47 protein-coding genes, 1 tRNA gene and 2 pseudogenes (1 of these 50 only partly in view) are annotated in these 57,671 nt (G+C 55.1%); 14 read left to right on the top strand and 36 right to left on the bottom strand.

Annotated elements, in window-relative coordinates; translation table 11 throughout:
- Together tamB and tamA are read right to left on the bottom strand one after the other, a co-directional pair.
- Window positions 1–1,147 carry the 5' end (the start) of an autotransporter assembly complex protein TamB gene (gene tamB / locus ABIE29_RS00535; RefSeq protein ID WP_429616249.1) on the bottom strand. 2,678 nt of this gene lie to the left of the window's left edge, so 1,147 of the gene's 3,825 nt are visible here — the first part of the coding sequence; its start codon is at window positions 1,145–1,147; its stop codon lies beyond the left edge, outside the window.
- Window positions 1,144–2,880 (bottom strand): autotransporter assembly complex protein TamA, encoded by a 1,737-nt coding sequence (gene tamA, locus ABIE29_RS00530; RefSeq protein ID WP_429616248.1) that lies wholly within the window; start codon window positions 2,878–2,880, stop codon window positions 1,144–1,146. The genes tamB and tamA overlap by 4 nt, the downstream gene beginning before the upstream one ends.
- A 288-nt stretch (window positions 2,881–3,168) precedes the next feature.
- Between tamA and msrA the strand changes: the two genes are divergently transcribed.
- Together msrA and ABIE29_RS00520 are read left to right on the top strand one after the other, a co-directional pair.
- The gene (gene msrA, locus ABIE29_RS00525) at window positions 3,169–3,807 is read left to right on the top strand and encodes a peptide-methionine (S)-S-oxide reductase MsrA (protein ID WP_429616719.1); all 639 of its coding nucleotides are present in this window, start codon (window positions 3,169–3,171) and stop codon (window positions 3,805–3,807) included.
- Window positions 3,808–3,985: 178 nt separating this feature from the next.
- A complete protein-coding gene (locus ABIE29_RS00520) occupies window positions 3,986–5,317 on the top strand; it encodes a hemolysin family protein (RefSeq protein WP_411754194.1) in 1,332 nt (443 codons plus the stop codon).
- A gap of 80 nt (window positions 5,318–5,397) precedes the next feature.
- Here ABIE29_RS00520 and ABIE29_RS00515 read toward each other — a convergent pair whose 3' ends face one another.
- Window positions 5,398–5,604, bottom strand: a complete 207-nt coding sequence (locus tag ABIE29_RS00515; protein WP_021179022.1) for a DUF1107 domain-containing protein — start codon at window positions 5,602–5,604, stop codon at window positions 5,398–5,400.
- A gap of 330 nt (window positions 5,605–5,934) precedes the next feature.
- Here ABIE29_RS00515 and ABIE29_RS00510 point away from each other — a divergent pair, with 330 nt between their 5' ends.
- On the top strand, window positions 5,935–6,486 hold the full coding sequence (locus tag ABIE29_RS00510; RefSeq protein WP_429616247.1) for a YtfJ family protein: 552 nt from the start codon (window positions 5,935–5,937) through the stop codon (window positions 6,484–6,486).
- A gap of 41 nt (window positions 6,487–6,527) precedes the next feature.
- Here the strand turns inward: ABIE29_RS00510 and cysQ are convergent, their stop codons facing one another.
- Complete coding sequence (gene cysQ, locus ABIE29_RS00505) at window positions 6,528–7,268, bottom strand: 3'(2'),5'-bisphosphate nucleotidase CysQ (RefSeq protein WP_429616246.1); 741 nt, start codon at window positions 7,266–7,268, stop codon at window positions 6,528–6,530.
- A gap of 254 nt (window positions 7,269–7,522) precedes the next feature.
- On the opposite strand from cysQ, the gene ABIE29_RS00500 reads away from it, so the two are divergent.
- The 3 genes from ABIE29_RS00500 (at window position 7,523) to ytfE (ending at window position 11,515) form a co-directional block, all read left to right on the top strand.
- Complete coding sequence (locus tag ABIE29_RS00500; protein ID WP_429616244.1) at window positions 7,523–9,475, top strand: bifunctional 2',3'-cyclic-nucleotide 2'-phosphodiesterase/3'-nucleotidase; 1,953 nt, start codon at window positions 7,523–7,525, stop codon at window positions 9,473–9,475.
- A 221-nt stretch (window positions 9,476–9,696) separates the two neighbouring features.
- The gene (locus ABIE29_RS00495) at window positions 9,697–9,939 is read left to right on the top strand and encodes a hypothetical protein (RefSeq protein WP_429616736.1); all 243 of its coding nucleotides are present in this window, start codon (window positions 9,697–9,699) and stop codon (window positions 9,937–9,939) included.
- A 910-nt stretch (window positions 9,940–10,849) separates the two neighbouring features.
- Entirely contained in the window at window positions 10,850–11,515 is a 666-nt protein-coding gene (ytfE, locus tag ABIE29_RS00490) for an iron-sulfur cluster repair protein YtfE (RefSeq protein ID WP_429616243.1), read from the top strand.
- 41 nt (window positions 11,516–11,556) lie between these two features.
- Here the strand turns inward: ytfE and ABIE29_RS00485 are convergent, their stop codons facing one another.
- A complete protein-coding gene (locus ABIE29_RS00485) occupies window positions 11,557–12,177 on the bottom strand; it encodes a peptidylprolyl isomerase (protein WP_021179017.1) in 621 nt (206 codons plus the stop codon).
- Between the two features lie 343 nt (window positions 12,178–12,520).
- Here ABIE29_RS00485 and ABIE29_RS00480 point away from each other — a divergent pair, with 343 nt between their 5' ends.
- Window positions 12,521–13,189 carry an OapA family protein gene (locus ABIE29_RS00480; protein ID WP_429616241.1) on the top strand — a complete coding sequence of 223 codons (669 nt, stop codon included), beginning with the start codon at window positions 12,521–12,523 and terminating at the stop codon, window positions 13,187–13,189.
- Here the strand turns inward: ABIE29_RS00480 and ABIE29_RS00475 are convergent.
- From ABIE29_RS00475 to rpsF, 5 genes are all read right to left on the bottom strand, one after another.
- Window positions 13,186–13,545 (bottom strand): DUF488 domain-containing protein, encoded by a 360-nt coding sequence (locus tag ABIE29_RS00475; RefSeq protein WP_429616240.1) that lies wholly within the window; start codon window positions 13,543–13,545, stop codon window positions 13,186–13,188. The two genes, ABIE29_RS00480 and ABIE29_RS00475, sit on opposite strands and share 4 nt — an antisense overlap.
- Before the next feature lie 110 nt (window positions 13,546–13,655).
- The gene (gene rplI / locus ABIE29_RS00470; protein WP_248946928.1) at window positions 13,656–14,108 is read right to left on the bottom strand and encodes a 50S ribosomal protein L9; all 453 of its coding nucleotides are present in this window, start codon (window positions 14,106–14,108) and stop codon (window positions 13,656–13,658) included.
- A gap of 39 nt (window positions 14,109–14,147) precedes the next feature.
- The gene (gene rpsR / locus ABIE29_RS00465; RefSeq protein WP_000135199.1) at window positions 14,148–14,375 is read right to left on the bottom strand and encodes a 30S ribosomal protein S18; all 228 of its coding nucleotides are present in this window, start codon (window positions 14,373–14,375) and stop codon (window positions 14,148–14,150) included.
- 4 nt (window positions 14,376–14,379) lie between these two features.
- A complete protein-coding gene (priB, locus tag ABIE29_RS00460; protein ID WP_065684090.1) occupies window positions 14,380–14,697 on the bottom strand; it encodes a primosomal replication protein N in 318 nt (105 codons plus the stop codon).
- An 8-nt stretch (window positions 14,698–14,705) separates the two neighbouring features.
- Window positions 14,706–15,104, bottom strand: a complete 399-nt coding sequence (rpsF, locus tag ABIE29_RS00455; protein ID WP_004933634.1) for a 30S ribosomal protein S6 — start codon at window positions 15,102–15,104, stop codon at window positions 14,706–14,708.
- Window positions 15,105–15,584: 480 nt separating this feature from the next.
- Between rpsF and ABIE29_RS00450 the strand changes: the two are divergent.
- Window positions 15,585–15,928, top strand: a pseudogene (locus ABIE29_RS00450) (hypothetical protein).
- A 35-nt stretch (window positions 15,929–15,963) separates the two neighbouring features.
- Here ABIE29_RS00450 and ABIE29_RS00445 read toward each other — a convergent pair.
- Together ABIE29_RS00445 and ABIE29_RS00440 are read right to left on the bottom strand one after the other, a co-directional pair.
- On the bottom strand, window positions 15,964–16,341 hold the full coding sequence (locus ABIE29_RS00445) for a DUF6911 family protein (protein ID WP_429616238.1): 378 nt from the start codon (window positions 16,339–16,341) through the stop codon (window positions 15,964–15,966).
- Window positions 16,334–17,272: pseudogene (locus ABIE29_RS00440) on the bottom strand (cytidine deaminase-like fold-containing protein); the annotation flags it as partial. The pseudogene ABIE29_RS00440 and the gene ABIE29_RS00445, both read right to left, overlap by 8 nt.
- 345 nt (window positions 17,273–17,617) lie before the next feature.
- On the opposite strand from ABIE29_RS00440, the gene ABIE29_RS00435 reads away from it, so the two are divergent.
- A complete protein-coding gene (locus ABIE29_RS00435; protein ID WP_429616237.1) occupies window positions 17,618–17,773 on the top strand; it encodes a hypothetical protein in 156 nt (51 codons plus the stop codon).
- Between the two features lie 34 nt (window positions 17,774–17,807).
- Here ABIE29_RS00435 and ABIE29_RS00430 read toward each other — a convergent pair whose 3' ends face one another.
- A complete protein-coding gene (locus ABIE29_RS00430) occupies window positions 17,808–18,104 on the bottom strand; it encodes a contact-dependent growth inhibition system immunity protein (RefSeq protein ID WP_313856306.1) in 297 nt (98 codons plus the stop codon).
- On the bottom strand, window positions 18,101–18,409 hold the full coding sequence (locus ABIE29_RS00425) for an RNase A-like domain-containing protein (protein ID WP_429616236.1): 309 nt from the start codon (window positions 18,407–18,409) through the stop codon (window positions 18,101–18,103). Before ABIE29_RS00425 ends, ABIE29_RS00430 begins: the two co-directional genes overlap by 4 nt.
- A 33-nt stretch (window positions 18,410–18,442) precedes the next feature.
- Between ABIE29_RS00425 and ABIE29_RS00420 the strand changes: the two genes are divergently transcribed.
- Together ABIE29_RS00420 and ABIE29_RS00415 are read left to right on the top strand one after the other, a co-directional pair.
- Window positions 18,443–18,688 carry a hypothetical protein gene (locus ABIE29_RS00420; protein WP_429616235.1) on the top strand — a complete coding sequence of 82 codons (246 nt, stop codon included), beginning with the start codon at window positions 18,443–18,445 and terminating at the stop codon, window positions 18,686–18,688.
- The gene (locus ABIE29_RS00415; RefSeq protein ID WP_429616234.1) at window positions 18,685–18,897 is read left to right on the top strand and encodes a hypothetical protein; all 213 of its coding nucleotides are present in this window, start codon (window positions 18,685–18,687) and stop codon (window positions 18,895–18,897) included. Before ABIE29_RS00420 ends, ABIE29_RS00415 begins: the two co-directional genes overlap by 4 nt.
- Before the next feature lie 243 nt (window positions 18,898–19,140).
- On the opposite strand, the gene ABIE29_RS00410 is transcribed toward ABIE29_RS00415, so the two are convergent.
- Entirely contained in the window at window positions 19,141–20,040 is a 900-nt protein-coding gene (locus ABIE29_RS00410) for a hypothetical protein (RefSeq protein WP_429616233.1), read from the bottom strand.
- A 668-nt stretch (window positions 20,041–20,708) separates the two neighbouring features.
- Between ABIE29_RS00410 and ABIE29_RS00405 the strand changes: the two genes are divergently transcribed.
- On the top strand, window positions 20,709–20,849 hold the full coding sequence (locus ABIE29_RS00405; protein WP_429616232.1) for a hypothetical protein: 141 nt from the start codon (window positions 20,709–20,711) through the stop codon (window positions 20,847–20,849).
- Between the two features lie 35 nt (window positions 20,850–20,884).
- Here the strand turns inward: ABIE29_RS00405 and ABIE29_RS00400 are convergent, their stop codons facing one another.
- From ABIE29_RS00400 to yjfP, 4 genes are all read right to left on the bottom strand, one after another.
- On the bottom strand, window positions 20,885–21,190 hold the full coding sequence (locus tag ABIE29_RS00400) for a hypothetical protein (protein WP_429616231.1): 306 nt from the start codon (window positions 21,188–21,190) through the stop codon (window positions 20,885–20,887).
- Window positions 21,191–21,194: 4 nt separating this feature from the next.
- Window positions 21,195–31,919, bottom strand: a complete 10,725-nt coding sequence (locus ABIE29_RS00395) for a hemagglutinin repeat-containing protein (protein ID WP_429616229.1) — start codon at window positions 31,917–31,919, stop codon at window positions 21,195–21,197.
- 62 nt (window positions 31,920–31,981) lie between these two features.
- On the bottom strand, window positions 31,982–33,622 hold the full coding sequence (locus tag ABIE29_RS00390; RefSeq protein WP_429616228.1) for a ShlB/FhaC/HecB family hemolysin secretion/activation protein: 1,641 nt from the start codon (window positions 33,620–33,622) through the stop codon (window positions 31,982–31,984).
- A 213-nt stretch (window positions 33,623–33,835) separates the two neighbouring features.
- A complete protein-coding gene (gene yjfP, locus ABIE29_RS00385; RefSeq protein ID WP_429616226.1) occupies window positions 33,836–34,588 on the bottom strand; it encodes an esterase in 753 nt (250 codons plus the stop codon).
- A 99-nt stretch (window positions 34,589–34,687) separates the two neighbouring features.
- On the opposite strand from yjfP, the gene bsmA reads away from it, so the two are divergent.
- A complete protein-coding gene (bsmA, locus tag ABIE29_RS00380) occupies window positions 34,688–34,996 on the top strand; it encodes a biofilm peroxide resistance protein BsmA (protein ID WP_429616224.1) in 309 nt (102 codons plus the stop codon).
- A 65-nt stretch (window positions 34,997–35,061) separates the two neighbouring features.
- Here the strand turns inward: bsmA and ABIE29_RS00375 are convergent, their stop codons facing one another.
- The 16 genes from ABIE29_RS00375 to nnr form a co-directional block, all read right to left on the bottom strand.
- Window positions 35,062–37,587 (bottom strand): filamentous hemagglutinin N-terminal domain-containing protein, encoded by a 2,526-nt coding sequence (locus ABIE29_RS00375; protein ID WP_429616223.1) that lies wholly within the window; start codon window positions 37,585–37,587, stop codon window positions 35,062–35,064.
- Window positions 37,588–37,984: 397 nt separating this feature from the next.
- Window positions 37,985–39,613, bottom strand: coding sequence for an isovaleryl-CoA dehydrogenase (locus tag ABIE29_RS00370; protein ID WP_429616222.1), 1,629 nt, complete (start codon window positions 39,611–39,613; stop codon window positions 37,985–37,987).
- A gap of 123 nt (window positions 39,614–39,736) precedes the next feature.
- Window positions 39,737–40,468 carry a 23S rRNA (guanosine(2251)-2'-O)-methyltransferase RlmB gene (rlmB, locus tag ABIE29_RS00365; protein WP_025122301.1) on the bottom strand — a complete coding sequence of 244 codons (732 nt, stop codon included), beginning with the start codon at window positions 40,466–40,468 and terminating at the stop codon, window positions 39,737–39,739.
- A 60-nt stretch (window positions 40,469–40,528) separates the two neighbouring features.
- Entirely contained in the window at window positions 40,529–43,048 is a 2,520-nt protein-coding gene (gene rnr, locus ABIE29_RS00360; protein ID WP_429616220.1) for a ribonuclease R, read from the bottom strand.
- Between the two features lie 59 nt (window positions 43,049–43,107).
- On the bottom strand, window positions 43,108–43,533 hold the full coding sequence (gene nsrR, locus ABIE29_RS00355) for a nitric oxide-sensing transcriptional repressor NsrR (protein WP_025122303.1): 426 nt from the start codon (window positions 43,531–43,533) through the stop codon (window positions 43,108–43,110).
- Window positions 43,534–43,752: 219 nt separating this feature from the next.
- Entirely contained in the window at window positions 43,753–45,051 is a 1,299-nt protein-coding gene (locus ABIE29_RS00350; RefSeq protein ID WP_429616219.1) for an adenylosuccinate synthase, read from the bottom strand.
- A 97-nt stretch (window positions 45,052–45,148) separates the two neighbouring features.
- Window positions 45,149–45,349, bottom strand: a complete 201-nt coding sequence (locus ABIE29_RS00345) for a DUF2065 domain-containing protein (protein WP_429616217.1) — start codon at window positions 45,347–45,349, stop codon at window positions 45,149–45,151.
- Window positions 45,350–45,409: 60 nt separating this feature from the next.
- Window positions 45,410–46,417 (bottom strand): protease modulator HflC, encoded by a 1,008-nt coding sequence (hflC, locus tag ABIE29_RS00340; protein WP_429616216.1) that lies wholly within the window; start codon window positions 46,415–46,417, stop codon window positions 45,410–45,412.
- Window positions 46,418–46,420: 3 nt separating this feature from the next.
- On the bottom strand, window positions 46,421–47,686 hold the full coding sequence (gene hflK, locus ABIE29_RS00335) for an FtsH protease activity modulator HflK (protein WP_429616215.1): 1,266 nt from the start codon (window positions 47,684–47,686) through the stop codon (window positions 46,421–46,423).
- Between the two features lie 93 nt (window positions 47,687–47,779).
- Window positions 47,780–49,060: a ribosome rescue GTPase HflX gene (gene hflX, locus ABIE29_RS00330; protein WP_411751428.1), complete on the bottom strand. Its 1,281-nt coding sequence runs from the start codon at window positions 49,058–49,060 to the stop codon at window positions 47,780–47,782.
- A gap of 98 nt (window positions 49,061–49,158) precedes the next feature.
- The gene (gene hfq, locus ABIE29_RS00325) at window positions 49,159–49,470 is read right to left on the bottom strand and encodes an RNA chaperone Hfq (protein WP_021179001.1); all 312 of its coding nucleotides are present in this window, start codon (window positions 49,468–49,470) and stop codon (window positions 49,159–49,161) included.
- Window positions 49,471–49,583: 113 nt separating this feature from the next.
- A complete protein-coding gene (miaA, locus tag ABIE29_RS00320) occupies window positions 49,584–50,525 on the bottom strand; it encodes a tRNA (adenosine(37)-N6)-dimethylallyltransferase MiaA (RefSeq protein ID WP_429616214.1) in 942 nt (313 codons plus the stop codon).
- Complete coding sequence (gene mutL, locus ABIE29_RS00315) at window positions 50,518–52,380, bottom strand: DNA mismatch repair endonuclease MutL (protein WP_429616213.1); 1,863 nt, start codon at window positions 52,378–52,380, stop codon at window positions 50,518–50,520. Before mutL ends, miaA begins: the two co-directional genes overlap by 8 nt.
- Window positions 52,381–52,408: 28 nt before the next feature.
- Window positions 52,409–54,139 (bottom strand): N-acetylmuramoyl-L-alanine amidase AmiB, encoded by a 1,731-nt coding sequence (gene amiB / locus ABIE29_RS00310; protein ID WP_429616212.1) that lies wholly within the window; start codon window positions 54,137–54,139, stop codon window positions 52,409–52,411.
- Window positions 54,140–54,146: 7 nt separating this feature from the next.
- Complete coding sequence (tsaE, locus tag ABIE29_RS00305; RefSeq protein WP_429616211.1) at window positions 54,147–54,617, bottom strand: tRNA (adenosine(37)-N6)-threonylcarbamoyltransferase complex ATPase subunit type 1 TsaE; 471 nt, start codon at window positions 54,615–54,617, stop codon at window positions 54,147–54,149.
- 10 nt (window positions 54,618–54,627) lie between these two features.
- Window positions 54,628–56,142 (bottom strand): bifunctional ADP-dependent NAD(P)H-hydrate dehydratase/NAD(P)H-hydrate epimerase, encoded by a 1,515-nt coding sequence (nnr, locus tag ABIE29_RS00300; protein ID WP_429616210.1) that lies wholly within the window; start codon window positions 56,140–56,142, stop codon window positions 54,628–54,630.
- Between nnr and queG the strand changes: the two genes are divergently transcribed.
- Window positions 56,141–57,280: a tRNA epoxyqueuosine(34) reductase QueG gene (queG, locus tag ABIE29_RS00295; RefSeq protein ID WP_429616209.1), complete on the top strand. Its 1,140-nt coding sequence runs from the start codon at window positions 56,141–56,143 to the stop codon at window positions 57,278–57,280. The genes nnr and queG overlap by 2 nt on opposite strands.
- Window positions 57,281–57,569: 289 nt before the next feature.
- Here queG and ABIE29_RS00290 read toward each other — a convergent pair.
- Window positions 57,570–57,645: transfer RNA gene (locus ABIE29_RS00290), tRNA-Gly, on the bottom strand.
- Between the last annotated feature and the right edge of the window lie 26 nt (window positions 57,646–57,671).

The raw sequence follows: 57,671 nt of genomic DNA, 5'->3' as shown, positions 1-57,671 counted from the left end.
CGGTCAGCGGCCATTTCAGCTGTTTGCTTTGCAGCGTCAGCGCCAAGGGTAAACCCACCTCTGCCAGCTGGGTTTGCACATCCAGCTGCGCACCAACGGGGCCAGACAGATTAAGCGCCACTTTCAGCTCTTCACGCAGGCCACCCGTCACATTCAGCTTCACCTTCTCGCCTTTCAATGGATCGATATTCAGCGTGCTGTTGGCCACCATCTCCACCGGCCAACTACCGGTCAGCGTTGCCTGCCCTTTGGCGGAAAGCATACCTTGTGGCGATCTCACGTCGAAGCGATCTAGCTGAATATGCTGATCTTTGGTGCTGGCCTGTAGCTGCAAGCGGGTGATCGATACCTCTGTGTCCCCGGTCAGATGCAGTTGCTCGCCGCTAATATCCTCAACGCTAATATCAAGCGGCAGACGAATTTCTGGCAGATCCGGCAGCAACGGTTTGGCAAACAGCGCTTTCAGGGTTTCGCCCAACGGTTTCTCTTCCACTGGCGGTGGCACCAATGCTGGCGCAACCGTCGTTTTCTCTACCACCTTGTCCGCCACTTTCTCCACTGCAGGCTGCAGCACCTCCGGCAAAGGATTTGCAGGTGTTTTTGGCAAGGCAATGAGCAAAGCTCGGATCGTAGTTGGCCTCAGCGTCAACGCACGTTCCTGCCACTGCGCGCCAGTGCTGAATTCCCCCAGCGAGATCGCCGTATCGTCCACGGTAACTTTGACGTTGTTCAACGCCAGCTTACGCAAGGTAATGGGATAAGGCGTGCTGAGATCGCCGATCGGTTCGCTGCTTTCCTCAACAGGCGCAGCAGGAGCCATTTCAGCGGTTTTCACCACCACATCGACATCCTGTGCAGTCAGCGCATTGACGCACAATGAACTGTGTTTGAAACAGGAGAGATCGAGCGAGAGATGGAACTGCCCGGCGTTAACCGCCACGCCCGGCATCTGATACTTCACGCCTTTCAGGGTCAGATCGCGCCAGCCGCCGCTGACCGCCGCAATTTCCAGCCCGGGTACCCAACGGGCAGCGCCGTTGATCAGCATATGCAGGCCGGAAGTGGTGCCAAGCAGAAACGCCAACGTGCCAATCAGCAACAACAGCAGGATCAAAAATCCCAGACAAATCTTTTTTATCAGGCTCATAGTTCAGGCCCCAAACCGATATAGAACTGTAGGCCGTGGGTCTCTTTATCCCCAACCGGCGCGGCGATATCCAGTTTCACCGGCCCTACCGGTGACTGCCAGCGCACGCCGACACCCGCCCCCGTCTTGAAATCGCTGTCTGAGAATTTATTGACCGCCTGCCCAGAATCCACAAACATCGCCCCCCACCAACGGCCAGTGACGTTATATTGATACTCAAGCGACCCCGTCGCCATTTTAGAGGCACCTGTCAGCTTGCCGTCATCTCCACGCGGGGAAATACCCTGGAATTTATAACCACGGATACTGCGATCGCCACCGGCGAAGAAGCGCAAATCCGGCGGCACTTTGTCAAAATCATTGGTTTCAATCCAGCCAACCTGACCACGGACTACAAAGCGGTTTTTCTCCCCTAAGGTGCGGATCCAGACGTTCTGCGCCTGCAGTAACGCAAAATCGACCCCGGAGCCCCAAGTGGTGTCCGACACGTCAATGGAGTAGCGCTGGCTGTCGCCCCATACCGGCATCAGGCCACCGCGTGAACGCGTACGGTTGATGGCCACACCAGGATAAAGCAGCATGGTGGTATTGGTGACGGTGCCCTGGGTAAAGTGGTCCAGGCGCCAACTGAGGTTGAACGCTCGCTGCCAGCCGCTGGAGAGATCCCAGTTACGCGAAGCCACAACCTTGGTACTGTCAGACTGGGTATCGTTCAGATCGGTACGTTTGAAACCGGCCTGCAACAGGTAATACTGTTCCAGCGGGCTACGTAGCAACGGGATCCTGTAGGTCAGATCCAACTGCTGTTCCGGCGCGGAGATGCTGGCGGTGGTGATCAGGCTGTGGCCCCGATCGTTCAGCCAGGGCTTGCGCCAGGTTCCACGCACCCTTGGGCCAATATCGGTAGAAAAACCGCCGCCCAGCTCCATAATATTGCTGCTACGCGGGGTTACCAGCGCATCCAACGGCAAAATCTTGCTCTCTTTGGCATCGGTGAAGTCAGGAGATACCACCACCGAGTTGAACCAGTTGGTGGCAGACAAACGACGGTTCAGTTCGGCCAGATCGTTTGAGCTGTAATAATCGCCCTGGTGAAAGGGCACCAGGTTTTGCAGATAATCTTCGCGGATTTGCGAGCCTTTGAAATTCACCTTGCCGAAGTGATAACGATCGCCACTGTCGAAATCGATATCCCAGAATGCTTGATGCAGCTCTTGCGCTACGCCAAGCTGGCTCTTTTTCATGTTGGCATCGAAATAGCCTTTACGCAGCGCAATCCCGGTCAGGGAACTTTTAAAGCTATCGTATTGGCCATGATTGAGGATCTCGCCCACGGTTGGCCGGTCGGTTCTGACCAGGCGCAGGTAATCCTCATCCGTTCTTGCGCCGCCTTCCAGCGTAATATTCGCCCCGGCAATGCGCACCGGCTCACCTGGAGTGACATGAACACGCAACACCGGACGCGAGAGCTTTGGGTTATCGTCAAAGGTGAAGTCAATAGTGGGTTCATAATATCCCAGAGGCCGTAGCCCCTGACGGATGGCAGCATCCACCCGAGCGCGAAAACGCCCCTCGGCATTGACCTCTTCCGGCGTGATCGCCGACAGGCGCACACGCACGTTGCGCTCCAGATCCCCACTCAGGCCGTCAACCTGCAGCCGCACATTCGCCGCTAACACCGACGGCATAACGAATAGCGCACATAACATGCAAAGGACACGATATCGTGGCACAGGTGCTCCTTAATTGATTTTTCTGTCCTGTCAGTACCTTTGCTCTGGTGCTGGGGCGGTGCTGCGCTATCAGACTGCCCTCTTTACCTTGAGATCCCTGACGTTGCCCATACGGCAACGATCGAGACCGAAAACAAGACGCATTCTTAGCTTTTGGCGCTCAAAATACTGCGTTAAGCTGATACATAACCTTAGATAGGGCTTATTGTGGGCAAAGAAGCGGCCAGTTACAACTGACACGCGTCCCTATTAGGCGAATTCTTATTATGGCAACAGGAGTGAAACGTGGTGCAATCTTTTGATAAGTCTCAAAACATCGATAAGGCAAGTGCGCTTCCTGGCCGTACTACGCCGATGCCCGTCGCTACGCTTAACGAGGTGACCGGCCATTCCATGACCTTCGTACCCGAGGGAATGGCAACGGCCATCTTCGGCATGGGCTGCTTTTGGGGCGTTGAACGCCTGTTTTGGCAGCAGCCGGGTATGTATAGCACTGCCGCAGGTTACAGCGGTGGCTATACGCCAAATCCAACCTATCGTGAAGTATGCAGCGGCCAGACTGGCCATGCCGAAGTGGTACGCGTAGTCTTTGATCCGCAGGTCATCAGTTACCGCCAACTGTTGCAGGTATTCTGGGAAAACCACGATCCTGCGCAGGGTATGCGCCAGGGCGGAGATATCGGTACCCAATACCGCTCTGCTATTTACTACCTGGATGCAGAACAACAGGCCGAAGCGGAGCAAAGTCTGCAAGCTTTCCAACAGGCCATGGATAAAGCGGGCGATCAACGCACCATCACCACTGAAATCGCACCGGCACTGCCTTTCTACTACGCCGAGGATGACCACCAGCAATACCTGCATAAGAATCCAGGCGGCTATTGTGGCCTGGGCGGCATTGGGGTATGCCTGCCTGCACAGGGTTAATCTGTTAATTTTTAACCACTGGCGGCCCTCACGGGGCAACTGCTATACTGTGTTGGGCCGCGTTTGCGGCCCGCTTTTATGGGCGCGTGATATAATAACGCCCCCTTTGATTCACATTTTACACGGTATTACCCCTGCGAAAGATCGCCGACATCCCGTCGGTACGAATGGATAGACTATGTTAAACAGTATTTTACTGATTCTTTTTCTGATCGCAGTGAGTGCGTTTTTCTCGCTTTCAGAAATCTCTCTGGCTGCGTCACGCAAGATCAAACTCAAACTGATGGCTGACGAAGGCAACATCAATGCCGCCAGAGTCCTTAAGCTGCAGGAAACCCCGGGGATCTTCTTTACCGTGGTGCAAATCGGCCTTAACGCCGTAGCCATCCTCGGTGGTATCGTCGGTGACGCAGCCTTCTCCCCCAGCTTCAAAGTGCTTTTTGATCGTTTCCTGTCACCCGAACTCTCCGAGCAAATCAGCTTTATGTGCTCGTTTGTGATGGTGACTAGCCTGTTCATCCTGTTCGCGGATTTAACACCGAAGCGCATCGGTATGATTGCACCGGAGACAGTTGCCGTCCGGATCATCAACCCGATGCGCTTCTCGATCATGCTGTTCCGCCCGCTGGTCTGGTTCTTCAACGGCATGGCTAACCTGATTTTCCGCATGTTCAAGCTGCCGATGATGCGTAAAGACGACATCACCTCCGAAGATATTTACGCGGTGGTGGAAGCCGGCGCGCTGGCCGGGGTACTGCGCAAACAGGAACATGAGCTGATTGAAAACGTCTTCGAGCTGGAATCACGCACCGTGCCCTCTTCGATGACATCCCGCGAAAGCGTGATTTACTTCGACCTGCGCGAAAGCGAAGACAGTATTAAGGAAAAGATCTCCACCCATCCGCACTCCAAGTTCCTGGTGTGCGACGGCCATATCGATCAGGTCGTTGGCTATGTTGACTCCAAAGACCTGCTGAACCGCGTTTTGGGCAACCAGAGCCTGGTACTGAGCAGCGGCGTGCAGATCCGCTCGGCGCTGATCGTGCCCGATACCTTGACCCTGTCAGAAGCGCTGGAAAGCTTTAAAACCGCCGGTGAAGACTTTGCGGTGATCCTCAATGAATATGCCTTGGTGGTCGGGATTATTACGCTGAACGATGTGATGACCACGCTGATGGGTGACCTGGTAGGCCAAGGTCAGGAAGAGCAGATCGTGACGCGTGATGAGAACTCGTGGCTGATTGAAGGCGGGACGCCAATCGAAGACGTGATGCGTGTGCTGCATATCGATGAGTTCCCACAGGCTGGCAACTATGAAACCATCGGCGGTTTCATGATGTACATGCTGCGCAAAATCCCGAAACGCACCGACTTTGTGAAATATGCCGGGTACAAGTTCGAAGTAGTCGATATCGACAGCTACAAGATTGACCAGCTATTGGTCACCAGACTGGTCGACAAACCGATCACGGTGCTACCAAAAGCTCCGGACGAAACGCCTCAGGCATAAATCCCCCTACGGTAGAAACATTAGCGGCCCCTAAGGGGGCCGCAGTTACTTTGCTTTGCAGGTACTCCATACATCGCGCTTTAGCCCATTTCTGCCTGTAGCAACAACACCTGTCGGTTAACTTCTGACATCACGTTGAAGTGGCGCTTGTCTCGAACCTTCGGCAACAGGATTTTCCCCTTGTCGAATTCGAACGCCCCCACATCCTTGATGTACAGCCGCCCCCGGAACAGGGTTTTTACATACGTCGCCACTTTCAGTGGGTTATAACGCTGGAAGATTCTCATAGTTGTTACTCTCCTCCCGTTGGATCCATGCGCTCAGCGAGCGGCCAAAGTGGCCACCTCGACATTCGGAGCGCAACTTGATTGCTTTCTAGTAGACTGAGTAAAGACCATTTCGTTCAACTCCGCCTGGATTTCTATCCTGGATTTACACTTTTTGACAGAATTGTGTATACCTATTTATAACCTTTTCAGTATATCCATTCAAAAAGCGCGTGATTTCTCCCAGAAGAAAAAACTGCGATCCGGTTAACAGGACAGACCTCGGATGAGCGCCTATGCTTTAACGACCCTGAGTCATATTGAGATTTATTTCCCTCTGCAGGAGAATGCATGAAAAATAGCATGCTAATGATAACGCTGCTGTTGGCCCCAATGTTGGCCTCTGCTCACAACCTTCAGCTCCACCAGCGCGTGGCACCGATCGGCGTCAGCGATAAAGGCGAGTTGGACTATGTTGATAATAATTTTAGCTACAAAGGTTGGAATAGCGCGCAGCTCGGTGGAAAAGTGCGAGTGGTGCAGCATATTGCTGGCCGCACTTCGGCCAAAGAGCTCAACGATCCGCTGATTGAAGCCATCAAAGCCGCCAAGCTACCGCACGATCGTTACCAAACGACGACCATCGTCAATACCGACGACGCCATCATCGGCACCGCCATCTTTGTGCGTAACAGTATTGAAGACAGCAAGAAAGAGTTCCCCTGGTCGCAGTTCATTGTCGACAGTAATGGCAACGTCAAAAAAGCTTGGGACCTGCAACCAAAAGGCTCGGCAATTGTGGTGCTCGATAAAGAAGGCAAGATCCAGTTTGCCAAAGATGGTGCACTGACGCCGCAAGAGGTGCAGCAGGTGATGGAGATGCTGCACCAGTTGCTGAAATAGCGCTTAAACGGCGTCCCGCACGGCGTTGAGCGGGGCGCAGTCTAAAACAGAGAAACCCTAAAGCCAGGGTTCAGGAAAGACTCACGCGGGGTGTATAACAGTGGCTTGCCCTGCCAATCGTGGATCTGAGCCCCGGCTGCTACCGCTACCGCGTGCCCTGCCGCCGTATCCCAGATATTGGTAGGCCCAAACCGTGGGTAAAGCTGCGCCCGCCCTTCAGCCACCAGACAGAACTTCAGTGATGAGCCTACCGAGATGGTTTGGTGTTCGCCCAACTGTTGCAGGTAATCCTGTAATTCCTCATCGCTATGGGAGCGGCTGACCACCACCAACGGTAGCTCGGCATTACTGACGCTAATCTCACGACGCCGGCCCCCTTCTTCCTTCCAGGCCTTGCCGCGTTCGGCCAGATAGAGCACGTCCATCGCCGGAGCATAGACCACGCCCATTACCGCCTCACCCTCTTCGATCAGCGCGATATTGACCGTAAACTCACCGTTACGGTTTAAAAACTCTTTGGTACCGTCCAGCGGATCGACCAGCCAGTAACGCGTCCAGTTGCGGCGGACTTCCCAAGCGGGAGGGTCTTCTTCTGACAGCAGTGGGATCTCCGGCGTCAGTGCCGCCAGACCTCGTTTGATGATATGGTGTGCGGCCAAATCCGCGGCAGTCACCGGTGAATCATCTTTTTTCTGTGCCATATCAAGCGGCTGTTCACCATGATATACCGCCATGATCGCCGTACCCGCCTCGCGGGACAGCTGGCAAATCTGCTCCAACATAGTGCACCTCAGACATTCAGTTCCGTGGGACATTTCCCCTTGCTATAGCTTGCAGCCTAGTTTTTTTTGGGCGGAATATCCATCCCAACTCGCTAAGCTGCGGTATTTATTCAAGTCTTCTCCGTCACAACTTTGCATCTCGGTACGTTACATTCGGTCAGTTTATGCCAGACTTCACTGTTTTATGAGAGAGGGAGTGGTAATTACATACCCCTTTGGGATGCCCCTCGAAGAATAATCCAATGGAGATAACCATGATCAAGCGCCCTTTGGGACTATCTGCCCTGGCCCTGCTGGTCTGCGCCTCAACGCAGGCAGCCACGGTCGACCTGCGCGTGCTGGAAACCAGCGACCTGCACGGCAATATGATGGACTTCGACTATTACAAGGATAAACCCACCGATAAATTCGGCCTGGTGCGAACCGCCAGCCTGATCCAACACGCTCGCCAGCAGGTGACCAACAGCGTACTGGTCGATAATGGTGACCTCATCCAGGGCAGCCCAATGGCTGATTATATGGCCGCCAAGGGCTTGAAACCCGGCGATACCCATCCGGTCTACAAGGCGATGAATACCCTGGATTATGTGGTGGGCAATATCGGTAATCACGAATTCAACTACGGGCTAGACTATCTGAAGAATGCCCTGGCCGGTGCCAAATTCCCCTACGTCAACGCCAACGTTATTGATGCCACCACGCAAAAACCGTTGTTCACGCCCTACATTATTGTCGATACCCCGGTAAAAGACCGTGATGGCACAGCTCATACCTTACGTATCGGCTATATCGGTTTTGTGCCGCCGCAGATCCTGGTGTGGGACAAAGCCAACCTGCAGGGGAAAGTGGCCGTTAACGACATCACCGAAACCGCCAAGCACTACGTACCGGAAATGCGCAAACAAGGGGCCGATCTGGTCGTCGCGATCCCCCACTCTGGCCTTTCCAGCGACCCCTATAAGGCCATGGCGGAAAACTCGGTGTACTACCTCAGCCAGGTTCCTGGCATCGATGCCATCATGTTCGGCCATGCGCACGCGGTTTTCCCCAGCAAGGATTTCGCCAATATCAAAGGCGCGGATATCGATAAAGGCTTGTTGAACGGCGTACCTGCGGTGATGCCCGGCCAATGGGGCGATCATCTCGGCATCGTGGATCTGCAATTGAACAACGATGGGGGAAATTGGAAGGTTACCGCAGCGAAGGCACAGGCCAGACCGGTTTATGACAAAGAGAACAAGCGCTCGTTGGCAACGGAAGTTCCCGCACTGATCAAAGTGTTAGAGGAAGATCATAACGGAACGCGTGAGTTCGTCAGCAAGCCCATCGGCAAGTCCGATGGCAATATGTACAGCTATCTGGCCCTGATCCAGGACGATCCTACCGTGCAGATCGTCAACAATGCGCAAAGAGCCTACGTCGAGCACTATATTCAAGGCGATCCGGATCTGGCCGATCTGCCGGTATTGGCCGCTGCAGCGCCGTTCAAAGTGGGTGGCCGCAAGAACGATCCCGCCAGCTTTGTCGAGGTGGAAAAAGGCCAGCTCACCTTCCGCAACGCCGCCGATCTCTATCTTTATCCCAATACCCTGGTGGTGGTTAAAGCCAGCGGTAAGGACGTGAAAGAGTGGCTAGAGTGCTCCGCCGGGCAGTTCAACCAAATTGACGTTAACAGCAGAAAACCACAGGGGCTGATCAATTGGGACGGTTTCCGCACCTATAATTTCGACGTGATCGACGGCGTCAATTATCAGATCGACGTCAGCCAACCGGCACGTTACGACGGAGAATGTACGCTGATCAATGACCAGGCGGAGCGTATCAAGCAGTTGACCTTCAAGGGCAAGCCGATCGATCCTGACGCCCAGTTCCTGGTTGCGACCAACAACTATCGTGCCTACGGCGGCAAGTTTGCCGGAACGGGCGATAAGCATATCGCCTTTGCTTCTCCGGATGAGAACCGCGCGGTATTAGCGGCCTACATCAGCGCAGAAACCCAGAAACACGGCGCGGTGCATCCACAGGCGGACAATAACTGGCGTTTGGCCAACTTCCACAGCCCGCAGCCGCTGGATATCCGCTTTGAGACCTCCCCTAGCGAGAAGGCTGCTGCATTTATTAAGGATAACGCCCAGTATCCTATGAAATCGGCGGGTAACGACAGCATCGGCTTTGAGCTGTATAAGATCGACCTACAAGCCAAATAATTGAGCGTTAGGCGCGTTACGGCGCGCCTTTGCCATTTTATACCTCAATACAGGGCTGACGAGTAGAAAATTTAACAACAATCTGGCTACATGGGGTTTTGCTTGATAGTATGCCTATACAGCCGAAAACATAGGAATGAGTTTTTGGCAGGACGATGAGGATTACCCAATGGTTAACCTGCTTGGTTACTATATAGGGATTAAAAAAGGAATTTGTTGACATGAATTATAGCAAACAATCCGCAGATGCCGTATTAGAAAGATATTTTGATGCGTTTGTCAAAAAGTCATCGACCGTGATTATTGATACAGTTGAAACTATGGGGTTAGGTGCTGAGAGAACGTTTATGACCGTTGCACCTGAGCTTGTGCCTGAACTGACGATGTTTCCCCAGTATAACCGGGTCATTAAAAGTCATTTATCAGCCAACCGAGATCTCATTCTTGTAGAAAATCCATCGTAGAAAAGGCATCAAGGTCTGCGCGAAAATTGAGACGTGAGAACACTGCTATTTACAATCAATTATACCAGATGAAAATAGAGATGCTTTATTTCTTAATCGAGAAAAAAGTGGATACACTCATCAATGCTGTCAAGGAGAAGTCAGCTGATGATGTAGTCCAAACGTTGAATGAAATTTTACAACAATGAGGACTCTATGAAGCTCTTAATTAGTATACTGGCAGGGTGGTCATTTATTGCCTTAGCTCTCTTGTTTTTCGCATTCTTCATATTCCTATCCTGGCAAGTACCTGAGTCCTTTATGATGTACATTGTGTATGGTGGCTTCTTTTTATCATTTTACTTATCCTATCTTTTACAGGATTATTTTAAAAAGAAATTTAAACGCTAATTCTCATTATATCGCCTGTACATTGCTTCTTGAATGCACGGGCGACATAATGGACTGCATCAATAAACTCTATCGTCCCATATGCTATAACCCGAGGTCCCAGCTATTTTATGTTGACATAAGATTGATTCATATCTAAGTGATATTCTCTCAAATGGCATTGCACCCTGATTATTAAAAATGTGTGGAAAGCTAGGACTAATAGCTATTATTGTGGCATTGCTACAGGTTTTCATGGTATATCTATTTTCACCGGAGGAAAAGTAAAATACCTTCTCAAGGTTAGAGGTAATTATATCGACTCATTCGTGTGCTCACCCATAAATTTCTGCGCTTCTTCTGACGATTCGAATGCCACAATCACGATTTTATCCGCATCAGGCCCTACGCTTACCATACTCATTCATGGTTGTCAGTTCGCCCATCACAAAACTGCTCTACCCCTTTTTATCCATGGCGCGCCCTTTAAGTTGCATATAAAATACATGTTATTAATTTCTTCCTTTAAAGGGGTATCACCATGGATTACCGTAACCAATCCCTAGGCGCACTCGCCATTGCAATCCCACGTGCCAGCAAGCTGTTCCGCGACTACGATTTGGATTTCTGCTGCGGGGGTAAACAAACCCTGGAGCGCGCTGCCAGCCGCAAAGAACTGGATCTGGATAAGTTGGAAAGTGAGCTGGCCGCGCTGGCGGCAGAACCCATGGATACCCGCGATTGGCGCCTGGCTCCGCTGTCTGAGATCATCGATTACATCCTGCCACGTTTCCACCAACGCCACCGTGAACAACTGTCAGAACTGGTGTTAATGGCGGAAAAGGTTGAACGCGTCCATGGCGACAAGCCTACCTGCCCACGTGGGTTGGCCAAGCAGCTAAACCTGATCCGTCTCGATCTGGAAAATCACATGATGAAAGAAGAACAGATCCTGTTCCCGCTGATTAAACAAGGTTTGGGGCAACAGGCGGCAGGGCCGATTTCAGTGATGGAGCATGAACATGATGAGGCAGGCGAACAGCTGGAAGTGGTGAAATTCCTCACCAACAACGTCACGCCACCGGAAGGAGCATGTAATACCTGGCAGGCGCTGTACAACGGTATCAATACGTTTATCAGCGATCTGATGGAGCATATCCATCTGGAGAACAACCTGCTGTTCCCACGCGCACTGAGCGGCAGATAGCCCCTAACCCTCTCCCAAAGGGAGAGGGGACATAACGTGGATTACAGAATTTCCAACAGCTCGACATCAAACACCAGCGCGCTGAATGGCGGGATGGATGCGCCCGCACCACGCTCGCCATAGGCCAGGTTGTGAGGGATATACAGCTGCCACTTGGAGCCAACCGGCATCAGTGTCAGGGCTTCGATCCAGCCAGGGATCACGCCGCTGACCGGGAACTCAGCCGGTTGACCACGTTCAACGGAGCTGTCGAACACGTCACCGTTGATCAGACGGCCGGTGTAATGCACACGCACGCGATCCTGACGAGATGGGATAGGGCCATTGCCCTGCTCCAGCACGGAGAACTGCAGGCCAGACTCGGTCAGCGTCACTTCATCACGCTTGGCGTTATCTTCCAGGAACTTCTGGCCTTCAACGGCCATCGCCTGCTGACGCTCAAGACGCACAGCATCCGCACGTTCGTGGATTTCACGCAGCGCACGATGGACCACATCTACCGGAACCGCCGGGGCATTCCCTTCCAGCGCGTCACGCAGGCCAGCCAGCAGAGCTTCTGGTTGTAAACCTTGCAGGCCGGACTCTTGCAGTTGCTGACCGACCTGTAAACCAATCCCGTAACTTGCTTGCGCTTCAACGCTATCAAAAGAAGGGGTTGTCATGGGGTTTTCCTTTAGTCTGTAAAAAGTCGAAAGCGCAGCATAACAGCGCGGCAAAGCCGGGTAAAATCTTGTGTGGAGAATGATGACTTTTGTCGTAGAAAAAGAAACAATAACCAGCTGTTAACCTTTGCTGTCATGATTCTCTCGGCTCCCCATCACTTCAAACGGTTAGCGATATCAGACCCGGTACGGCCCAAGGCCGGCATCGTAGTGCCACGGTACAGCGACTATTCGCCCCTCAAGGTGCACAAGTGCACTGCGGCTTGAAATCCATAGGGTATACTGGGGTCAGCGGTACACTTTTTGTAAAGTGACAATTTTACGCAGTTGAAGAGAGGTCACCATGGGCAGAATCGCGCCCAGGAGAAGGAAAACCACCCGTGTCTACCAGCCATTGCTGCGCACCTGGCTGAACCTGAGCCAACGCCTGAAGCCTGGCCCGGTACCGGAAACGCCAGCAACCACCGATGAGCCGGACTCACCACCGCCACAACAGAGCGGCAAGGGGCCAAGGCTCAAAGCGTTGTTGCTGAAAATATGGCACCTGCCGGACAGCCTCCACTGGATGGAACCTCTGCCCTATTTTCACCGCCGTTGGGTGATTATTTTTGGTGCTATCCTGCTACTGTCGCTGCTTTGGCCGTATTCCGACGATAACGCGCGGCCATTCCCGGTCACCAGCCAGGAAAACCAGATACCCTTGCAGGCTCAGTTACAAAACGATGGCCAGCAAACGGCAGGCGAAAGCGATAGCTGGCAGCGTTATCAGATCCAGGCTGGCCAAACTCTGGCGCAGCTGTTCCGTGACAACAACCTGCCGGTGAACGAGGTGTTTGCCATGGCGCGAGTTGAAGGGAACGACAAGCCGCTCAGCAATCTGAAGGCCGGGCAAGAAGTGCGTATCGAACGTAATGCAAACGGTGTGATCACCGCGCTCTCAGTCACCACCGTGGATAACAGTGAAGCCCTGTTCCGCCGCCAGAGCGATGGCAGCTACCTGCGCATTCGCTAATCTTTAAGCTGATCCAGCAAAAAATCACGCAGTACAACCCCCTGGTTGTGCTGTGTGTCCTTGCTGCCATACAGCAGGGTCAACGGCTCACCTTGCTTTAACAACGCCACCAGCGGCTGCCAGGCCTCATTGGCGACCAGCTGTTGGCGATAGAGTGCAACAAACTCATCCCACTGGTCGGTATGCTGATGAAACCACTGGCGTAGCGCCGTATCCGGTGCCACCTGCTTAAGCCAGATGACGCCCTGCAACCTCTCCTTGCTCACACCGCGCGGCCAAAGTCGATCGGTCAGATAGCAGTGGTCCGGTGCCGGGCCGCTGAAATCGTAGACTCGCTGTAAGATAATTTCTGCCATTCTCGCCTCTCCCCGCCAACGGATGGCCTCAGAGTAACGCGTTTTACCCGGCGCTGAAAAGCAAAACGCCAGCACTAGGCTGGCGTTTTAACTTGGTGTACCAAAGCCGATTAAGCTTCAGCAACCACAACTACATTCAGCTGTGCGAACACGTCGCTGTGTACCTGGAAGTGCACTTCGTGCTCACCAGTGGTACGCAGAACGCCATTCGGCAGACGAACTTCGCTCTTGGCAACTTCAACGCCTGCCGCAGTAACTGCGTCAGCGATGTCGCGGGTGCCGATAGAGCCGAACAGTTTACCTTCGTCGCCTGATTTAGACGCGATGGTTACTGTTGCCAGTTCGTTGATCTTGGTTGCGCGAGCTTCAGCTGCAGCCAGAACGTCAGCCAGTTTGGCTTCCAGTTCAGCACGGCGTGCTTCGAAGAACTCGACGTTTTTCTTGGTAGCAGGAACAGCTTTGCCCTGTGGTACCAGGAAGTTACGGGCATAACCCGCTTTAACGTTAACTTGATCACCCAGGCTGCCCAGGTTTGCTACTTTATCAAGCAGAATAACTTGCATTACCTTATCCTCTCAAAGTCGTTAATGGACAGTGGCCGATTACTGATGACGATCAGTGTACGGCAACAAAGACAGGTAGCGCGCGCGCTTGATAGCACGGGCCAGCTGGCGCTGATATTTTGCACGAGTACCGGTGATACGGCTCGGGACAATTTTACCACTTTCAGTGATGTAGTTTTTCAGCGTAGCGATGTCTTTATAGTCAATCTCTTGAACGCCTTCCGCGGTGAAACGGCAGAACTTGCGACGACGGAAATAACGTGCCATTTGGCTAGTCTCCAGAATCTATCAATTCAATCTGCTCGGCATGCAGGACCAATTTGTTCAGCCCGTTGCGCCCTTGATGGCAGCTAACGAAGCCTTGAACGGTAACCTGACTGCCGACCGTTAATCTTTGAGTTAAAGCTTGTGACTGTTGTCCGCTGACAACCACGGGCATTCGGCACCATGCTTGCCTGCTGAATCCGGCTTCCATCTGCGACGATCGGTGCTCAAGCACAAATTGGCAGTGGGGTATCCCGGAAGGACTCACTTTTCGCACCGGCGTCTTGCACACTGTGCCAGACAACACCAGACGATTAGCCGTCACGACAGCAATTACTCTTCAGAATCCCCAGCATCTGCATCATCTGCGGTTTCGTTAGCGAAGTCTTCGCGGCGATCGCCACGACGTTCATCTTTCGCTTTAACCATCGGAGATGCTTCAGTTACCGCGTGCTTAACGCGCATAACCATGCTACGGATAACGGCGTCGTTGAAGCGGAAGTTAGTTTCCAGCTCATCGATCGCTTCCTGCGGAGCTTCAACGTTCAGCAGAACGTAGTGGGCTTTGTGCAGTTTATTGATCGGGTAAGCCAGCTGACGGCGGCCCCAGTCTTCCAGACGGTGAATCTGACCTTGCGCGTTAGTGATGGTAGCACTGTAACGCTCGATCATGCCCGGAACCTGTTCGCTTTGGTCAGGATGGACCATAAAAACGATTTCGTAATGACGCATCGAATTGCTCCTTACGGATTATTCAGCCTCCTGTCAGGGTCAACCGCGGCCCATGGAAGCAAGGAACGTGTATGTGTGTGCGGCTGAAAAATGACGCGTAATCATACCGGCGCAAGGGGGGGAACTCAAGGACTGAGTGGGATTTATTGAGGTTTATGCGTAAGGCCGCGAGAAATAGCACGATTTGCTGGCAGAGAAAGCGATGTATGCCGATCCCTAGGTTTTAAAAATCCTGCAACAAAATCATCAGCCCATGGGAAATCGTTATCATTTTTTGAATAAGGTCATCCCCCTTTTTTTGGTAATGGCTCCAAAATAGTGTTGTACCCAGCACAACGCACGTTCTCTGACCGGGATCAGCCACCACCACGGCCTGACCCAGCGCCAGATGCTGGAACGGCTGCTCATCGAACCCGATGAGGCCCTGTGCAAGCACCTCGAGGGCGACGACTTCCGGCGCTATATCGATATGGGGGTAGCATGAACATCACCTTCACACCCCAACCGATCCCGGAGTTGACGATCGACGGCGGCATGCTGGCCGGGCTGGGTTTTACCCCCGGCACACCGTTACAGCTCACGCTCCGGCCCGATGGCCTGTGGATCACCCCCGTCACCGATGCGGCCACCTGGAAGCACTGTGCGAAGCCAGCCAGCAGCGGCAGGATTTAGGGGCGGATTGGGTACGGCAGAACGGTGAGCGGATCATCGCCGGAGGCTGGATCATAGAGTCCGGGATCACCGATGTGGCACAACTGGAGATCACCGCCGCACCCGGAGTGATCCGGTTGCAACGGCGGGAAGTTGAGGGATTTCTGGCGTAGAAGCAGTAACCCCGGCCAAGGCCGGGGTTACTGCTTTAATTCAGAAGATCCGTCGATACATTGCCAGTATCAAAGAACTCTTTAAAGGTCCTGACAACAAGATCAAAGTCCTTTGTTACCTGTCTTGCTGACCAATAATCTCCTAGGATTAAAATATTTTCATCCGGCTGTGTTAAATCGGAAAGTGTCATAACTTCATCATCTTCATTCAAAAAAGTAACCAAATAGAAGCCTTTTTCCATTCTCACTTGAATTTCCGAGATTAAGTAATCTTCGTCATCTAATTTATCCAATGTTACACAACCACTAAATGATCGAAGATTATTTAGTACGCTACTCACTTCATCCCAACAATGAAATTCCTTAGCCCCACCTTTTTGCAAGATAGACCATGAGAGCTGCAACTTACTCATCTTTAGCTCCTTTTATACGGAATTTTTTCGTACCAGCTTCCCAATATAAAGTCCTACCAGTATCTTCTTCAAAAATTGTTAGCGACTTAAGCCCTGATTTCGCAGCCATAGCTTTTACGTCACTAAGGCAATAAGAACAAACTGGTTCCCCTTTCACGGACATGAGCATATCTTTGCCGTTAGTCATCCCTTTCTCATAGGCTTGCTGGATAACACCTATTTCTGCATGAGCGGTTCCCATGTTTCCATTAGGCGGGCTTTTACTAGGATCTTTGGCAATCTTAGCTTGAACAACATCATTGATGAGAGTCGGTTTATTAAAATCGGCTAACTGTGAAGGCCTTGCTCCCTGGTTAGTATCACTGAATTTATTACCATCAACATTACCTTTCGCAACGACCTTCACATTCGCATCTACAATCTTGCCAAGTTGTTTCGCCGCTGCCGCACCAAGTACCGGAGTGACCGAAGCAACAATAATATCGGCTCCCTGCTTCAACTCGGTATAATCTTTCGCTGTAGCGTAATCAACCCCTTTCGTGGTCATAAAGAAGTTGATCATTGCGTCTTGGATCTGCTGCTGATTCTGCGCATCAACACTGGTGATATTCAGCAGGTTTACTATCTGGCCGTAAGCATCCGAGTATTGCTGGCTCGCTTTCGAGTTGTAGTTACCAAGGCCCTCATACCCTTCTTTCGCCTCGATAGCCTTCAGTCTTGCTCCCGCGCAAGCCGAACTCCCGGCATTTCCGTTACTACAGGCATCGATCACTTCCTTGTCGCTGGCGATATCCTTTTCACGCAGTTCATTAACTTTCTGCTGGGCCTGCTCACGCTCTGCCGGGTCTTTGCTGTTCTGGAGTTTCTGCTTCGCCAGCTCAAGCTCTGTCTTTTCAGACACGCTCAGATAGTTATTCTCCACAACAACTTTATCCTGTGCGGAGTCAGCCAGCGAACAGCATTTTTCCTAGCACACTCAGCAGCTTACAACCGCTTTCTCCCTGTGCATTCTGGCCCGGGCAACTTTTTGCCCAGACGCGCTTTTTCAGCCCGTTACGCCATTTTCCCCAACGCTGTTAAAGAGCAACCAACCGCAACATCATAACAGCGCTTTTCACCCATGCCACCTCCGCTGTCGGGGTTTGTGACGGTGGCCGGGCAGTGGGCAGCGTCTTTTGGCTGCCCACTGCCTGGACGCCTGCCGGGTGTGGGCTGGCGAGGCCCACTAGTGACGGAACGGCACTCTGGAACGCGGAAGGGGGAGGGAACGCAGGATTTGGGGGCGGACTGGGTACGGGAGAACGGCGAGCTGATCATCGCCGGAGACTGGATCATCGAGTCCGGGATCACCGATGTGGCACAACTGGAGATCACCGCTGCGCCCGGGGTGATCCGGTTGCAGCGCCGGGAAGATGGGGGATTTCAGGCGTAGAAGCAAAGCTCCCGGCCAGTTGGCCGGGAGCTTTTCAGCTCATTTTTTTATATATATGCTTCAACCACTCTTCAGAAGAAGACCATTCATTAGGGTAATAATAGCTACAATCAATTTTGTTAAGTAGGATGTCCTGTAATTCTTCATCTGATAGAGAAAGTGCCAGCAGATAATCTATTTCAGATTTCATCTGCAACCGCTCCTCCGCAGTCTCGGTAGCTTTGTAAGCAGCCAATGTTTCATCCGCATTACCAAACAGCACCTCAAAATCCTGGTTAAAGTAACACCTCAGCAGATATGACAAAGAAGGATACTTTTCTTTAATACTCATGGTGTTGGATACCCAGTAATGATTTTATACCCATCAGGCATTGAAGGATCTCTTCCAATGATAATTCTGGCATTTGTGGCTGGTACAGCACTTGTAGCCCCGCGAGTAACACTAATACCAATAGCAGTAGAAGATTGATAATCAAGTTCCAGGTAACCCTTTTGGCTACCAGATAAATAACTCTGGATCTTCGACTGATTGCTATCAATAACTTTGCTTGTCACAGCTTCTGCTGTAGCTCTATCAGTAAAGTTTGGGACCGATACCCCGGTCAGGGTGGCCGTTGAGCCGGGGCAGTTGATCATCCGCGTCGTTACGCAGTAACAGGGAGGTTCATCATGGCCAAGACCAACGCACAACGTCAGGCCGAGTACCGCGCACGCCGTCGCCGCGACGGGGTGAGCACACGCCTGAACATCGAGGTGAGCCTCGTCGCCCATTTTGCGCTTGAACGACTGGCGCACCATCACGGCCTGACCCAGCGCCAGATGCTGGAACAGCTGATCACAGGCCCCCATGAGGCCCTGTGCAAGAGCCTCGAGGGCGACGACTTCCGGCGCTATATCGATATGGGGGCAGCATGAACATCACCTTCACACCCCAACCGATCCCGGAGCTGACGATCGACGGCGGCATGCTGGCCGGGCTTGGTTTTACCCCCGGCACACCGTTACAGCTCACGCTGCGGCCCGACGGCCTGTGGATCACCCTCGTCACCGATGCGGAACAACTGGATCACACCGCCGCACCCGGTGTGATCCGGTTGCAGCGGCGGGAAGTGGCAGTATTTTGAGTTTAGGAGCCCCCCGACGACATGTCGGGGGCTATGAACTAACGGATCTTAAATAACCAAAGGATAAAACCTGCAATAAATCCTAACCCAGCCATTTTCAGGTAGATATGTATATTAGTTTTTATGAACTCTATAATACCTTCCCCTCCACTAACCCAATAACCAAGAACATGAAAAATTAAGCTCATAAAAAAAAGCATAAGAGAAAATGCACAGGAAAGATAAATCATTACGAACCTTGATTCATTTCGCATCATTATTTCCCCCTGTATTCTTTAAATAACCATCAACTCCTTTATTAAAGGATTCTAAAGCAGAAGAACCGCCAATGTTACCGGCAACAGAGGGAACCGAACTCAGTGGTGCTGGCTTGGTTATGGTCCACACTCCTGTTGACACCCACTCGTACTGTTTTGATACCGGATTAAGCACCTTATCAAAAGGTACTTTTAGAATGTTACCAGCAACATACCCCACTGATGCACCAGTTTTACCCACTATCGCCCCCATAAACGGATCATCACCTTTCATCTCGGCTTGGTAATAACCACCGGCTGCATTCCATGTCACTGTTGGGTTATACCCCTTACCCGCAGTAATTGCTCCAATCACTCCAGAGCCGATCACGTCAGAGAGTTTCACTTCACCAGTCGTGCCGTATTGAATACCAGCATTAACTCCAGCAGATACACCTACCACAATTAACTGCTCTTTACCTTTAGTAACAGCATTCGTGAGAATAGCTTTCCCCCCCATCACCGCAACCGGCCATGATGTCGGATCGCTGATAACGGATAATATTCGATCACCCTGCGTAATATTGTCTTGCAGGAATTTAAGATCAGCGCCATTGAGATAATTCACCAACGCAGCAGCATCTGGATCTTTCAGCTTTTCATCCAGCCGAATTTGTGACGGATGTGCGTCATTAGCGACATTGGTCGCCCCTTGAATAAGCTCTTCCCATGTAACACAGCGAACACCACCACCGGAACAGGCATCAACCAGTTCTTTGCTGTTTTTGTTACTGATTTCGATATATTTCTCAACAACGGACTTGCAGTCACCACCAGATGCTTTACAGTCGGATAGCTCTTTATCAAGTGCTCTGGCTTCTGTACTACTCAAGAAGTTATTCTCCACAACAACTTTATCCTGTGCGGAGTCAGCCAGCGAACAGCATTTTTCCTAGCACACTCAGCAGCTTACAACCGCTTTTTCCCTGTGCATTCTGGCCCGGGCAACTTTTTCCCCAGACGCGCTTTTTCAGCCCGTTACGCCATTTTCCCCAACGCTGTTAAAGAGCAACCAACCGCAACATCATAACAGCGCTTTTCACCCATGCCACCTCCGCTGTCGGGGTTTGTGACGGTGGCCGGGCAGTGGGCAGCGTCTTTTGGCTGCCCACTGCCTGGACGCCTGCCGGGTGTGGGCTGGCGAGGCCCACTAGTGACGGAACGGCACTCTGGAACGCGGAAGGGGGAGGGAACGCAGGATGTGCATGCCAGCACCGAACCGGGGTGGGAGGCGTTGGCTGGCGAGACGGTAAGGAGTGACACGCTGCTTCACCGCGTGGCACGACCCGGCGCAGACAGACCACGCCTGGGCGGGCATCAACGCTTTTAGCGGAGGCCCTGTGGGCCGACCTCCACTGTGGGGTTGGCCGAGCGTTTGCACCCAACCCGACGCCGCCAGGGACGGCGGCCCCACCCCACAGCCCAACGCGGGGCGCACGACATAATGCAGATTATCCGCATACGGACCGCTTATCGTCGGTCAGGTTGCCTTGGTGGCTCGCCGGGGCGGACTGGGTGCGAGATAACGGTGAGTTGATCATCGGCGGCGACTGGATCATCGAGTCCGGGATCACCGATGTGGAACAGATGGAGATCACCGCCGCACCCGGGGTGATCCGGTTGCGGCGGCGGGAAGATGGGGGATTTAAGATTTGAGAGCAACCACCTCGGCCATCGGTCGAGGTGGTTCATTAAAACGGAGAAAATAAAATACTCTTATTATCGCGATCAGCCTGATCTATTAGTGCAACCACAGATAATAGGTAATCATGAACATCTTGCTCTGATGATTCATCTTTCATCAGGTTATTAATCTCCTTACGAAGATCTGCAAGTTGCTCATCACTAAAAAGCTCCATGTCACAGTTAGATAACTCAGATAACAATGGGTATTTACAGTGATCGTTCCTGATTAAAAAACTTTCATTTCCCGGAAAGTCTTCCAATGAGGCAATGCTTTCACCAATAACTTTATCCCATAAGTAAACAATAAACATATAGTTACCTCACCACCGTCTTACCCGGGAACGTATTAACCAAATTACCTTTCTTATCAGTGATGACCGTCATAATTGACGTTGGCATACTGTTGTTCATTGCATCAACACCAATATTTTTCCCCATATCCACAGTACGAATATAATTACCAGTAGATGGTGAGTATTGCACCGGTGTCTTCACAACAGTATCTGACTGCAAGACCGTTTTCAGCTCATCCTTCGTCATTGTGAAGTGTGATTTATTAGCTCCCCATTCACCGCCGTGTTTCTTCCAGGCGTATTCAAGCCCTGAGGCTGTCGAACCATCACCATTTCTGAGGTTGACCCTGGACTGAACGATCGAGCCTTTCCAGACTTCCTTCGCGGTATTGGCCACCGCAGCTTCAGCTTTTGCCGCCGTCGCCTCTGCCGCTGTCTTACCGATACCTACCGCACCGCCAGCGCCAACACCGCCCGGCACAATGGCTTCCGACATCTGGATACCGACATTATTCAGGCACAACACCACACTACCCGCACACGCCTGTATCGCGGCTTTTGCAGCCGCTGCTATTTCAGGTGTAGCCGCTGCCAGTAAACCACCACCCAGACCCGCCGGAAGCGCCACCATCAGCGCATCATTCATCGCCAGCCCTTTTTGGCAGGATGCAGAGCTTGGGTCAGTGCTGCAAGACGCAATATTCTTGCCATGCTCCTGCACGAACTTGGTCTGAGTCTCTTCATTACCACCCAGCAAGTTATTCTCCACCGCATTTTTGCCCGTTTGGGCGGCAGTTACCGCACCCGCAGTATCGCCTGTAGACAGGCCACCTGCAAGTCCTGCCGCCAGTTGGCTCAATGCACTCACCTGCTGCCTCTCGCTTTCACTCAACTGCTCTAGCTTCTTGTCCGGGAACAGCTGGCCTGCGATAAATCGCGCCGCCAGTTCCGCCCCACCAGCCCCTAGCCCACCGGCTACCGCCGATTGGTGGTTAAGTTGTGCGGTCACCGCACCCAGTACCGCATGTGCCATCGCATTGGCCGCGACATCCACCTTGCCGGTCAGCGGATTGGTGGTCAGTTTCTTGATTTCCGTCGCCAGATACGGTGACACGCCACTGGCCAGCGCCCCGGCCAGGTTGTTACCTGCCAGTGCCGTCAGCGCCCCCGTCACCGCCTGTGCCGCTTTCTGCAGGTCGCTGCCGGTGCCGTACTGTTTCATGGCATTGTCATACGCCCGCTGCATCACGTCCGCGTCGCTGACCGGTTTGCCTTTCGCATCAATCTCCAACTGCTCTCGGGCCTGCGCCAGTGCAGCCGGATCTTTCTGCGCCTTCAACCCGGCGATGTCTCCTTGAGTGCGGATAACATCCATCGCCTGACCGCCAATTTCCCCGATAAGCTGTGCCTGCTTGAGCCGGTTCTGTTCCTTCTCTTTATCAAAGATCGGACTGATGCTGCCGTCGTTGGCATGGTCGGTATCTCGATTCAGCTCCGCCACATCCTGCTGTTGCTTGTCTGTATCCCGGACTATCAGCGTACCTTCACTGACGCCGGCTTTTGTCGTGCCCTCGGCATGCCCGCTATTGTTGGCACCCGACAGCATGCCACCGGCCATGTTAGTCAGCAGGTCCTTGCCCACCGGTCCGCCGGTGCTGAGGCTGCCACCGCTGTGCTCGGCCGAGTAATCGGCCTGATTGTGGATATCACTCCAGCCCAGGGTGCCGGTATCGAGACGGTTTTTCTCCTTGTCCGCCGTGCTTGCGATAACAGCACCATCGAGCTGGGTATGCTCCTGGACCTTGACGTCATACCCGCCTTTGCCCGCAAACAGCCCGGTCTGCTCCTTCACCGAGTCGAAGTTGCTGTGCAGTTTGTCCTGACTGGCGCTCACGTTGGCCGAACCGGTCATCGAACCGAAGGTGAAGCTGCCGCCCGCACTGACGTTCTGCTGTTTGGCGTCATAACGGTCGCTGTCCTGTTGGCTGGTGAGCGTCAGGTCACGGCCTACATCAACAGTGATTTTTTCCCCGCTCGCCTGTGCACCTTTCAATGTGGTATCCCGGCCGCTGCTCAGGCTGAGATGGTTGCCTGCATCCAGCGTGGTTTCGGTATGGGTCAGGCCGTTGCCGTTTTCATGTCCCTTGCCGGTATTGACCCCGGCCGAGACGCTGATACCGTAACCGCCCGAACCGACACCAATACCCACGCCGACGTTACCGCCTTTGCTGCTGTTCTTGCCAACGGTACTTTCGGTGTTCTGCGCAGACTGCAGGGTAATGTCCCGCGCTGCATCAAGCGACAAATCTTTGCCCGCTTTCAGCTGGCTGCCAGCAATGGTGATGTCGCCACTTTGCGCAGTATTGTTCTTACCGGTCGCGGTTATCGACAGGTTTTGCCCGGCGTTGAGCGAGCTACCCTGCGACTGACGACTGTCGGTGCGGGTTTCGCTCTTCGACGACTGGCTGCCATAGGAGGCACTGATGCCCACTGTGTTGGTAGCGCCTTGCGCGGCTTTTGGGTCATCTGCACTCAAACCTGCAGCAGCGTTTTTCGCCTCCGCCGAGGCGGTCAGGGCATTATCCCGCTCCCAGGCCTGCGCGGCCTGCACACCGGACAGCGCCGCCTTGGTGTTTTGCAGGGCATTGAGGCGCCCATCGCCTTCTTTCCTCGCCTGCTGTGCCGAGCTGACGGCGGTGTTGAGTGCGCTGCCCACGCTGCCCGACAGCGCCACACTCAGACCGCTCTGCTTCTGCTCGTAGGTCTCCGTGCGGGTGCGCTGGTCGTAGCCGGGGTCGATGGTCACGCTGTCGCCGGTCAGGTTCAGGTCCTTGCCTGCAACGAGGTCGGCACCGCCAATATGCAACTGGTTGCCCGCCGTGATAGTGACGTTGCCCTGGCTGCTGCCGACGGTACTGACGCTCTGGCTTTGGGTAGTGGCTTTCTCGTCGACTTCATGTTTGCTCGACTGCTTGCCTATCGTAAAGCCGATGCCACCACTGCCCAGCAGGCCGCTTTTTTTCTTCTCTTCCAGCAGATAGTGGGACTCAGTTTCGGTGGCTGCACCTATATCGACGTTATGGCCGGCCTGCAGGGTCACGTCCCGGTCGGCGGCAATGGCCGACCCGGTTACCGTCAGGTCATTGCCTGCAGTGACGCTGACGCTGTCCCCACTGAGCAGGGTACCTTTCTCACGCGTGAGGCGGTCGTCGGTCACGGTGTGGTTGCTGCTCTTGTTCAGGAAGCCTTTTTTCTCCGAACGTTCTTCACTGTAGCGCGACTCTCGCTCGGTAGCCGTATTGAGGGTCACATCGTTTTTTGCCTGGAGCGCGATGCCACCCTGTTCGCTGTGCAGGGTGCTACCGGTGACCGTCACGTCCCCCTCACGCCCAATGACCGTCACACCTTGCTGACCACTGAAGGTGCTGCCCGTACTGATTTCACGTTCGGTTACCTCTTCGCGGTGGTTACGGGTCTTACCCTGCTGTTTGTCTTCGCTGTCCTGGTCGAGCGTGTGGGTACGTGCGTCCTTAATGGTCACGTCCTGCGCGCTGACGCCAATACGGCCTTCGGAGCTGTCTACCTGCGCACCTTCGGCCAACAGGCGATTACCCGCCACCAGAGTCACGCCCTGGTCGCCGCCGAGGGTGCTGAGCGTCAGGCGATCCTCCTGGCGGTCGTTGCCGACCGATGAGGTACGGCTGTTGGCGTCCAGGTGAGAGGTGTTGGTGGTAGTCTCGGCCCTGATGTTGATATCGCCTCCGGCCTGCACACGGGTGTTGCCGGAAGCCTTGGCCTGGCTGCCCACGAGCGTGACGTCCCGCCCGGCATTGAGCGTGAGGTTGCCTCCAGCGTTAAGCTCACTACCCTGTGCTTGCTGCCATTCCCCGCTAACGTGCGCCATCCGCTCGCCGGCCTCTTCCATGCCACCGCGGGTACGGTTACCCAGAGAGCCCGAGATAACCTCAAGGTCGGCAGTATGACTGCTTTTCGCGGCAGTGATGGTCAGGTCATTGCGCGCGCTCAGGCTGAGAGCGTCCGTGGCATTGAGTTTCGCCCCTGTGAGCGTAATATCAGTACCACTGAGACGGATGTCGTCGGCACTCATCGTCGCCTGGCGCAGCGCATCCTGCAGATTGGTGCTCAGGGTCAGGCGGTCGGCCTGCACATCAATGCTGCCAGCCTTGATATCGCCGCCCTGATGCAGGAACTGCCCGGCGTCGACCGACAAGGCCTTGTCGGCAAACAGGTTGCCGGCATTGACGATACTGCCCGCCGAGAGTTGCAGGTCGCCACCGCCAATCACCGCGCCATCACCGGTCAGGCGCAGCGTGGTCTGCGCCAGGTATACCTTCGGTACCCACACCGTTTGTGGGCCGTCGGCGGTATCGACCGTTTCGCTGACCAGCCAAACGATATCCTGTTGCAACGCGGCAATCTGCTCAGGGGTCAAAGCCACGCCCGGCACCAGGTGGAAGTCCTGTGCAACTTTAGTGCCGTTGTTCATCAGTTGCTGATACTGCGTCATCGCATCCCACCCTTTGACGGACGGTTTGCCGGTAAGCGCCAGCACCTGCTCGCGCACCAGGCGCTGCTCGTAAAAACCGTCTCCCAGGCGCTTATGGGCTTGCGCGGGGTCATACCCTACGCGCTCGAGCATATAGTCGCTGCTGATAAAGTTGTCGCGGCGGGTAAAGCGCTCATCAGTCACTACCAGGAACGGGCTGCCAGCCGCCGTGTGCTGGCTGAACAGGCCGTTATTGGGAATGGTGGTGGCCACATTCCCCAGATGTTGCAGAGCCGTCAACGCCAGCTCCGACGGCAACAGTGGGCGTCCCAGCGGTGAGGTCGACGTGGTGCCGGGTTGCGTCATCTGTCCGCCCGGTGCCAGCGTCATGTCGCCGTCAGGTCGGGCTGCCCCCTCCACCACGAAGGCCAGCGGGTTGCGTTCCAGTTCGGCGCGTTCGGCATCCACGGCGTTTAATGCCGCCTCTAGCTGGCTGACTTGCGCCTGATTGACCGTGGTGTTGGTGATGTTGGCTCCGTTGATGGTGACCGTGCCGTTGCCGGTGATAACACCGTCAACGGTAGTCAGAGCCGTGGTCTCGTCTCGGTTGAATGTCGGATACCAGTGGGACTCATCCCTGTCGTAGTGGTCAACGATGAACTCCTGGCGCCGCTCATTGACCGAATAGCCCCGGTTGTCCACACTACCACCGCCGTCCTGCGTCAGGTTACCGTTGGTCGTGATGACGCTGGCGTCATTGAGCAACAATCCTGTGATACGCAACACCATATTGCCGCCCGCTAGAATACGAGCCCCAACGCCTTCGGAGATCAGTTTGTCTGCGGTCACCGTGCCGGTCACCGTGCGCTCACGCAGATTGTTGTAGTCACTCACAAACGGAGCCGAGGCAATATCCAGAAACTTCTCAGGATCCCACACAACGGCTTGCCCGATATCATGCTCCCGGCGGAAAGAGTTTTGATAAGGGGTTGGGATAACGTCCTGGTTCCACCCCCGTACGTCGTAAAACGTCATGGCATAGCTACCATCGGCGTTAGGTTTGAGCGCCAGATAGTTGACCCACAGGTTGGTCAGTTGCCCGGTATGGTCTTTCACTCGTACTTCCGCCCGCTTGGCAGCCGCGTCAATGTTCAGCAATGTACCGTACGGATTGCTCTCAGCGGCCGCCTCATCACGGAAGGTCAGTTGTTGAGTATTCGGTGCCATAGTGCTGACATCGGTATTGACGTCTTCACCGTAAGAGCGCCAGTAATAGTTGTAGCGGTGCCATTTGTAGTCGCTCTTCTCGGCGTCGCGCTCAATCACCAGCCCTTCGCGCAGGTTGTTCAGACGACGGGCCTCGACCGTGGCGTCGCCGTCCGCCTCAATAAAGCTTGCCCGGTTCTCAATCAGGTCATCACTGTACAGTGACAGGCGGTCGCCGCTGTAGAGCAGCGCACCATCCCGATTGGTCAGGCGCTCACCGGTCTGCAGTATCAGGCTCTGGGTTGCCGCCATCACCGCTGACTGCCCGTGGTTGTCGATAACGCGTCCGCGCACGGTGATATCATCCCCCATCAGCGCAGCAGCACTATCCAAGGTGTCGACGTTGAGTGTCATGACGTCCGCTTCAATACGCCCGGTGTTTTGCAACGCGCCGGTCGTCAATTGCAGCGTTTTGCCTGCAAGGGTGGCCGGGTTGGTGATGCTGGCCGCATTGAGAATAAGATTGCCTGGCAGCAGCCAGTCCACCAGATTGCTAAAGACGCCGCTCAGGGAGAACGTCACCGTGCCGTTGCTGCTGACCGTTTCACCTGCATTGCGGGTGTAGTCCTGCTGCGCGGACAGCGTCAGCGCCTGCAACCCCAGCAGGGTACCGTTCTGGTTGTCCAGAGTGTGTGTATTCAGGGTCAAGGCGCCGGCACTCTCCAGTCGCCCGCCCTGATTGAGCAATGCCAGCGGCGAGTCGGTGGGGGAGCGCCCGGTGTTGATGTCGATATTGCCGTTAGCCAGGATACGCCCCTGGCGGTTATCCAATGTGGTGACATCCGTGAAGGTAAGGGAGTCCGCACTTTGCAACCGGCCGGCCGTGTTATCGATGTTGCGGGCGGTGATGCTGGTACGGGCAGTGCCCAGTATCAGGCCGCCATCGCGGTTGTTCAGGTGGTCAGTCTGTACGTCAAGCTCCGCCTGGCTGCTAAGCGTGCCTTGGCCGCTGTTGTCGAGCGCACCGGCCTTGAGTGTCATCCCCTGGGTCGCCACCAGTTGCCCGCCCTGGTTGTTCACCTGCACAGCATCAAGCGTGAGCGCTGCGCCGCTGTGCACCTTGCCCTGCTGGTTGTTGAGCGTGTCGATACGGTAGACACCCGAGCCCTGACTGATGAGCGTACCCTCGGCATTATCCAGCTGCGCGGTGGTCATCGTGATGCCACCGAGGCTGCTGAACACGCCCTGACGGTTATCGATACCGGCCGCTGACACCTGCTGCCCGCCATTGCTGCGCACTGCGCCGCCGGCATTATCCAACAGGCCAAGAATGTGCAGTGCCATCTGTTGCTGGCCGTCTATCGTCCCGCCAGCATTGTTCAGCGTTTGTGCGTTAAGCGTCAGCGCGTCACCGCCCTGTATTTTCCCACCACGGTTATCCAGCCCGCCATTCAGGTCTAGCCGCAATTGCTTTTGACTATACAACTGACCAGCCTGGGTATTATCTAAACTGAGGGCGGCGATATTCAGTGACTCACCGGCCAGCCACTGGCCGCTGGCGCTATTTATGTGACCAGCGCGCGCACCGTCGTCGGCACCCTGAGCAACCAGTTGCCCCTGCGTCGAGACCTTGCCATTGCTATTATCGATACCCTGTTTGATGCGCAGTACCAGGTTTTGAGCCGACTGCAGTGTCCCCCAGGCGTTACCCAGCCAGTCTGCCGCAAGCGTCATCGCCTGCTGGCTTTGCACGCTGCCTTCCGCGTTGTCAAAACCGCCGCTGACGGCCTGCCAGCCGCCCTGACTCCCCATCCAGCCTTGCGCATTGGAAATATCCTGCGCCTGCAAACGCTGAGACAGCCTGCTGAAAATACGGCCCTGACTGTTATCCAGTTTGCCGGTGAATTGCATGTCCAGGCTGTCAAGCCCATTAATGGTACCCTGGGTATTTCGCAGGCTGGCGGCACGTACCTGTGTGCGACCATTGCCGGTCAAGGTACCGTTTTGGTTGTCCCAGCCCCCCGACAGATTCAGAGAAAGCGCCTGCCCAGCAAGCACCACACCCGATACGCGGTTGGTCAGTTGCCCGCCCTGCAGAGACAAGGCACCACCGCTTTGCAGCGCCCCGCCGTCGTTGTCAAACAGGCTGGCAGCACCGCCCTTGATGTTGAGAGCCTGTTGAGTAGTCAGCTTGCCAGTTCGGTTGAGAATATCGCCCGCAGCGTCAAGGCGAAGGTCACCGCCGGACTGCAGCCGACCACCGGTATTGTCGAGGGTATGCGCGGTAGCGGTCACCTGATGGCCACCTTGGGTAGTACCACTGCGGTTGTCCCAGTCACCGTCGGTATACACGGAGAGGGTGTTTCCTGCTTCCAACCAGCCTGCCGTGTTGACCAGTCCCTGTTGCGCTGTCAGGCCCAGGTTTTGTCGGGCAACCACTTTCCCCTGAGTGTTATCCATCTGCTGTACCGTCAGCGTAAGCGACTCGCCGCTGATTTCACCCTCGCGGTTACCCAAGCCTTCCGCGCTGGTCAGGGTCAACTGTTGCCCCCCCAGTATCTTGCCAGCCTCGTTGTTTACATCCCGCGCCGCCAGGGTCGTTTGCCCCTTCCCTTGCACCGTACCACGACGGTTATTCAGTACGCCTGTGGTGCGCACCGTCAGTGCCTCACCGGCACCCAGCAGACCCTGCGTATTATCCAGCCCCTGACGGGCATTCAGGTCAAGCCGCTGCTGGCCAATGACCTTGCCCTGCGTGTTGTCGAGACGGTCAGTATTCACTGTCAGCACCGCGGCGCTGATTTCGCCGCCGCGGTTGGTGGTGTTGCCCGTAGCATTCAGGGCTAACTGCTGACCGGATAGCAGTTTGCCATCGTCGTTGTTGACGGCGTTCGCCGTTGCCGTGACCGATGTTTCGCCTTGCGCCGTGCCGCCACGGTTATCCCAGTCGCCAGTACGCACATCCAGCGCCTTGCCAGCCCCGATAAGGCCACGCTGGTTGTCCAACCGGCTTGCCGTCAGGTTGAGGTTGTCCTGGCTGATGACCTGCCCCTGCACATTATCCAACTGCTGCACCGCCAGTCGCACGTTGCCAGCGTTCAGGGTACCTGACCGATTATTCAGGTCACCGCCCGCCTCAAGCGTCAGGGCCTGGCCAGCCAGCAGGTTACCCCCGGCATTGGTGACCGACCCGCCAGCATGAATCGCCAGCCCCGCCTGTGTTTTTACCGTGCCGTCCTGGTTGTCGAGACGGCCGACGTCAAGCCTAAGGTCGCCATTACTGCCTACCATCCCCCCGGCATTGTCGAACAGGCCGCCAACCCTCCAGTATTGCGCCGCGTTATCGAGCGCCACCAGGCGACCGCGCTGATTGGCAAGCTGGCCCACCGTCAGCGCCAGGCGCTGTGCCTCAATGGCACCGTCGCGGTTATCAAGCTCACCTGTCAACGTGAAGCGGCTCTCGCCGCTACCGGTCTGTGACCAGGTAGCCTGCTGATTGAACAGGTTACCGGCATCGACCTCCCATCGCCCGGCCTTGACCTGCGCCTGCTGCGCATCCACATCACCGCCCGTGTTCACGACAAGCTCGCCGCTGTCGACGGTCGACTGACGCAGTGCCACACCCCCTTCCTGGGCTCTCAGCGTGGCCCGGCCAGCTGCCACCTTCGCACCACTGATATCCACCCGGCGTCCGGTCGCGCTGACGTCCTTTTTGCTCAGCAAGCTGCCGCTGGCACGAATGTCACCCTGGCTGTCAAGGTGCAGACTGGCGTCACGCACAACCTGGCTGTTGACATCGCTGCCCGCCAGCAGGTGGCCGCTGCTCTGTATGCCGCGCGCAGCGCTCAGGCGCACATCCCCGGCCGCCGCCAGGGTGCCGGACTGCGCCAACACCCCCTCTCGACTCTGTACGGTAAGCTGACCGCCGCTGTGCAATTTGCCGTGCGTCTCGATGTCGCCTTTCGCCGCCAGGCTGATATCGCCACCAGCCTGTGTGGAGGCGTCTTGTGCATCAGACTGCCAACTGAGCCGGCCTTCACTGCTCACGGTCAGCGTCTTGCCAGCCTGTACCTGTCCGTTTTGGTTGCGCACACCGACGCCAGCCTCGGTCCCTATCATACGGATACTGCCGCTGTACATGCCGCCCATCTGGCCCATATCGATGGCAAGCACTGGTTTGGCGCTGCCGTCATCCTCAAGCGGCGTCACTGTTTTACCGTCCGCACTCACGCGATTGCGGCCGGCCACCACTGTCACCCCTTCTTTGGCCCAGACTCCAGCGTTGACTTCCACCGCGCGCGCCAGAATATCAACGTATTCGGTATCATGACGGGCATCGCCGTTGAGTCCGCCACCGTCTATACGCACCACGCCGCGCTCAACTTGGTAGCCCGCCACACTGCCATCGGCATTCAGCTGTGCCTTGCCAGTGGTCAGCGTCATACGTCCGGCATTGATGGTGCCGCAGCCATCGCACACAATCCCGGCCGGGTTGGCCACAATCACCTGTGCCTTGCCGCCAGCCACTTCCATAAAGCCCCGCAGCTGACTGGGGTTATTGCTATTGACTTCGTTCAGGATGACGCGAGCCGGTGCCGCATTGGGATTGAGGTTAGGGTTGCCCTGGATCATCCCGGCCATTTGGGTCGACGTCATCACGGCCGAATTGTTGAGGATGGCACCTTTGGCATCGACGTCGAACTGCTGATACTGATTATGCGAGACCCCGGCCTGATTGGGCGCGGTGATATTGACCTGGGGTAACCCGTTTTGGGTGGCAATGACCTCCGGTCGTTGGGAAGGGGGAGCCCCACCGTCCGCCACAATACCCCCGGCAATCACCGGCCCGGCAAACATTGCCAGCCCTAGCAGCCACACGGCACGACGGACGGTCACCCATACACGGTTCCCGTCCGTTATCCCCGAGCCGCAGCGCTGTCCTGGCTCGGTACTGCAACTGCGGGCCAGTTCGGACACCACCCGCAGTTCCCCGTGGGTGCGGCTGAAGATAAGGCGATAGCAATGTTTGTTCATGGGTCACGTCCGTGTATTCAGGTCAGTATCAGTAAAGCGGTCAGTCTGGCGACAGTTGATATTCAGATTTCCAGGTTCACGCTGAAACCCGCGGTGGCTCCCGAAGTGTGGAACCCCGCAGGCTTGTAAAGCGGCATACCGGCAAACAGGTCATAGCTGAATCGTCCCCACAGTGCGCCGCGTACACCGAGCGCACTGCCCGCCAACTGATGGCCAACCAGGTGGCGGGTACTCGGCCCGTCTACCCGACCGTAGTCGGCAGCCAGGTACAGCTCGTGCCCGCGAGAAAAGACATTCCAGGCGATTTCGTTACGCCAGAGCAAGCCTTTTTCGCCAGACAGCATTTGTTCGCCGTCAAAGCCGCGCACCGTGTAACGCCCGGCGATGGCCATCCGCTCCTGCGGCGTCAGCGCGTTCGCGCTCCACTGGCCCCGCACGCTGGTATAAACCCGCCAGGGTTGCTCGCCCCAGGTGAACGGCTGGTTGATGCCCAGATCGCCGAGCAGCATGCCGGTTCGCGCACTGCCCTCATGACGGGACTCTTCCGGGGCCGGCAGGGCATTGAACGCGCCGGTACCGCGACGCCAGTTGATATTGGCATCCAACGTGGTGGTACCGAAGTAGCTGCGCTGATTTAGCCCCACCTCCCAGCCGGCAATGCGCCGTTTTTGCGACACGATATCAATGCCGTCCACGGCGTTGGTGGAGTGCTTACGGTAGCCGCGCAGGTTGAGCGTGGTCTTGTGCGACTGGTCACGGTACAACAAGCGGGAGACGGTCAACTGGATATTGTCGCTCTTGCCACTGTAACTCAGCACCTCGTTGGCATTGGGGATATTCTGATGGTAGGTGTAGTCGTTGTAGTTGGCCGAAAAAGCCCAGTATCCCACCGGGAAAAAGTAGTTCAGGGTATGTGAACGGTTGCCGAACGGTCCGTGCTGAAACAGATCCTTGCCGATGTTGGCATAGAACAGGTCATTCTGCGCAAAGGGGGCATCCAGGGCCAGGGTGGCCGAACCGAGATAACGCCCGGTACTTTTTGAACCGCTGTCATCCAAACCCAGACTGAGGCGCACCGGTCGCCCCTCGTGCCAGTTGATCTGCAGGTCACTGGTGGCTTCCTGCGCACCGGGCACGATTTTAATGTCGGCAACGGCGCTGGGGACTCGCCTGAAGTTTTCCAACCCCTGCTCGATATCGCGCAGATTAAGAATATCCCCGCGTGAGGCAGGGATGGCATTCCACAGCCGTCCACGCCAGGAGACCGGTTCATCAAAACGGATCTCGCCAATACGCCCGGGTTGCAGCGTGAGCGTCAGTATGCCCTGGGTCAGATCCTGCTCCTGTGCCATCACCCGCGTCGTGACATAGCCCTTGGCCAGCAGGGCGTTTTGCACCTTGTTGATGGCAAGCACGATACCCTGGCCGCCCAGGCAGCGGCCTTTGGCATCCGCAGCGGCATCCAGCGCCCACTGGAAGCGCTCGGTCGACTCCCCAACCAGAGTTAGCCGGTTGATGGTGAAACAGGGGCGTTCATCAGTGGGGTAATCGGGCAGCGCAACCTCGGGACGAGAAAGACGCGCGTCGGCCTGCGGGGCATTTTGGCTTTGCAGGGCGCGTTCACGCTCCTGCTGTCGCTGCTGTTCGCGGGCATCAAGGGCGGAAGCCGCCTTTTCGGGGGCATCGGATGATGTGGCAGCCATAATCGGAAAAGCGCCGACTAACAAAAAACCGGCGAAAACAGGCGCTACTGCTTTTAACAGACACCCGTGCGGGAGAAAAGTCTTTTTCATGAAAATCCATTTTCAGAAAGTAAAAAAAATGTAACTTTTGTAACATTATCCACTCAAAAGCTCAAACGCAAGCAAATTTTATAACATTAACAGCCATACCTTGCCCCCTCCCTCGGGGGCTTTTTACAGTGAATCCTGGAAGAAAGCGGCGGTAGCGTTCAACGCGCCAGGAGTAATGCGATGGCGTACTTCCGCTTCAGTGAGGTAGGTCAACCTCCGATCCAGGCCGCGCTGACGTAACTCACCGGCCAAGCGCTCACTCTGCTCCGCTGGCACCACATCATCGGTTTCACCATGCCATAACAGCAGTGGCCGCCCAGCAAAACTCTCCCAATGATGTTCAACCTCATAAGCGGCCAAGGGCGCAAGACGTGCCTTGAGCGCGGACTGCTCCAACGGTTGGCCCTGCGCATCCAATGGCGGATACAACGTCTGCGCCAGTGAAGTGAAGTAGCCTGACCCCATCAGGCTGGCGGCTGCTTTCACCCAAGGATAACGGATAAAGGCACCCAAAGTGGTCATGCCCCCCATCGAAGCGCCCGCCACGCCAATGCGATCCCCGGCAATCAACCCACGCTGCTCATAGTGCATCTTGAGCGCGGGCAATTCATCGACGTTACTTTTGAGGATTTCCCAGAAATGCGCCAACCGTCGTGCTTCATCACCATCAAACCGCTCACCGTGCATCGCACAATCGGGCAGCACCACCCGGAAACCGGCTTTGGCCAGCGCATAGGCAAAATAGGCGTACACCTCTTTCGATGAGGTATAACCGTGATAGAAGAAGATCGTGGGTAACGACTGCTCATAGCGCCCGACCGGCACCGCATGGATCACCGCAACGTCACCCACCCGCTCATCATGGATCTCGATCATGTGTTCCCCCTGTAGCCAATCTTCTCTATGATGACAAACATCGGCCCGAAACCGTAGTTCAACCCGTTCTACTCTATGCGAAACAGTAATGAGGCCAGCATGAATCTTTCCCGTACGTTGATCACCCTATTGCTGGTTGGTTTACTATCCGGCTGCAGCGTATTTAAAACCACGCCCAAACCCCCACCACCGCCTACCGCCCAGGCACAAGAGATCACCCGCGCCCAAACCACCGAGTTGGAGAAGATGGGAACGATCAGCGCACTGGTGCATGGCAGCCCGATGAACGTGGAAGCCGAGATCCAGCGCAAAGCTGACGCTAGCGGGGCACGCTATTACATGATCATCATGAACAGCGAAACCATCGTGCCTGGCCAGTGGTATTCACAGGCGATACTTTATCGGTAACGCTGGTTCTGAGGTAGAAGTAAAAACGGGTGCCTGAATAGGCACCCGTGATAGGGGGTCCGCAATTACTCTTTGATTACCGGCCCATTTACTTCACCGTTATTGGTGTATCTCCCCGTCAGGTTCAGTTTCACACCGTCCAGGCCGGTGATTATCGCGCCACTCCGGTTGGTTAAATTCTGGCTGTTGATCGTAGTGACCTTGTCGGACGATAATAGACCACCGTTGGTCAACGCCCCGCTGACGCGCATATCCAACCCTTCACTACCGTGGACTACACCGCTGTTGTTAAAGGCTGAAGCCAGTTCTACGCTAATGCTACCTGTTGAATGGATCGCGCCATTGCCATTTTCCAACCGGTTCGCCAGCAGCGACAGATGAGCCACACTTGAAATGGTGCCGCGGTTGTTATCCACGTTGCCAGTATACTTCATATCCAGGTTGCCGCCGCTGGCAGCAATCAGACCCTGGCTGCTGTACAACCGATTACCAGTCAAGCTCAGATCGCCCGCGCTGACAATGCCACCCCAGGTATCTTCCGGCATCTCGATATACACCCCCATCACCCGACCAAAATTCGCACTATTACGGTTATAGAGAGTCGCCGCCGTTATTTCTGCCGTATTCTTGGCAAAAATCAGACCCTGATCATTGCGCAATGTGTCGGTTTGCACATAAACTTCCCCGCCCCACAACATGCCCGCATTGTTGTTGACCGAGCTGGCGTTCACCTCCGTACGCCCCGTCACGCTACGGATCACGCCATAGTTGTTATTAAGGGCATTTTTGATGCTAATGTCATTGCCCTTTTCCGTGGTTAACCCACCCGTGCGGTTATCCAGGCTGTTTGCTTGCAGCAACAGTTTATCACCGCTAACATTGCCATCCCGGTTGTCCATAGCGTTGATATTAGTGAGGTTGACACCCCCCATTGAAGAGATCTGGCCACTCCCGTTGAGCAGGTTACTGCCGTTGGTGTTTACGTTCAGCATCTTGTTCGCTTGCAGACTACCGGTTCTATTGGTCAGTAGACCACTGTTGATGTCCAACGTCCCAGCAGCTTCAATCAAACCGTTGGTGTTATTGAGCGCAGTTTTGTTTGTAGCCAGCTTAAAATCGTTACCCGCACTCATTTTGCCGTTAGCGGTATTGTTCAACGTACCGCTGGTAGACAGATTGACGTGACGTTGAGCCGCTATTTCGCCGCCACGGTTATCAAGCGTGCCGCCAACGGCCATCGACAGATCGGACAACGAAGAACCAATGGCAAAAATTTGCCCATTACGGTTATCCAGCGCACCGCTGACGATAGTGGCGTTACCACTGGTGGTGATCACGCCATTGTTATTGTTCAATTGACCCGTTTTCAGGGTCATCCCCATGGCGCTGTGTATGCCGGTTTCTTTATTGCGGCCAGTATTGGTCAGCAACTGCCCATTGGTATCGATAGTGACCTGTGCAATGGCTTGCACCATACCGTTAGTGTTGTTCAGTTGCCCGCTATTGATGCTCACAGAGCCGATGGATTCAATTTTCCCGTTGGTATTGGTAAGGCGGTTTTTATTGGTATTGATGATGACACCACCGTTGCTGGTGATTTGCCCGTTGGTATTATCAATAGTGCCTGCGGTGTTCAATTTGTTGGCACGTTCGGCAAATAAGTTCCCTGAACGGTTTTCCAGCACACCATTAACATCCATCACCAGGTCTGAGGTCAAAGCCGCGACGGTACCGGCATTACGAACGCCCACTCCTCTTTCTGTACCCACCAGGGTGATCTTGCCGGCATACATCCCGCCCAAAGCAGCAACGTCAATCCCGAAGCGAGGTCTGCCCAACGCCGATGCCAGCGCAGTCGCTTGGGTATTATCCGCATTGACGTTATTACGGCCAGTGGTCACTTTTAAATCCTTGGCCCAGACACCGGCATTAATCGCCACCGAGCGAGCAATCAGATCGGTATAATTACTGTCGCCGCTTTTTAGGCCATCGCCATTAATAACAATGGTGCCCTTCTCCGTTTTATATCCCTGTATAGCGCCATCGGCAAGCTGGGCAGTACCGGTGGTCAGCGTTGCTCTGCCGGCATTAATAAAGCCGCAACCGCTACAGGTAATACCTGCCGGGTTGGCAATAATCACCTGAGCCTGCTGGCCTGCTACTTCCACCATGCCATTTAACACGCTGGCCCGATTAGAGTTGACCTCATTAAGGATCACCGAGGCTGCCCCGCCGCTTAAATTCGCATTACCCGCGAGGCTCCCCGCCAGTTGGCTATTCGCCCCGTCAACGCTGTTATTCAACACAACACCGTTTTTATCAACGTTGAACTGGTTGAAGATATTATGTGAAACACCTCCTTTGCCCGCGGCGTTGATATTTACCACGGTCGACCCATTCGCCCCGGCATTAACTGCAGGGCTAGATGCCTGCCCGGCATCGGCAACAATAGCCGCATTAGCCACAGAGACGCAGCCAAAAGCCAACAGCCCGGCAAAGTAGAGTGGCGAAAGATTCATTCGCAAAGATGCATTGTTCTTTTCTTTACGCGTCGACAAATCGGTCGTGGACGAGTGATTACTATATATCATGCTGTTAATTCCTTTTACACAATCGGAAAGCCAGTGGACTGACCAAAATAAGCCGCGATAGAAATAAGGTATTACTTAAAAAATAATAACCGCAGATTGGCATTCGGGAGCTGTGCTTAACCCCCATTACATTAAAATGTAGCATACAACCCGTTACGCACTCAGCCAATTATTCAAATAGAGCAAAAAAATAGGTGGTATCCACGAAATAATCAAGAATTATCCTGAGCACCAAGGCATAATATATCTTTAACGCTTACGCGAAATTAATATCATTCAGGATATTTCTATAATTAATCATTCGAGTTGAAATAATGGCAGGCATTTAAACGCCCAATGCCATCAACATATTATCTGATGGCATTTCCCTCGGGGCTATAAGCACTGAGTTCCTGTTTTAGACCCCCATAGCCCGCTGAAGCAGCGTATCGCACACCTCGGCGGGCAGCACTCTATCTCCACGATAATCCAGTGTTAATTGGCACCAGGCTTCTCCAATTGGCGGACTGGCATGCTGCAGCAGTTGGGCGGCACAGCACAGATCGAATAACTGCTGGGTTAACAAGCGCCCCATTTCTTCACGCGGCTGGCGCATACGCTGCTGCCATTGCCGCCAGGCGCGATCGAACAACCGATGCTGTCCGCGCACCGGCAACAGTTCCTGCTGTAGCAGCTCCAAAGCACCAGGCAACTTATGCAGGCTGCGCATCACATCCAGGCACATGATATTACCTGACCCTTCCCAAATGCTGTTTACCGGTGCTTCACGATACAGACGCGGCAGTTCACTGTCTTCGCAATAGCCGATCCCTCCCAGCACTTCCATGGCTTCCCCGATAAATGCCGCGCCTTGATGACAGATACTGTATTTTGCCGCCGGGGTCAGTAAGCGGCTGTAGACCACTTCGCCTTCATCCCCCCGGCTTTCCCAGGCTCGCGCCAAACGGAACAGTAAAGCGGTATGCCCTTCAAGCCGTAACGCCATACGGGCCAACACCTGCCGCATCAATGGCTGTTCAATAAGGCATTTACCAAACGCCTGCCGTTGCAGGGCATGGTACAGCGCCACCGAAAGGCCACGGCGCATCAGCCCATGGCTACCCAAAGCGCAATCGAATCGCGTCATTCCCCCCATTTTAAGGATTTGCCTGACGCCATCCCCTTCATCGCCCAACAACCAGGCCGTGGCGTCCTGAAACTCGGCCTCGCTACTGGCATTGGAACGGTTGCCCAGCTTGTCTTTAAGACGCTCCAGACGGATAGCATTGCGCGTACCATCAGGCAGGAGCCGCGGCAGGAAGAAGCAGGAAAGCCCTCCCTCAGCCTGTGCCAATAGCAGATGAGCATCGCTTTGCGGCACTGAGAAAAACCATTTGTGACCCACCAGGCGATAGACCTCGCCATTACCCCGGCTGGCGAGCGGCATGGCGGTGGTGGTATTGCTCAGCACGTCCGATCCGCCCTGCTTTTCCGTCATCCCCATGCCGATCAACAGTCCGCGCTTTTGCGCACCGGGCAGCAGATGAGGGTCATAACGATCGGAAAGTAACGGGGATAGCCAGCATTGATACTCTTTTGGCAGGGAACGCTGTAGCAGTGGAATAGCGCCAAAGGTCATGGTGATTGGGCACAGCGTGCCAGCCTCCACCTGAGCGTGCAATACAAAGCGGGCGGCACGGGCCACCAAGGAGCCAATACGGGCATCTTCCTGCCATGGCAGGTTATGCACCCGGTTAGCGACCAGCCCCTGCATCAGGATGTGCCAGGCTGGATGAAAGCGCACGTCGTCCAGGCGTTGCCCGGTAGCGTCATAGCGCAACAACTCCGGTGGGTTGGTATTGGCCAGCCGCCCCAACTCCAATGACTCCTGCGTGCCTAACTGCTGCCCAAGCGAGGCTAGAACATCGCTATCCCAACCCGCCAACTCGCGCTGCAACGCTTCACGCAACGGCGTATCGGACAGGAAAAGGTTGCTGTTCCCCAAGGGCTTGGGTTGGTTAAAGACGGTATGCGTAGTCCAGACCATGAGATTGCTCCCTGATTAACGCTTCAGGGGTAATTATGGTCATTAGCTGGATTTCTGCCGCTGGCGGGATCACAAGATGGGAGATTAGGGGTAGGGGTGACAGATTTCACCCCTATTAAATCATCAGCTGCGCTGACGCACCGCTTCAAATAGACAGACACCGGTCGCTACCGAGACGTTCAGCGAGGAAACCGTACCGGCCATCGGAATGCTGATCAGTTCATCGCAATGTTCACGGGTCAGACGGCGCATACCTTCACCTTCCGCGCCCATCACCAGCGCCATCGGGCCGGTCATTTTGCTTTGATACAGCGTGTGGTCGGCTTCACCCGCCGTGCCCACGATCCAGACGTTCATCTCTTGCAGCAAACGCAGGGTACGGGCCAGGTTGGTGACGGTGATCAGTGGGACATTCTCGGCCGCACCGCAGGCCACTTTCTTCGCCGTTGCGTTCAGTTGAGCTGAGCGATCGCGTGGGACGATCACCGCATGGACACCGGCAGCATCGGCACTACGCAGGCAGGCTCCCAGGTTATGGGGATCGGTAACGCCGTCCAGCACCAGCAGGAACGGCGTTTCAACGCTTTCCAGCAGCCCAGGCAGATCGTTCTCCTGATATTTCCGCCCTTCACGCACCCGCGCAATAATGCCCTGGTGGACGGCCCCTTCGACCTTCTCATCCAGCCATTGGCGGTTAGCCACCTGGATCACAATACCGGTCGCTTCCAGCTCGGCAATCAAAGGCTGTAAGCGGCGATCGTCACGCCCCTTGAGAATAAACACTTCCAGGAAACGTTGTGGATCGTTGTCTAGCAGGGCTTTGACAGCGTGAATACCGTAGATAATTTCGCTCATGATGCTCTTTTAACTAGTGCGGCCGGGATAACCCGGCCGGGGATAATAACGTGCGGCAGGTTAACCCTGCTCGGCACCTTTCTTCTTGCTGGCACGCTTGGCTTTGGTCGCGGCCGCTATCTTTTTGGTTTTATCAGACGCTTTTTTGGCTTTCGCCTTCGGATCGGTTTTCGCTTTCGCCTTCGGATCTGGCTTCACCTTGTCTGCGGGTTTGGCCTTGGCCCCATCTTTTTTACGGAAGGCACTGTCTGGCTCAAAGTTGGCAGGCGTCTTGCCGCCACGGCGTTTGCGTTGAGCCTGACTACGGCCCGCTCCGGCACCGTCGCGCAGCGTACGCTGGCCGCCATTCTTGGCGCGTTCGCGCTCGGTTTTACCTTCACCACGCGGTTTGCGGGTGCTGGAAACCAGGGCGAAGTCGATCTTGCGTTCGTCCATATGCACGGCCTCAACGCGGATCTCCACCGTATCCCCCAGGCGATAGACCATGCCGGAAGATTCACCGATCAGACGCTGGCCGATATTATCAAAACGATAGTAATCGTTATCCAGCGTGGACACGTGTACCAACCCATCGATAAACAGATCGCTCAGACGGACGAAGAAACCAAAACCGGTGACGCTGGCAATAACGCCGCTAAACACTTCGCCGACGTGATCCTGCATAAAGTCGCACTTCAACCAGTCCGCCACGTTACGCGTGGCTTCATCGGCACGGCGCTCGGTCATCGAACAGTGCATACCCAGTTGCAGCATCTCTTCCAGATCGCTGTGCCAGCCACCGGTTGGCGTCCAGCGCTCTTTCTGTTCGCCTTGCTCCTTCGCCAATACGTACTTGATGGCACGGTGCAGCGACAGATCAGGGTAACGGCGGATCGGTGAAGTAAAGTGGCCATAAGAAGCCAGCGCCAGGCCGAAGTGACCACGGTTTTCCGGATCGTAGATCGCCTGTTTCATCGAACGCAGCAACATGGTTTGCAGCATTTCACGGTCCGGGCGCTCTGACACTTCGTCCATCAAGGTGGCGTAATCTTTCGGCTGTGGCTTCAGGCCGCCGCCCAGGGTCAGGCCCAGCTCACTCAACACGCTGCGCAATGCAGAGATGTGATCGTCGCTTGGGCGATCGTGCACACGGAACAGCGCAGGTTCGTTATGCTTCTCAACAAAGCGTGCCGCTGCAACGTTCGCCATGATCATGCACTCTTCGATCAGCTTGTGCGCGTCATTACGTACCGTTGGCTCAACGCGCTCGATACGGCGCTCGGCGTTGAAGATAAACTTGGCTTCTTCGGTTTCGAAGGCGATACCACCGCGTTCGGCACGAGCCTGATCCAGCACTTTATACAGCGCATGCAGCTCCTGCAGATGTTTAACCAGCGGATGATACTGCTCACGCAGCTCCTGATCGCCCTGCAGAATATGCCAGACCTTGGTGTAGGTTAAGCGCGCATGGGAGCTCATTACCGCTTCGTAGAATTTAAACGAAGACAGACGGCCCGATGCGGAGATGGTCATCTCACTCACCATACACAGGCGGTCGACCTGCGGGTTGAGCGAGCACAGGCCGTTAGAAAGCACTTCCGGCAGCATTGGCACCACTTCCGACGGGAAGTAGACCGAGGTGCCACGGCTACGGGCTTCGTCATCCAACGCCGTGCGAGGACGTACATAGTAGCTGACATCGGCAATCGCGACCCACAGGCGCCAGCCGCCACCGCGTTTCTTCTCGCAGTACACGGCATCATCGAAATCGCGGGCATCTTCGCCATCAATGGTGACCAGCGGCAGGTGACGCAGATCCACACGCCCTTTCTTGGCGGCTTCCGGCACCTGCTCACTGAGGTCGGCAACCTGCTTCTCCACCTGAGGTGGCCAGGTATGCGGGATCTCATGGGTACGCAATGCGATATCCACCGCCATGCTGGTACCCATTTTATCGCCCAGGATCTCGACGATCTTGCCCACGGCTTTGGTGCGGCGCGTTGGGCGCTGAGTCAGCTCGACCACCACCATAAAGCCCATCCGCGCCCCACTGACCGAATCGGCAGGGATCAGAATATCGAAGCTCAGGCGGCCGTCGTCCGGTACCACGAAGCCGGTACCGGCATCGGTGAAGTAGCGGCCAACAATCTGGCTGGTTTTCGGCACCAGTACGCGCACGATACGCGCTTCGCGGCGGCCTTTGCGATCTTCGCCCAGCGGTTGAGCCAACACCACATCGCCGTGGATGGCCATTTTCATTTGCTCGGCGGAGAGATAAAGGTCGTCTTTACGCCCTTCAACCCGCAAGAAGCCGAAGCCATCGCGGTGGCCGATCACCGTGCCGCGCAGCAGGTCCAGACGCTCCGGCAAGGCATAGCACTGGCGGCGGGTAAAGACCAACTGACCATCACGCTCCATCGCACGCAGACGACGGCGCAGGGCTTCCAGCGCTTCTTCGCCGGATAAGTTCAGTTCATTGCCCAACTCTTCGCGGCTGGCCGGCGTTTCACGTTTCGCCAAATGGGCCAGGATAAATTCGCGGCTAGGAATTGGGGATTCATATTTTTCTGCTTCTCGTTCCAGGAATGGATCTTGTGACATTGAGGTTCCTCCGTTGTCATCAGCAGGGTGTCGCTGAGCCTTGTCTTCTCAGTAACGCTTTATTCGACAAGCAAAAGCTTGTAGAGCGGTGGATTGTCTTCGACCATGTCGGCCAATGTGTGACTATCCAGCTCCTCAAGGAAATTCTTTACCGCCTGCTGGAGCACTTGCTTCAAACGGCAGGCTGGGGTGATATGACAAAAATCGCCGCTGCAGTTAACCAACGAAAGCGGCTCCAGCGCCCGCACCACGTCGCCAATACGGATGCTCTCAGCCGGTTTACCCAAACGTATACCGCCGTTTTTACCCCGCACGGCGGTCACAAAGCCTTCACGGCTCAGCTGATTGATAATTTTTACCATATGGTTACGGGAAACCCCGTACACCTCCGTAACCTCAGAGATGCTGGTCATTTTGTCCGCAGGCAATGATGCCATATAGATCAATGCCCGTAGGCCATAGTCAGTAAAACTTGTTAACTGCACGTTTACCTCTGGGTATCCGCCGATTTTCGGCGATTTTCTTTACTATCTTATTGGATGATAAACCAGCCAGAGAGTTCGCAGCTAATTATTTAGTACATAGCTGACTCTCAACCGGAGCAACGAAAGGATTTTGTGAGGTGAAAACGCCATCGGGAAGGATACATGAAGCAAACAAACCGGGACTTGGCCCGGTTTGTTTGGTGACGGTAGGAAAGCTGATTATGCGTCGAACGGATCGCGCAGGATCATGGTTTCGCTACGGTCTGGGCCAGTAGAGATGATATCTACCGGTACGTCAGTCAGCTCTTCGATACGTTTGATGTAGTTCAGCGCTGCCTGTGGCAGTTTGCTGTAGTCTTTCACACCAAAAGTCGTTTCGCTCCAGCCCGGCATGGTTTCGTAGATTGGCTCGATACCTTCCCAACCTTCTGCAGCCAGCGGCGTGGTGGTCATTTCGCGGCCGTCCGGCATACGATAGCCCACACAGATCTTCACTTCTTTCAGGCCGTCCAGCACGTCCAACTTGGTCAGGCAGAAGCCAGACAGGGAGTTGATCTGCACGGCACGACGAACGGCAACCGCATCCAGCCAGCCGGTACGACGGCGACGGCCAGTGGTGGCACCAAACTCATTACCCTGTTTGCACAGGTACTCGCCGGTTTCGTCGAACAGTTCGGTTGGGAACGGGCCTGCACCTACACGGGTAGAATAGGCTTTCACGATGCCCAGCACGTAGTCCACGTAACGTGGGCCAATGCCAGAACCGGTTGCCACGCCACCAGCGGTGGTGTTGGAGGAGGTTACGTACGGATAGGTACCGTGATCGATATCCAGCAACGTACCCTGTGCGCCTTCGAACATGATCAGATCGCCACGCTTGCGCGCGCCGTCCAGCAGTTCGGAGACGTCTACTACCATCCCGGTCAGGATATCGGCAATTGACAGTACATAGTCAAGGGTGGTCTGGTAATCGACGGCTTCAACTTTGTAGTAGTTAACCAGTTGGAAGTTGTGGTAATCGATGATGTCTTTCAGCTTGACGGCGAAGGTGGCTTTATCGAACAGATCGCCAACGCGCAGACCGCGACGGGCAACTTTATCTTCGTAAGCCGGGCCGATACCACGGCCGGTGGTGCCGATGGCTTTGGCGCCACGCGCTTTCTCACGCGCATTATCCAGGGCAACGTGATAAGGCAGGATCAGCGGGCAGGCTTCAGACAGTAACAGACGTTCGCGTACCGGGATGCCACGCGCTTCGAGTTCACCCATTTCCTTCATCAACGCGTCTGGCGCCAGCACCACACCGTTGCCGATGACGCTGGTCACGTTTTCACGCAGGATACCTGAAGGAATTAAATGAAGAACGGTTTTTTCACCGTTGATAACCAGAGTGTGGCCAGCGTTATGGCCACCTTGGTAGCGCACAACATATTGAGCCCGTTCAGTCAGCAGGTCTACGACCTTGCCCTTACCTTCGTCACCCCATTGGGTGCCCAGTACGACGACGTTCTTACCCATTTTAAAATCACCAGGTTGCTTAAAAATGGATTCTACCACCGTAATTCTTCAGTTTCAGCACTTTTAGCATACGATTGCGTACTTTTTCGGCTAAACTTTAAACCCCCGTGCGTGCACGCAACATGTAGTAGATCACACAGCCTGCAACCACTAATCCTCCGCCAAAACGCCGCAGCGTGGCATCGGGTAGCTGCGAGATTGTCTGGACCATTTTACGCCAAGCCTGTGGGAACAACATCGGCCCCAGCCCTTCCAGCACCAAAACCAAGCCAAGCGCCAGCCAGATTGTCGAATTCATCCCTTCCCCCAAAAAAGAAAGGCCCGCGTTTAAACGGGCCTTGGTGATCGGCTATTGCGCTTACTTACGCGTAGCAACCGGCGACTTCATGTAGCGGAAGAAATCGCTGTCCGGGCTCAGCACCAACACATCCTGGTTACCAGGGCCGAAGCTGGTTTCATAAGCACGCAGGCTACGGATGAAAGCATAGAAATCCGGATCCTGACTGAAGGCATCGGCAAACAGCTTGGCCGCTTCCGCATCGCCCGCACCGCGGGTGATACGCGCCTGACGCTCGGCTTCCGCGATGGTACGGGTCACTTCGTAGTCGGCGGTAGCTTTGAGCTTCTCAGCCTCTTCCTTACCTTGTGAACGGTGACGACGGGCTACCGCCTCACGCTCTGCACGCATACGCTGGAAGATCGCATCGGACACTTCCGCAGGCAGGTTGATCTGCTTGATACGGACGTCGACCACTTCAATACCCAGTGCTGCCATGCTGTTCGGGTTAACCGCTGGCTGTTTGCCGGTCGTTTCACGTTCAACACGGGCGGCGGCGGAAGCGATAGCGTCATCGGCTTCAGTGGTTGCGACTTCTTCTTCGTCACCCACGGTCCCGGTGTTCAGCGCATCACGCACGTCTGCCATCAGACGACCACGGGAGTCGGTCACGATATCACGCACGTCCAAACGGCCAATCTCGGAACGCAGACGGTCATTGAACTTGCGTTTCAGCAACAGTTCCGCCTGAGAAACGTCACCACCACCGGTGGCCAGGTAGTAGCGGCTGAAATCACTGATACGCCATTTCAGATAGGAGTCAACGATCAGGTCTTTCTTCTCGCTGGTCACGAAGCGATCGGCCTGGTTGTCCATGGTCTGGATACGGGCATCCAGCATTTTCACGGTTTCAATAAACGGGATCTTGAAGTGCAGACCCGGTGCATAGACCAGCGGTTTGTTTTCGCTGTCGCGCAGTACTTTGCTAAAACGCAGCACGATGCCACGCTCGCCTTCCTGAACCACAAACATTGAGGCGTAAAAGGCTACCAACACCACCGCGAGGATAACTATGAAAGACTTACGCATTGATTATTCTCTCCCTACGCGTGTGTTGTCGCTACGCTGCGCATTAGCCCGGCGTTGGTCCATGATGGAACCGCTGCTGGAACTGCTGGTGCTCGCATCCGATGAAGGACTGGAGGCTGGCGCAGGGGCGAGAAGGTTCTGCCCGGCATCTTTGCTGCCTTCGGTAGCCGACCTACCGGCACCGCGCAGCATCTGATCCAGTGGCAGCACCATCAGATTGTTATTGCCTTTGTTGTCTGCCACCAACACCTTACGGGTGTGGCTCAACACTCTTTCCATGGTTTCGATGTACAGACGCTCACGGGTAATTTCCGGTGCGGCTTTGTACTCCGGCAACAGCTTGGCGAAACGAGCAACCTCACCCTGGGCTTCCAGAACGGTCTGGGCCTGATAGGCGCGCGCATTTTCCAGCAGGCGCTGTGCAGCACCGTTGGCACGCGGCTGAACTTCGTTGGCGTAAGCTTCTGCTTCACGAATGGATTGCTGCTCGTTCTCACGCGCGGCGATCGCATCATCAAACGCGGCTTTCACCTCTTCCGGCGGACGTGCAGCCTGGAAGTTGACGTCCAGCAGAGTGATACCCATTTTGTACGGACGGATGGTCTCTTCCAGTACACGCTGAGTGTCGCTACGGACGATGGTACGGCCTTCGGTCAGGATCTTGTCCATGGTGTATTTACCGATAACACCACGCAATGCACTGTCTGTCGCCTGTCTCAGGCTGTCGTTGGCATCGGTTACGCTGAACAGATAGGCTGCCGGATCGGAAACGCGATACTGCACGTTCATCTCAACACGCACCACGTTCTCATCGGAGGTCAGCATGACACCGGACGCGGACAGGTCACGAACCGACTCCACGTTAACCGGGCGAACCTGATCGATAAACGTCGGTTTCCAGTTCAGACCTGGCTGCACCAGATGGCTGAATTTGCCAAAGCGAGTGACCACACCGCGCTCGGCTTCTTTGATGGTATAGAAACCGCTGGCGGCCCAGATCACCACCACCGCAACCGCAGCGATGCCGACAATCTTGCCACTGAAGCCCGGCCCGATTGAACCCGTACCACCGCTGTTATTGCCGTTAGAACCTTTGCCGCCGGTCAGGCTGCTCAATTTCTTGCTCAGCTTGCGGAAGATATCGTCTAAATCCGGTGGCCCTTGATCGCGACCGCCTTTATTGTTACCGCCAGAGTTGCCGCCATTATTATTGCTGCTCCCCCACGGGTCGCGGTCCTGTCCGTTATTACCGGGCTGATTCCACGCCATGTTTTAGCTCCATTATTCTGTGATTGGGTACTTCAGGCTAATGCTTGGCCCACTCTATCTATTGAGCGGGCACACAAATGTAACAGGATATGATCATACGATAAAGTTAATCAGTTCCTGTTCCTGCTTGCAGAGGCGACGCCACTCCACGATCGGCATACGCACCACCACGCCGATACTGCCGTCCTCTTCATTCCACTCTTTTTCGATCGCCTGAAGCTGGTAGAAACGGCTACGAAGACGGCCTGCCTGTGGCGGTAAGCGCAGCTCATAATGCGCGATTTCCCCCGATAAGCGCTCCGTCAACGCCTGAAATAGCAACGGGATACCTTCACCGCTGGCGGCGGACAGCCACACTCGGATCGGTAAATTTTCCTCGTTGCGGTCGATACGCGGGACAAAATCATCCAGCATATCTATTTTGTTCATCACTAACAGTGTAGGGATCTCATCCGACTCAATCTCTGCCAACACGGAGTTCACCGCTTCAATGTTTTCATCCACCCGGGTATCCGCAGCGTCGATCACATGTAACAACAGAGATGCCTGGCGCGTCTCTTGCAACGTTGCTTTGAACGCGGCAACAAGATCGTGCGGCAAGTGCCGGATAAAGCCTACGGTATCCGCCAACACGGTATCGCCTACGTCCGCCACGTCAATACGCCGCAGGGTAGGATCCAGGGTGGCAAATAGCTGGTCCGCCACATAAACTCCGGCAGACGTAATTCGGTTAAACAGGGTTGATTTGCCTGCGTTGGTGTAACCCACCAGCGATACGGTTGGCACATCGGCACGGGTACGCGCTCGCCGCCCTTGATCGCGCTGCTTCTCTACCCGCTCAAGGCGACGCAGGATCAGGCTGATGCGATCGCGTAGCAGGCGACGGTCAGTCTCTAACTGGGTCTCCCCCGGCCCGCGCAGGCCAATCCCCCCCTTCTGACGTTCAAGGTGAGTCCAACCACGAACCAGACGAGTGGCAATATGACGCAACTGCGCCAACTCTACCTGCAGCTTACCTTCATGGGTACGGGCACGCTGGGCAAAGATGTCGAGAATCAACCCGGTGCGATCGATCACCCGGCATTCACACAGGCGTTCGAGATTTCTCTCCTGCGCTGCGGAAAGGGAATGATCAAACAGGACAACAGACGCGCCGCTGGCTTTCACCGCATCTGCAATTTCTTCGGCCTTTCCTTCACCGACAAAGTATTTTGGGTGAGGCGCTTTGCGGCTACCAGTAACCACTTGCAAAGCCTCGACACCCGCAGAGGACACCAGCGATTCGAACTCACTGAGATCTTCTGTATCTTTGTCTTGCGAGAAATAGATATGAACCAGGACGGCCTGCTCACCGGCTTCATAACGGTCAAACAAGCGTGCAACCTCTCAAACGGAACAAAACCGCGAGTTTGGGGGACATAAACAGCACTGTGCTGCTTATGCTCCCCGTCATGGTTGACTCGCAACGCGCTTTATTCAGCGTCATCGCTTTCCTGCTGCGGCTGTTGCGGCGCAGACGGGTTGTTACCATGGTGATAATTGCTGGTGCCGCCGCTGCTCGGGGTGTTGCTGTGGTGCGATACCGGGCGCGATGGAACAACGGTAGAGATAGCGTGCTTATAAACCATCTGGCTCACCGTGTTCTTCAACAGGATGACAAACTGGTCAAAAGACTCAATCTGGCCTTGCAGCTTAATACCATTCACCAAATAAATAGAAACCGGAACACGTTCACGACGCAATGCGTTCAGGAACGGATCTTGCAAAGATTGCCCCTTAGCCATTCTATCTTTTCCTTATTTGTTTGTTGTTTTTAACCAAGAACCTGTCGGCTCAAAATAAACGACCTAAAAAATTTGCGCGCTGAATACTCATCAATTGTACACAATCACTCAACCTATGCACTAACAACCTGTGTTACCGAGTCTAAAGCCTCTCCCGGCTTTTCACTGTCCAACCACCGAACCGACTCCCAACCCCGTAACCAGGTCATCTGGCGTTTGGCCAACTGACGTGTTGCGCAAATACCTCGAAAAACCATCTCATCGTAACTAATCTCGCCAGAGAAATATGACCACATCTGGCGATAACCGACACAGCGAATGGAAGGCAAATCCGTATGCAAATCACCCCGTGCAAAAAGTGCACGCGCTTCCGCCTCAAAACCCGCCGCCAACATCTGATTGAACCGCAGCTCGATACGTTGATGCAACAACTCCCGGCTGACTGGCGCTATCGCAAATTGGTGAACATGATACGGCAACGATTCACCCGAAATTTTAGTCAGCTCGGTTAAAGTTTTACCCGAAATGAAAAAAACTTCCAGTGCTCTGGAGAGTCTCTGTGGATCATTCGGATGAATACGTAACGCGGCAACCGGGTCTATCGCCTGCAATTGGCGGTGCAAAGCCTCCCAACCGTGCTCCGCTGCCTGCTGCTCAATCTGCTCGCGTACTGCGGGATCGGCAGAGGGTAACGGCGATAAACCTTCCAGTAACGCCTTAAAGTAAAGCATTGTGCCCCCCACCAACAGCGGAATACGCCCGGCGGCAGTAATATCAGCCATTTCCCGCAACGCATCGGCACGAAAATCGGCCGCCGAGTAAGCTTGCGCGGGATCGCGGATATCAATCAAACGGTGTGGTGCCTGGGCCAACTCTTCCGCCGAGGGTTTAGCCGTGCCGATATCCATACCGCGATAAATCAGAGCGGAATCGACACTGATCAGTTCGACGGGCAAGCGCTCACGCAGCGCCATCGCCAAGGCGGTTTTGCCTGAGGCCGTTGGCCCCATGATAAAAATGGCTGGGGGACGAGGGGTCATTTCAATTTCAGTCATGCTTAAGCGCTGCCAATGCAGCCTGCAAATCAACGGGTTGTAAAAGAGCGGCAGGAGGGGATTTGACCAGTTGCGGGCAAAGTCGTTCAACTTCTGTCAACAATTGTATCGCTTGCGAGCTGTTCCACACTTCGTGTTCGCTGCCTAATTGGCTGGCGATCCAGATGGACAGCACCGTTGGCGACATCTCCTGATGTTCGGCCAGATAGCCTAACAGCTCGGGTATCAACTTTTGTAAATTTTGTTGGCGTAATGGTAAAGGCACTGCGCGTAAGGTCACACGCCCGTGATCGGTTTGCAGCTCCAACCCCATTTTGACCAGCAGCGCCTGATGTTGCACGCAGGCGGCCGCTTCATTTTTATTCAACGTCAGCTTAATCGGGATCAGCAGCGGCTGAGGCCGTAATCCCTCTTCCGGCGGGCAAAGTTGTGCCTGACGCAGCCAACGTTCGGCCATGGTCAGATTCAATAACGCCAACTGCTGACGCTGTTCAACCAGCGCATAGCTTGGTGGGCAGATCATCAGGACGCGGCCAAAGCTGTGCTGACTACCGGCGAGCGGAGTTTCCTGCACGGGGTTAACCGGCGGGAACAGCGGCTGTTTTACCGTATCTGCTGACGGCGTAGCCTGTAACAGCTTGCCATACAGCTCGCCTTCACGTTTTTGGTAACCCGCACCGGCTTGATAGGCTGGCTGTGGGGCTCGTTCACGGGCGGCGGCGGGTTCAGCAGGCTGACGTTCACGCTGTGGCGCAGGCTGGGAGAAATGATTGCCACCGGCGGCAACGCGGTTCTCCGGCTGCCAGACGGGAGCCTCCTGCGCTGTGGACTCTTCGGCCAATGGCCGCGCGACATTACCCGCCTGCTGCAACACCGTGGTAACCGCCTGATAGATAAAATCATGTACCAACCGAGCCTGATGAAAACGCACCTCGTGCTTGGCCGGATGGACGTTGACATCCACCTGATGCGGATCCACTTCCAGATACAGCACATAGGCAGGCAGTTGATCGTCTTTCAACTGGTCCTGATATGCCTGGCGAATGGCATGATTAATCAGCCGATCGCGCATCATCCGGCTATTGACGTAGCAATACTGCATTTCGCCAAGCTGACGCGCCCCTTGCGGATCGGCCACCCAGCCGCGAATGCTGAGATCGCCATGCTGCCAGGAAATCGCCAACGCATGCTGCAGAAAGGCGGGGCCACAAATACTGGCCAGACGCCGCTCATGCTGGCTTTCTTCTTTTGCCGCGCGATACTGACGCATCAGCTTGCCGTTATGGCTGAGGTTGATCGCCACATCGAAACGCGCCAGCGCAATACGCCGCACCACTTCGTCGATATGGCCAAATTCGGTTTTTTCGGTGCGCATGAACTTGCGCCGTGCAGGGGTGTTGTAAAACAGATCGAGCACTTCGAGCGTGCTGCCCACCGGATGAGCTGCCGGTTTGACGGTGACCGCCTGATCGCGCCCTTCCGCGTAGGCTTGCCAGGCTTCGGTCTGTTCCGCCGTGCGTGAGGTCAACGTCAGACGGGAGACCGAGCTGATACTGGCCAACGCTTCGCCGCGAAAGCCCAGGCTGACGATGGCCTCCAGATCGTCAAGCGTGCTGATTTTACTGGTGGCATGGCGCGCCAGGGCCAAGGCCAGGTCGGCTTTGCCAATGCCGCAACCGTTATCACGGATGCGGATCAGTTTGGCCCCACCACGTTCGATATCAATATCAATCCGCGTTGCCCCGGCATCCAGGCTGTTTTCTACCAGCTCTTTGACTACCGACGCAGGCCGTTCGACCACTTCTCCGGCGGCAATCTGGTTGGCTAGCTGTGGTGGTAACACCTGGATAGACATGCGGCTCCCTCTGTTGTTGGCATCAAGCCTACGGAATAGTCAGCGTCCGATCCAGCGGCGCAACATCCGACTTTAATTTGTTAACCCGTTTAAGCTCGCTGACGCTGACACCATATCGCGCGGCGATAGATGACAGCGTATCACCGCGAGTCACCTTATGTTTGCTCGGTTTGGTGCTTTTTACCTTGGTCTGAGCCGGTGCTGCCGCCGTTTTCCCGGCGGGGACCTTCAGACGCTGGCCGACCCAGACGCCGTCTTTTTTCAGCTTGTTCAGCTCACGTAGCGCCGCCATGCTGGTGCCATAGCTATCGGCAATGCCGGAAAGCGTTTCCGCCCGCTTCACCACATGGATCTGCGTTTTCCCTACGCTGGCACGGCTTCTGGCCGGGCTGGTCACCGGCTCAGGCTGTCTGAGAGCGTCTGTCGTGGAGTTAACCGCCGCTGCGACGTCCAGCGGGCGGTTTTCCACCTTTGGGTCGGCTTGTAGCGGATGCGCCAGGAAATAACTGCGCAGGCCGTTGTGGATCGCCCGTGCAATTTTATCCTGATATGCGCTACTGCCCAGCAGTCGCTCCTCCGTGCTATTACTGATAAACCCGGTTTCCACCAGCAGCGATGGAATATCCGGTGAACGCAGCACTCCCAGGCTGGCGTGTTCCGGACGGCGTTTGTGCAATGAACCTACGACCTGTAACTGTTGCAAGACCTTAACGGCCACGTCATAACCCACGCGCTGCGAATGACCGAACTGCAGATCCAGCACCGCCTGACTGAGATAAGGGTCGGCCTGGCTGTTGGCCAACAGATCGCCCGCGCCGCCCAGCAGTTCGGACTGTTTCTCGTGCTGTTCCAACCAACCGGCCATCTCGCTGTTCGCCCGGCGATTGGACAATACCCAAACCGAAGCCCCTTTGGCGCTACGATTCGGCGCGGCATCTGCGTGGATAGAAACCAACACGTTGGCCCCCTGCTTACGCGCCACGTCAGAACGGCCCATCACCGAAATAAAGTAATCCCCGTTACGCGTCATCACCGCTTTGAACATCGGATCGGCATCCAACAACGCACGCAGACGGTGCGCGATAGCAATGGTGACGTTTTTCTCTTTCAGACCGTTTGGCCCGATAGCGCCAGGATCTTGCCCGCCGTGGCCAGCGTCGATCGCCACCACTACCCGATCGCCAGAACCCGCGGACACCCGGCTGCTACGTGGGGTAATGCTGGTTGCCGTACCTGATACCGCATCCGACTTCGGAGTAAATGGATTGGCGCTACTCGATGTGACCGGCGCTTTACGCACTGGCTCACTCACCACCGGCACAGGCACCGGCGCCTTACGGACGGTGTTGGTCGTCGTCCTGGCTTCTGAGGTGATGGTGAAGACGACGATGTAACTGTTGCCCTCTTGACGCGTCGCCACACGGGTTTTGGCACGTTGGGTTAAATCAAACACCAAGCGTACGCTTTGCGCATCTTTCGGCTTACTGGAGCGAATACTTTTTACCAGGTTTTGGCCGCTGAAGTTCAACGGCAGGCCGCCCACTTTGCCCGTTTGGTTCACGTCCAGCACCACACGTTCTGGACCATGTATTGTTGAGAAGCTATACGAGGGAGGGCCAGTAAAGCTCACCGACACCGTGGCTTCACGCTGAGCGTTGGTCACTTTGACGTCGGAGAGGGACGATGCCGCCCAGGCACCAAACGGCCCCAACAACGCAAGCAAGGCAATCACAGCAAATCTTCTTAACCCATACATCATTGCTGCATCATCCTGGTTGCCTCTGGATACTTTCTAATAATTGTTCTCCATAGGCGGAAACCGCCTGGAGCTTCGCCTGACGCCCTTCGTCGTGGTAACTGAGATGCAGTTCCAGATCGGGTTCGGGCAGCACGCCGGTACCCTGCTGCGGCCACTCCACCAGGCAAATCGAGTCCTGGGCGAAATAGTCGCGGATACCCATAAATTCAAGTTCTTCCGGGTCGGCCAAGCGATAAAGATCAAAGTGATAGACCGCCAGCGGTTGCAGCGCATAGGGTTCCACCAGCGTATAGGTTGGGCTTTTCACATTGCCCTGATGGCCTAACGCCTGCAAAAAGCCCCGGCTGAAGGTGGTTTTACCGGCACCTAAATCACCATAAAGATAAATCACGCTGGCACGATCGCACGCCTGGGCCAAGGCGGCACCCAGTGCGACTGTGGCTGCCTCATCCGGCAGCGGTAAAACGAGTTCTTTCATTCGATAATGTCTATTTTGCCAACTCAGGGTTAACGTAATGAGGGATCACCGCCAGCAGATCGGTGGCCAGTAATCCCCTTGTTCCTTGTTTTGCAGCAATATGATCCGCCGCTGCGCCGTGCGCTACGCAGCCCGCGCAGGCAGCATCATACAGCGGCAGCTTTTGCGCCAGCAAACTGCCGATGATACCCGACAGCACATCTCCCATGCCACCGGACGCCATGCCCGCATTGCCAACGTCGGCGATCGCCATCTGTCCCTGCTCATCGGCGATCAAGGTGCCTGCGCCTTTCAGCACCACAACCCCGCCGTATTGCGCCACCAACCTGCGGGTTGCAAGTAAGCGATCACTCTCAATATCAGCGGTGCGGCAGCTCAATAATCGCGCGGCTTCACCAGGGTGCGGGGTAATAATACGATTCTGACGCTTCTCGGGGTGTAATGCCAGTAAGTTAAGCGCATCAGCATCCCATAATGTTGGTTTATCACTGGCTTGCAACTGTTGCAACGCCTTGCTACCCCAATCGCCCTGGCCCAGCCCCGGGCCAATCACGACCACATCGGCCCAGTCCAACGCCTGTTGCAGGATATCATCACTCAGGCGTTGCACCATCAACTCAGGCCGGGCGGTCAGCAGCGTCCCAATGTTCTCACTGTGAGTAAGCACTCGCACTAACCCAGCCCCGGCACGCAGTGCGGCTTCCGCTGCCATGCGGATAGCTCCGCCAAAACCGTGATCGCCACCAATCAGCAGTAGACGACCATGCTCCCCTTTATGAGAACAAGGACGGCGAGGCTTCAGCCATCTGGTCAAATCGCCAGCAGTCAGACGCTCGATCTGCGAGGACTGTGTTTCCAGCCAACCCGCCAATCCTAGCGTACTGTAGTGCAGTTGCCCCACCCAATCACGAGCCTGCCCGGTCAGCAACCCTGGCTTGAGCGCAATAAAAGTCAGCGTGTGGGTCGCGCGGATCGAGACACCCGGCACGGACCCGCTTTCAGCCAGCAGGCCAGAAGGAATATCCAGGGCAATCACTGGCGCACTGGCTCGGTTGGCCGCTTCGATCAGTGCATCATAGGGCGCTCTGGGAGCCGCTCCCAACCCGGTACCTAACAAACCATCAATGATGAGATCGACATCCTCTGGCCAACGGTTGGTCGCGGGCAGGACTTCTCCGCCGCTTTCCAACCAGGCTTGCCGAGCAGTGGCGGCCTCCAGCGGTAATGGACGAACGCCTTCGCAGGCAATGAGCGTCACCTTGATGCCCACCGCACGGGCCAGACGAGCAACCACATAACCATCGCCACCGTTATTGCCATGCCCACACAGCACCAGCCAATGCCTGCTGGCCGGATACCGGTCGCACGCCAGCTCATAAGCCGCCGCACCGGCGCGCTGCATTAACGAATACAAGGAGAGGCCAAGCGTTGCGGCAGCAGCAGGTTCTGCCTGGCGGATCCAGTCTGCAGACCAAACAGAGTGTGGTAAACTGGAGCAGTATTGTTTCTCACTATGGCCCGTCATGACACACCCCCTCGATCTCGATCAACTCGCCCAACATATCAAGCAATGGGGGCAATCGCTAGGATTCCAGCAGGTGGGGATCAGCGATACCGATCTCAGCGCGGAAGAACCCAGATTGCAGGCGTGGCTGGATAAGCAATACCACGGCGAGATGGAGTGGATGGCACGCCACGGCATGATGCGCGCACGGCCACATGAATTATTGCCCGGCACGCTGCGGGTTATCAGCGTGCGCATGAACTATCTGCCTGCGAAAGCCGCGTTCGCCAGTACGTTAAAAAACCCGCAACTGGGCTACGTTAGCCGTTATGCGCTAGGACGTGATTATCACAAACTGCTACGCCAGCGGCTAAAAAAACTCGGCGATCAAATCCAGGCTTATTGCGGTGAACTGAATTTCCGGCCCTTTGTGGATTCGGCCCCCATCATGGAGCGAGCCTTGGCCGCAAAAGCCGGCATCGGCTGGGTTGGTAAACACTCACTGATCCTCAACCGCGACGCCGGCTCCTGGTTTTTCCTGGGCGAGTTGTTAATCGATCTGCCCCTGCCGGTGGATAAACCGCAGGAAGAGCAGTGTGGCCGCTGTGTCGCCTGCATCACCACTTGCCCCACCGGTGCAATAGTTGCCCCTTACACCGTTGATGCCCGGCGCTGCATCTCCTACCTGACCATCGAGCTGGAAGGCGCTATTCCAGAAGAATTCCGCCCTCTGATGGGCAATAGAATCTACGGCTGTGACGATTGCCAGCTTATTTGCCCGTGGAACCGCTTCTCGCAGTTGACGGATGAAGATGATTTCAGCCCCCGCGCTGCCCTGCATGCCCCGCAACTGATCGAGCTGTTTGGCTGGAACGAGGAGAAGTTTCTACGTATCACCGAAGGCTCTGCCATCCGGCGTATTGGCCATTTGCGCTGGTTACGCAATATCGCGGTAGCCCTCGGCAACGCCCCTTATTCAGATCAGATCGTTATCAGCTTGCAGACCCGACAAGGTCAGGATCCGATGCTGGACGAGCACATCAGTTGGGCACTGGCTCAGCAGCTTGCACGCCGTGAGGCCCTGGCGGTTGAAGTGCAGACTATGCAGAAAAAACGTTTAATTCGGGCAGTCGAGAAAGGATTACCGAGAGATGCTTAGAAAACCGTTAGACTCTCCCTGTGGATTTGTGCATAAAAATAAAAATGCGTTGTCTTTCAAGCGTCACAAAAAGAGCAAGTGATCGAGATAACGTTTTATAAGAAATAAATATTGATGATTATCAATAAGATATAAATTTCATTTGTGCGACGTTGCAATTTTGCACAGAAGGTATTATGTACAGGAGCTGTGGATAACTCTGTTCACAACCTATTTTCTGAGTATGTATAACTGACAAAAAGTCACACCGGAAGCGGCGTAGGATTGAATCTAAACTGGAGATAAAATTTGGAGCGGGAAACGAGACTCGAACTCGCGACCCCGACCTTGGCAAGGTCGTGCTCTACCAACTGAGCTATTCCCGCATTGATATGCTTGAAGCATCCGGCCA

Source organism: Serratia sp. 2723 (assembly GCF_050434425.1).
Classification (GTDB): Bacteria; Pseudomonadota; Gammaproteobacteria; order Enterobacterales; family Enterobacteriaceae; genus Chania.
Note: the sequence above shows the minus strand (reverse complement) of the source record. Positions and strands in the feature narration are given on the sequence as shown.

Excerpts from the sequence above, each read along its gene's own strand:
- ABIE29_RS00415 (WP_429616234.1), top strand. The coding sequence starts at position 18,685 with ATGAACATCACCTTCACACCCCAACCGATCCCGGAGCTGACGATCGAC.
- ABIE29_RS00520 (WP_411754194.1), top strand. The coding sequence starts at position 3,986 with ATGTTAAACAGTATTTTACTGATTCTTTTTCTGATCGCAGTGAGTGCG.
- queG (WP_429616209.1), top strand. The coding sequence starts at position 56,141 with ATGACACACCCCCTCGATCTCGATCAACTCGCCCAACATATCAAGCAA.
- ABIE29_RS00375 (WP_429616223.1), bottom strand. The coding sequence starts at position 37,587 with ATGATATATAGTAATCACTCGTCCACGACCGATTTGTCGACGCGTAAA.
- ABIE29_RS00430 (WP_313856306.1), bottom strand. The coding sequence starts at position 18,104 with ATGAGTATTAAAGAAAAGTATCCTTCTTTGTCATATCTGCTGAGGTGT.
- rplI (WP_248946928.1), bottom strand. The coding sequence starts at position 14,108 with ATGCAAGTTATTCTGCTTGATAAAGTAGCAAACCTGGGCAGCCTGGGT.
- ABIE29_RS00515 (WP_021179022.1), bottom strand. The coding sequence starts at position 5,604 with ATGAGAATCTTCCAGCGTTATAACCCACTGAAAGTGGCGACGTATGTA.
- ABIE29_RS00495 (WP_429616736.1), top strand. The coding sequence starts at position 9,697 with ATGAATTATAGCAAACAATCCGCAGATGCCGTATTAGAAAGATATTTT.
- cysQ (WP_429616246.1), bottom strand. The coding sequence starts at position 7,268 with ATGTTGGAGCAGATTTGCCAGCTGTCCCGCGAGGCGGGTACGGCGATC.
- ABIE29_RS00420 (WP_429616235.1), top strand. The coding sequence starts at position 18,443 with ATGGCCAAGACCAACGCACAACGTCAGGCCGAGTACCGCGCACGCCGT.
- ytfE (WP_429616243.1), top strand. The coding sequence starts at position 10,850 with ATGGATTACCGTAACCAATCCCTAGGCGCACTCGCCATTGCAATCCCA.
- ABIE29_RS00480 (WP_429616241.1), top strand. The coding sequence starts at position 12,521 with ATGGGCAGAATCGCGCCCAGGAGAAGGAAAACCACCCGTGTCTACCAG.
- hflK (WP_429616215.1), bottom strand. The coding sequence starts at position 47,686 with ATGGCGTGGAATCAGCCCGGTAATAACGGACAGGACCGCGACCCGTGG.
- ABIE29_RS00400 (WP_429616231.1), bottom strand. The coding sequence starts at position 21,190 with ATGTTTATTGTTTACTTATGGGATAAAGTTATTGGTGAAAGCATTGCC.
- hflC (WP_429616216.1), bottom strand. The coding sequence starts at position 46,417 with ATGCGTAAGTCTTTCATAGTTATCCTCGCGGTGGTGTTGGTAGCCTTT.
- ABIE29_RS00345 (WP_429616217.1), bottom strand. The coding sequence starts at position 45,349 with ATGAATTCGACAATCTGGCTGGCGCTTGGCTTGGTTTTGGTGCTGGAA.
- ABIE29_RS00395 (WP_429616229.1), bottom strand. The coding sequence starts at position 31,919 with ATGAACAAACATTGCTATCGCCTTATCTTCAGCCGCACCCACGGGGAA.
- nnr (WP_429616210.1), bottom strand. The coding sequence starts at position 56,142 with ATGACGGGCCATAGTGAGAAACAATACTGCTCCAGTTTACCACACTCT.
- rpsR (WP_000135199.1), bottom strand. The coding sequence starts at position 14,375 with ATGGCACGTTATTTCCGTCGTCGCAAGTTCTGCCGTTTCACCGCGGAA.
- ABIE29_RS00370 (WP_429616222.1), bottom strand. The coding sequence starts at position 39,613 with ATGGTCTGGACTACGCATACCGTCTTTAACCAACCCAAGCCCTTGGGG.
- rpsF (WP_004933634.1), bottom strand. The coding sequence starts at position 15,104 with ATGCGTCATTACGAAATCGTTTTTATGGTCCATCCTGACCAAAGCGAA.
- bsmA (WP_429616224.1), top strand. The coding sequence starts at position 34,688 with ATGAATCTTTCCCGTACGTTGATCACCCTATTGCTGGTTGGTTTACTA.
- mutL (WP_429616213.1), bottom strand. The coding sequence starts at position 52,380 with ATGTCTATCCAGGTGTTACCACCACAGCTAGCCAACCAGATTGCCGCC.
- hfq (WP_021179001.1), bottom strand. The coding sequence starts at position 49,470 with ATGGCTAAGGGGCAATCTTTGCAAGATCCGTTCCTGAACGCATTGCGT.
- amiB (WP_429616212.1), bottom strand. The coding sequence starts at position 54,139 with ATGATGTATGGGTTAAGAAGATTTGCTGTGATTGCCTTGCTTGCGTTG.
- yjfP (WP_429616226.1), bottom strand. The coding sequence starts at position 34,588 with ATGATCGAGATCCATGATGAGCGGGTGGGTGACGTTGCGGTGATCCAT.
- ABIE29_RS00500 (WP_429616244.1), top strand. The coding sequence starts at position 7,523 with ATGATCAAGCGCCCTTTGGGACTATCTGCCCTGGCCCTGCTGGTCTGC.
- ABIE29_RS00475 (WP_429616240.1), bottom strand. The coding sequence starts at position 13,545 with ATGGCAGAAATTATCTTACAGCGAGTCTACGATTTCAGCGGCCCGGCA.
- miaA (WP_429616214.1), bottom strand. The coding sequence starts at position 50,525 with ATGACTGAAATTGAAATGACCCCTCGTCCCCCAGCCATTTTTATCATG.
- ABIE29_RS00390 (WP_429616228.1), bottom strand. The coding sequence starts at position 33,622 with ATGGCTGCCACATCATCCGATGCCCCCGAAAAGGCGGCTTCCGCCCTT.
- tsaE (WP_429616211.1), bottom strand. The coding sequence starts at position 54,617 with ATGAAAGAACTCGTTTTACCGCTGCCGGATGAGGCAGCCACAGTCGCA.
- ABIE29_RS00510 (WP_429616247.1), top strand. The coding sequence starts at position 5,935 with ATGAAAAATAGCATGCTAATGATAACGCTGCTGTTGGCCCCAATGTTG.
- ABIE29_RS00485 (WP_021179017.1), bottom strand. The coding sequence starts at position 12,177 with ATGACAACCCCTTCTTTTGATAGCGTTGAAGCGCAAGCAAGTTACGGG.
- rnr (WP_429616220.1), bottom strand. The coding sequence starts at position 43,048 with ATGTCACAAGATCCATTCCTGGAACGAGAAGCAGAAAAATATGAATCC.
- ABIE29_RS00445 (WP_429616238.1), bottom strand. The coding sequence starts at position 16,341 with ATGAGTAAGTTGCAGCTCTCATGGTCTATCTTGCAAAAAGGTGGGGCT.
- ABIE29_RS00350 (WP_429616219.1), bottom strand. The coding sequence starts at position 45,051 with ATGGGTAAGAACGTCGTCGTACTGGGCACCCAATGGGGTGACGAAGGT.
- rlmB (WP_025122301.1), bottom strand. The coding sequence starts at position 40,468 with ATGAGCGAAATTATCTACGGTATTCACGCTGTCAAAGCCCTGCTAGAC.
- ABIE29_RS00425 (WP_429616236.1), bottom strand. The coding sequence starts at position 18,409 with ATGATCAACTGCCCCGGCTCAACGGCCACCCTGACCGGGGTATCGGTC.